Origin of the sequence: Rhizobium sp. LCM 4573 (genome assembly GCF_001854865.1) — a bacterium.
Lineage (GTDB): Bacteria > Pseudomonadota > Alphaproteobacteria > Rhizobiales > Rhizobiaceae > Neorhizobium.
The window spans coordinates 1-54,067 of the sequence record NZ_MDDW01000005.1 but is presented as its reverse complement, the minus strand read 5'-3'; the positions used below and the strand labels follow the sequence as shown (position 1 = coordinate 54,067).

The following is a 54,067-nucleotide window of genomic DNA, read 5'->3' as shown; positions in this document are numbered from 1 at the left end:
GGAAATGGACCAGGAAGAAGCCGCGCAGGTTTTCGAGCAATACGATCTTCTCTCCGCCGCGGTGGTGGACGACAACGGCCGCCTGGTCGGCGTGCTCACTATCGACGACGTGGTGGACGTGATCCAGGAAGAAGCCGAAGAGGACATCATGCGCCTCGGCGGCGTCGGCGACGAAGAGCTTTCGGACACGGTCACCGAAATCTCGCGCTCGCGCGTGCCGTGGCTGCTCATCAACCTGGTGACCGCCTTCATCTCCGCGTCGGTCATTTCGCTTTTCGAAGCGACGATCGAGGAAGTGGTGGCGTTGGCTATCCTGATGCCGATCGTCGCCGGCATGGGCGGCAATGCCGGCTCTCAGACGATGACGGTGACGGTGCGGGCGCTTGCCACCCGCAATCTCGACATCCACAATGCATGGCGCGTGGCGCGCCGCGAGGCGGGCGTGGGGCTGATCAACGGAGTGGTGATCGGCTGCCTGGTCGGCCTGGTGGCCGGGTTCTGGTTCCAGGATGTGCATATCGGCGGGCTGATCGCGACGGCCATGCTCATCAACATGTTCGCCGCCGCCATGGCCGGCATCATGATCCCGTTGCTTCTCGAGCGCGCCGGCGCCGACCCCGCCGTCTCTTCGGCGGTCTTCGTGACGGCGATCACCGATACGACGGGCTTCTTCTCCTTCCTCGGCCTGGCGACCTGGTGGTTCCTGTCGAGTTAGCCCTGTCGGTAAGCCGCAAATTGACTGTTACGTAAAAGTCAATTAATTTGGCGGTTCAAGGCAGGGAACGATCGTGAACAAATACTATAGCATTACGGAGCTGACGCGGGAATTCGGGGTATCGACCCGCACGCTGCGCTTCTACGAGGACGAAGGGCTGATCCATCCGGAGCGCCGCGGCCGGACGCGGCTTTTCCGCGCCGCCGATCGCCGGTTGATTCAGGAGATCCTGCGTGGCCGCCGTATTGGCTTCACGATCGCCGAGATCCGCGAGATCATCCAAGTCTACAAGGAACCTCCGGGCGAGATGGGGCAGCTCAAGCTCCTGATGAAGCGCGTGGACGAAAAGCGCGACGAGCTTCGCCAGAAGCGCAAGGATATCGAGGATACCCTTGCCGAACTCGATCATGTCGAGGAGGCCTGCCTGACACGGCTTGCCGAGATCGGCGTCGGCACCTGACCTTCCGTTTATTCCCTGATCTTACCGGGCCTGGGTAGCGCATTCCTGGGCGATGGTCAGTACCCGCTCATCGGTGTTCGGATCGATCGCGCCCGTTTGGACAGGCTGCAGGAGCGATTGCTCGATCAGCCGGTCCGCCGTGCAGCCGCAGAAACGCTGGCAGAGACCGRCATCGTTCGTCTGATCGAGACATCCCGCCTCGCAGCTTCGCACGTAGCTCTGCCGTGGATCGGGGGGCGCCGCCGGGTGAACCATCGAAAAGAGATAGACGAGTGCGATCAGCACCGGCTGGTGCACCAGATAGATGATGAGGCTGTGGCGCCCGGCCTTCGAGAGCAGGTTCGATTGCGTCTGGAAGGCCGCAAGACGGGGGAGCCAGTTTCCCGAGCGGACAAAACGCGCCACCGCAATGCCGGCGAGCAGAGCCGCAACCCATGGAAAGAGCGGCACGTAATCGTTGGAGCGTGGCGGGGTTTCGGCAAATCCGAGCCAGCTCAGGTATCGCGGATCGAGAGCGGCTGATTTCATCAGGCCCGGCATGTAGTTGTCGGCGATCATGGCCGCGACGATCAGCACAACCGCCACGGCGGTAACGGCCGGAGGAAGCCTCAGGAAGGCGAGGCCGACGAGGCTGGACACCGCTATATTGTGCAGGATGCCGAAATATATCCACTCGTCCGGCACTGCGAAAAGCGTCGCGATGCTGATGGCGAGCGCCGCTCCTGCAACGATCGCGAAGCGCTTCCAGAAGGACTGCCAGCGGATTTTCGGATAATGTGCCAGCACGAGGCTGACGCCGGCCAGGAAGAGGAAGGAGCTGGCAATCGTCCGCGCATAGAGGCGCCAAAGCCCCTGCGTTGCCGTTCCGGGTTCCAGATAGCCGAAAAACTCCAGGTCCCATGTGAAATGGTAGGAGGCCATGGCGACCAGCGCCAGGCCGCGAAGCGTGTCGATCAACCGGATGCGGGGAAGGGTGCCGGACGTATTGTGGCTCTCAGCAAGGGTCAAGGGAAGCTCGTCCTCATCTGGTTCAGGCTTTCTCGTCGCGATCGAGAAGCGCCAGCCGGGCATCCGAAAAGAACTGGCGGCGGGTGAGCACGAAGATCACGAAGGCGGTCGTCGCCATGAATACATAGGGACCGGCGAACCAGCCGAGATAGCCGATCGACAGGAAGATCGTCCTCAGCCCCGAGTTGAAATGCCCGGCGGCGATGATGTTCATGCGGATCACCTGATCGGCGGCGCGTTCGGCGGCAATGCGGTCGGCATGGGTCTCATGCGTCATCGGCAATGCGCCGAACAAGATGGTGCAGTAGTTGAACAGCCGATAGGACCAGCCGAACTTGAAAAAGGCATAGCCGAACATGATCGCCAGGCCGCCCACCTTGAGCTCGAAGGCCGTGCGCCCGCCATAGGGAACGAAGGCAAGCTCGCGGAAGACCGCCTCCACCTGGTCGGTCGCTCCAAGCAAGGCGAAGCAGCCGCCGAGCGCGAAGATGGACGTCGAGGCGAAGAAGGCGGTGCCGTTCTGAAGACCCGCCAGGATCTGGGTGTCGATCATCTTCAGGTCGCGCTTCAGCGAATTGTAGATCCAGGCGCGGCGGCGTTCCGTCATGGCGCGATTGAGGCTCGCACGCGGAAGAAAGCGCGCGCCGCCACCGGCGGTAAACCAGGAATAGGCGCTCCAAAGGAGTGCGAAAAAGGCTAAAGCGGTGTAATCTGCAGTCGTCATGACGTGAGTCGCCCTCGGCTGTAGGACCAAGCTATGCGTCACTTCGCCGGGACCGGCAAGTCCTCAGTGCCGTTAACCACTGGGATGAAATTGCGGCGGTGGAAGACGATGGCCGGAGGAGGGAAATGCCCGGATTTTCGGGATTGTTATGCGTGGGGTGCGCATCTGATCTGTGTAAATGCCGTGTTTCCGCCGCTTTTCGCAGTTGCGAGATGAGGGGCGTTTTAATATACGGTTAGCCATTGCGGCCGTTCGACGGCCGCAGCGCTATTCGCAATACGACTGGAGTGATCATGGAAGACACCGCTCAGAAATCCTGCTGGGGCGTCACTTTGAAAGCGCTCGCGGGATTTGCCGGGGTTCTGGCGCTCGCTTACCTTTTCGGCACGATCTGATTTGTGATCCGATTTCCTGTTTTCATAAGAACGGCGTGGTATTCGTACCGCGCCGTTCTTATTTTATGGACATGAGTATGTCGCTCTGATGAAACCGGATGTCGGGCGATTGCCACGGTATCCGAGCCATGTGGCGTAGCCTTCGTCATCGCTATCCGGGAGCTGTTGCTTCATGTTTTTGTCCGTATTCGACGTCTTCAAGATCGGCATCGGCCCTTCGAGCTCCCATACGATGGGACCGATGTCTGCCGCGAACCGCTTTCTGGCGCTGATCCTCACGAACGACTGGCCGCGGCCGGCCGGCGCGCAGGTCGCTGCGATCAAGGCCAGCCTGCACGGTTCGCTTGCCTATACGGGCATAGGCCATGGAACGGGCAGGGCGGTGATCCTGGGCCTGATGGGGGAGGAGCCCCATAGTGTCGATCCGGACCGGATGGACGAGATCATCGATGAGGTGGAGCGGACCGGACGCGTGACGCCGCCCGGCCATCCCGCCTACGAGTTCCAGCCGAAGACGGACCTGATCTTCGACAAGAAGCAGCCGCTTCCGGGGCATGCCAACGGAATGAGCTTTTCGGCCTATGACCGGAACGGCCGGCTGCTGCTCAAGCGCATCTATTATTCCATCGGCGGCGGTTTCGTGGTGACCGACACCGAGCTCGAGGCGCTGCGAAGCTCGAAGAAGGCTTCGAGCGATGCGCGCGTGCCCTATCCTTTCTCGACCGCCAGACAGATGCTCGACATGGCCGCGCGCTCGGGCCTGACAATCGCCCAGATGAAGCGGGCGAACGAAGAGACCCGCATGAGTTCGGGCGAACTCGACGCCGGGCTCGACGGCATATGGGAAGCGATGAACGGCTGCATCGAGCGCGGACTCAAGGTCGACGGCATCATGCCCGGCGGTCTGAAGGTGAAGCGGCGGGCAAGGGCGATCCACGACAAGCTGAAGGAAGAGTGGCGCAGCAACCGGCTGAACCCGGTTCTCGCCAACGACTGGCTGAGCGTCTACGCCATGGCCGTCAACGAGGAGAATGCCAGCGGTGGACGGGTGGTGACCGCGCCGACCAACGGGGCTGCGGGCGTCATCCCGGCCACCGCCCGCTATTTCCTGCATTTCCATGAGGATGCGACGGCGGAGGATATCCGCAATTTCCTGCTAACGGCGGCGGCCGTCGGCGGGATCATCAAGCACAATGCCTCGATTTCGGGCGCCGAGGTCGGCTGCCAGGGCGAGGTGGGCTCGGCTGCCGCCATGGCCGCGGCGGGGCTTGCGGCCGTCATGGGCGGCTCTCCGGAGCAGATCGAGAACGCGGCGGAAATCGCACTCGAACATCACCTGGGCATGACCTGCGACCCGATCGCCGGGCTCGTGCAGGTGCCGTGCATCGAGCGGAACGCGCTCGGCGCCGTCAAGGCGGTAACGGCCGCGTCGCTCGCCATCAAGGGCGACGGCACGCATTTCGTGCCGCTCGACGCTTGTATCGAGACGATGCGCCAGACCGGCAACGATATGAGCGAGAAGTACAAGGAGACTTCGACCGGCGGGCTCGCCGTCAATGTCGTCGAATGTTGACGCTGGTGGTGTGGAGCATCTCGATGAGAGGCTTGACCTGAAAGCCGGATAGGTTTTGAACCGAGCCATGGCTCTTCATCTGATCAAACTCTGCGTCGGGGCGGACACGCTCCAGGATCTCCGGGACTGGGTGGCGGAAAAATCGATGCGCGCCATGGCGGCGGGGCTCGAGCCGCACAGCATCCATACCACGCGCATGGTGCCGAAACGGATGGAGGAGCTGCTCACCGGCGGTTCGCTCTACTGGGTCATCAAGGGACAGGTGCTGGCGCGCCAGAACCTTCTCGACATTCGCACCTTTACCGGCGGCGACGGCATCCAGCGCTGCGAACTGATCCTTGGGCCGGAAGTGATCGAGACGGCGCCGCAGCCCCGGAGACCGTTCCAGGGCTGGCGTTATCTGAAAGACGAGGAAGCGCCGCGCGATCTCGGAAAATTGGGGGAAGGCGTGGCCGCGCTTCCCGAAGAGCTTCGGCGCGAACTCGCCGAACTCGGACTTCTCTAAGGGAATTCCGCTCTTACCGGAATTAACCGGCTCAGCGGAGCTTTAGGCGAACCGGCGACCGGCCGGACCTGAACGAAACATGCAGATGAATCGTCGCATCCGGCTGTGACTGGCGCCAGGCGCGCGCGCCGTGGCCGAGAAGCAGGGCCACCAGATCGCGGGTCTTTTCGCGCGGCCGATTGAGGCCGAGCCCCGCGAGCCGCATCGCGGCCTCGTGGAGCGGATGAAGGGCAACGCCCCTCGCGCGGCTCTTCAACTGGATCAGATCGCCATCAAAGCTTGCACTGTTCTCATTCGTACCCATCAGGAAACCTCGTTACACCATACTTCTTCGAGATTTCAGCGCGCCGGCGGGCCGGCGCAGCCATTGTCGTGGCTGGGAGCCAATCGCAATCACTGCAGCGATGCCCAGCAGCTGACGCCCTTCTTCTTCAGGACGTTGCAGGTATTGACCGCCGCCTTCTGGTCATCGAATCCGCCGAAGCGGGCGCGATAGAGCTGAGAGCCGTTGCTGTTGACGGCGACCGTGAAGGGCTTGGCGGAGCGCAGTGCCTTTCCACCCTTGTCCTGTGCGGACTGCAGGAGGTTCCGAGCTGCCTTCTCGTTTTCGGAGACGCCGACCTGGATCACCCAGCCGGAGACATCGACCTGCGGAATGCGGCTTCCGGTGGAGGCGGTGATGACTTCATCGACGGAGGATTCGTCACCCTCGGCGGATGCCGCTTCCGGCATGTATTCCGGGGCGGGAGCCGGGGTCGGCACGGCGGCGGCGCCGGCCATCGCGACGTTGATGGCTTCGTTGATGACCCGTTTCTGGGCAGGCTCCGAAGCATAGGCTGTCGCGGCGGGCTGCTCGCTGTAGCGGGTCTGCGGGACCGGGCCACTGTTCGGCAGGTCGAGCGCAGCCATGCGGCGAGCAGGGGAAACGGGCTCAGGTGCTGCCTGGGCGATCAGAGCGCTGCTGCCGCCGCGGGAAGCCTTGGGCAGATAGCTGGCGACGAGCTTGCGCATCTGGGCATCGCGGGCGGCGCTGGAGCTGCCGCCGAGAACGACGGCAACGATCAGGCGGCCATCGAGCTTTACCGAGGTGGCGAGATTGCTACCGGCGGCGCGGGTATAGCCAGTCTTGATGCCATCGACGCCCTCGACATTGCCCAGGAGGCGATTGTGGTTGCCGATCGTCTGCTTGCCGAACTGGAAGCTGCGCGTGGAGAAATAGCCGTAATACTGCGGGAAGTGCTGGCGAAGCGCTATTCCAAGCCGGGCCTGATCGCGTGCCGTCGTCATTTGTGCCGTATTGGGCAGGCCGTGGGCGTTCCGATAGGTGGTGCGCGTCATGCCGAGCGCGCGGGCCTTATTGCTCATAAGCTGCGCGAAACGGGCTTCGGAGCCGCCGAGATATTCGCCGAGCGCGGTGGCGATGTCATTGGCGGAGCGGGTGACGAGCGCCTTGATGGCCTGCTCGACCGTGACCGAGCCTCCGGCACGAACGCCGAGCTTGGACGGTGGTTCGGCGGCGGCCTTGGCAGAGACGGGAACCTTCGAGTCTAGGCTGATGCGACCGGCTTCCAATGCCTCGAAGGTGAGATAGAGGGTCATCATCTTGGTGAGCGACGCCGGATAGCGCAGGCCATCGGGGTCTTCGCCGTAAAGCACCTTTCCGGTGTTGGCGTCCACGACTATGCCAGCATATTTCGGGGCTGCCTCCGCTGTGCCGGCAAATACCGACAATGCCAGAACCAGCGTAAGAAAATAGCCAATGAACCGGTCCGGAACTCTTGCGCCATCCTTTGGAAAGGAGGCGGTGAACATCTTATTCGACACTGCCGCACTCATCGTTTTGTATTGTTTGCATCGTCCGGACGCTCCCCAGTCGCGGCCGTTTGGGCCAATCTAGGAGAACAGCGTTACCAAGAGGTTTATGATGAATGGCAGGTTTCCGGATTATGCTGAGTTTTAGTTAATTTCGCCCATTCGTTCCGTCTGGCCCGTCAACCAGCCGCGCTTCGACAAAAGCGGTAATCGCGGCATCAATGTGGTCCCAGTCGTTCAAAATCGCGCTGGAGAAGCGATAAAGCACGGTAAGGTCGCTTCCGAGATGGATGTCGCGCTGGCAATCGCCGCTGGTAGGAGCCTGTCCTTCGGCGGGGAGCAGGCAGCGAACCACGTAGGCGGGCCTGCCGGATCGCGGCGCGGTGAAGATCACTTCCTTGCCATAGCCGCTATCGATGCGCAGGCGATACATTGTCAGCCCGTGGGCGGTCTTCTGCGGTTCTTCCCCCGTGAAAAGCTGCGAATAGATGGGAGCGAGCCGGCCGGACATGTCCGCGGACATCGTGCTCTGCGACAATTGCAGGAAAATCAGCGAGCCGGATCGCGTAAGGTCATCAAAACGCAAGCGTTTTTCGCCGCTGTAGCCTTCCAGTTCGGGCCAGGTGAGATAGAGATCGACGCGCTCGGCCGCGCCGCCATGCCGCTGCTCACGGAAGCGGATAGTGTTGGCGGAAAGGCGCAGATCGTCCTGGCCGATGCGGATCAGGAAGGTCTCGGTGCTGTCGGTATGCCCGGCGAGCGCCATGCGCTGCCCGTACCAGCGGCCGGCGAGACTGATGCCTGCCGTCAGGACCGCAAGCACGGCGACGAATGCAGTCAACCGATAAAGGAAGCGGTTGGAAATGAGCGGGGATTCGTCGTCGGCGGCCGAGCCGGAGCCTGTCATGGATGCCTCCAGTTCGAAGGGCTTCAACTGTGGCAGCTTTGCTTGGTTATGGTTAATGAGAAGTAAATGAACGGTGTCCGACCATGGGACGCCGGCGTGTCAATTCGGGAGGGATGTTTCAGGGGAAGTTGATGCTGGGCAGGTACAGCTCGACCTGCTCGCGCGTTCTCTGGTCGAGGGGCTCGATATGCTCGACCCAGAACCTCTCCGCCTCGGGCGGGTCTTCCTCCCATTTGCGGATCGTGATGATGTTGTCGTCGGCCTTCAATTTGCGGCGGCCGCCGAGCCGCAGATATTCCTCCGCCAGTTTCCGTGTCTCGGTCATCTCGCTCATGGCTCGCCTCCTGCCGCCGCGTCCCGTCATTCAAAACGCGGGCTGGGCCACAAAGTTTCAGGTCATCACTCCGCTCCTCCGATAAGCCGGGCCGTCAGGTTCCCGCCGCAGCATCTGCGTCTATTCGGCGCCGATGGAAACCGTATCGAGTGATCCTTTCAGCCTCGAGGATTACTGTCCGACGCTGCCAACGGCGGTTGCACGGCCGTCCTGGAGCTTGACCCAACGGGCAGGATCATTCGAGGCCTGGCGCTTCAGGTAGGTGTATTCGGTATCCGACCAAAGCATGACCTTGTTGCGCATGTTGTCGAGCACGTAGTCGCCGCGATCGGTGCGGACGGTGAGCACCGCATGACCTTCGCCGTTCGGCTGAAGCACGACAGTGATCAGCAGGTCGGACGGATCGAAACCCTTCTTGATGAGCATCTTGCGCTTGAGCAGTACGAAATCCTCGCAATCGCCGACGCTGCGGGGATAGGCCCAGCGTTCCTCGACCCCGTAGATTTCCTGGTCGGTCATCGGCTCGATGGAAGTGTTGACGGTATAGTTGATGTCGAGCAGCGCGCGCCATTTCTCTTCGGTCAGCCGCATCGGGCCGGCATCCTCGTAGCTGCCCTCGCACTCGCTCGTGTAGGTCTGGCAGAACTCGTAATGACCGATCGGCGGGCTGGCCTCGCCGATGACGCGCATCGTGCCGGCCGGGGCCGCGAAGGACGAAGACGCGCTTACGAAAGCGATGAGAGCGGCAACAAATCCGAGCTTCAGTGCCTTGCGATCGTTCATTTTCTTGTCTCCCCGTTCATGGGAAGGACAATCGCAGGCAGGGTTTGAGCGAGCGCAAAATATAGTAGTAGAATCAAATCCTTATTTGAATCGAAGTTTCATAAAATTTGAATCGATAGGGTTGCGAATTGGAAAGAATCCCAGAACGGGACCGGGTGACAGATCAGTTGTCGGGGGCACTGGTTCGGCACGGATGTCGTATCTATCTTATTGTATTTAAATGATTTTCTTCCGCTTTCGTGAGACGTGCATGCACGGCTGCAGCTCACGGCGAACGCAGCGGGAAGGCCGCGGGAAACCTCGAAATGTGGGTATTATGCGGCCGCAAACCGGCTTCGCGAGAGGAAAAAGCCTTCGAAAAAGTTTCGAAAAGGCACAAAAAAATTGCGGCGAGCCGTTTCAGGACAGTCAAATAGCAGTTCGACTGCCTCCAATGGAGACAGTCTATCGTCGGGCTATAAAAGAAATAAGGGGCCACCGCGATCGGGTGGCGACCGTTCCTCAGAGGAACTGGGTGAGGGATTCGCGCGGCTGGATCGAATTGAACTCGACCGCCACGCCTTCCAGAAAATGGCGCACCACGCGGCCGCGCATATTGCCGAGCTGAACCGGGGTGCCGATCGCCGGGCGGATGTCGATGTCGATCGCCGCGCCGGAAAGCGAAAGATCCATGATGCGGCAGGAATAGCGGCGGCCGTCATCCAGCAGAAGCTCGGCGCGGCTGTTGCGGGGCGTCAGGCGGTCGTGCCGGCGATCCTCGGGCAGACCGAGCTCATGCTTGTTGGCGATCCAGGTGAGCTGGGCCGCGAGCTTTTCGCGCTTGCGCTCCGTCGCCGTGATAGACATGACGAAGCCGCTGCCCGACAGGTTGAGCACGCTGCCTTCCAGCCGGCCGATGTGATCGAGATAGGCGATTACCCGCTCGTTGACGGCGGGCCGCGCTTCGCAGGCGAAAGCGACGTCTCCCGGCGACATATCGATTACGCTGCAGGGAAATTCCTCATGATTGGAAAGCATCAGCCGGCCGGCAACGTTTACCGCCACCCGCTGGAACGCCCGCTGGTTCGGCATGTGATGCGAAGGAGCGTTCTGGGCCGGCTGAAACGAATACATTCGAGAATACTTTTCCATTCGGAACTATAACAAACCTCATACCGCGGCGCGGTTAACAGAAGGTTTTGTCGAAGCGCTTCAAGTCGCTCCGTTGTCGAGCAGGCGTGTTGAAAGAAAACGCAGGAGCGCTCGGGCAGGACCCGGATCATCGGTTGGGTCCGACGCGGCCTCCCGATCGGTTTCGAGAAAATTCCAGCCGTGAAGGGAAAGCCCGGAAAGCGGGCGCGTGACGGGAGGAGCGGGCGAGGCCTGCGGCAGGAGCGAGCCCAACAGGCGATCGATCTGTTCGCCGGAGCTGAGCGGCAGCAGCAGGACCTCGAACCCGATTGCGGTCTCGCCGTTCCGTGTCCATCCATCGAGGATTGCGGGCTGCTCGCGGCGCATGACATCGCGCGCGATTTCGGCAGGGTTGGGGTTCTCATCCCAGAGGCCGGTAAAGGCGGCACCGCGCAGTTCGCGGCCGAAGATTTCGCAGATGCGGGTTCCGGCAAGGCGGAACTCCAGCACGCCTTCGGCACCCGGCGTCAGGATGAACAGATAGGGCAGAAGGCGGCGCAGCGCCGCTGGGTCGATCTCGCTCCTCAGGGGAGCAGGACGATCGCCCTTGATGTGGAGCCAGTATTCATAAACCTTCCGGGTTGCCTCATTGCGCATGCTTGTGCCTGTCTCGTTTCGGACCAGTTCGCGAGGCGAACCGTGTCCTTTGCCGCTCGCGGAGCGAAATCCATGCCACCTGCGGCAGGTGACGGTTAACCGGCGATTGCCGATCTCTGGGGTTTGATCCGTGTGCGGGGATTTCCGCGGGCGCCGCATAGCGCCGCCAGCGCTTCCCTTTCGCCGGTGGGTCCTATATGGCTGGCGAAGTTGACGAGAAAGGGACGGAATGAGCGACAGGCCGGACATGGCCGAGGAGCCGCATGAGGAGGATGCTCCGGAGCGCGAATCGGTTCCGATATTCAACCTGCCGCGCAGCCTTGTAGTCACGATCGCGGTGCTCGCGGTGCTCTATGTCGTCGAGGCCTTTTTCCTCAATGAGGACGCCCGTGCCTTTCTGCTGTTCCAGTTGGCGTTCACGCCGCTCCGCTACGTTTATCCGCTGGCCGAACAGGGGTTTCAGTGGCTTTGGACGCCAGTGACCTATTCTTTGCTGCACGGCGGCGTCGAGCATCTGGTTTTCAACGTGTTGTGGCTGACGGCCTTCGGGGCGCCCGTGGTGCGCCGCATCGGGACCTTGCGTTATATTCTTTTCTGGATGTTTTCGGCCGCCGCCGCGGCCTTCTTCCACGCCATGCTGCATTGGGGCGACCAGACGCTGCTGATCGGCGCGTCCGGCGTGGTCTCGGCGCTGATGGGGGCGGCCTGCCGCTTCGCCTTTCCCGAACGCGGCGGCTATGACCGCACCCATGGTCATCTCTATCCGCGCCAGTCGATTTTCGGCGCCTTCCGCAATCGCACCGTCGTCTTCTTCACGGGGATCTGGTTTCTCGGCAATCTGCTGGTTGCGGCAGGGCTGCCGCTCGTGGGCGGGGATATGGGCGAGATTGCCTGGGATGCCCATATCGGCGGTTTTCTCTTCGGTTTCCTTCTCTTCGCTCTGTTCGATCCGCTTCCACAGGGCCGCCTTCCGATCACGGAACCTTGATCTCCTCCCTGGAGCGATCTAGATTCCACAAAGGCGAGCGCAGTTCCTGAGGAGTGGAACGGCTCTACCTGCAGATGCGCTAGGAGGGAACCATGTCGATTACCGTCAAGAACATGCTCGATGCCAAGGGCCGAAACGTGGTTACCGTGGAGCCGGACAAGACGCTGCAGGAGGTCGCGGAAATCCTGAACCAGAACCGCATCGGTGCGGTGGTCGTGGTCGGGGCCACGGGAAACATTACCGGCATCTTCACCGAACGCGACCTTGTCAGGGCAATCRCCGGCAAGGGACCTTCCGTGCTGCAGCAGTCCGTCAAATCGGCGATGACCGCAACCGTTTTACGCTGTCGGGAAGATTTCACCGTCAATCAGCTCATGGAGATGATGACCGGGAAGCGCTTCCGGCACGTGCCGGTGGAGGAGGGCGGCAAGCTGGTCGGCATCATCTCGATCGGCGACGTCGTGAAGTCGCGCATTCAGGAGATCGAATTCGAGGCCGAGCAGATCAAGGCTTATATCGCCGGGTGATAGACTAGCGAGCGAACGCTTCCTGCATGCGCTGGAGCGCGCCGATCTGCGCAATGGTTTCGGTATAGCCTCGGTCGATTATCTCGCCGGCACGATGGAATTCCGAAAGCCCTATGTCGGCGAGACGCGGATGCAGGGCCAGATCCGGCGGGTCGCCAGCCAGTCGCGCCCGCGAAATCCGCTCCTGGATGATATTGAAGGCCTGCACCATAACGCCGGTCATTCCAACCCGTGCCTCATCGCTCCTGTTCCTGCGGCCGTCATCGATCGGCTGGACGCTTGCGCTGTGCTTGACGACGGCTGAGCGGCCGAAGATCTCGTAATTGAGATTGACGGCTACCACGAGGGGTTGCTCATAGGCACGGCATACCGAGCTCGGCACCGGGTTGACGAGCGCGCCATCGACCAGGGTACGGTTGTTACAGTGAACAGGTTCAAAAATGCCCGGAAGGGCGTAGGAGGCGCGTAGCGCCGTAATCAGGTTGCCGCTGGTGATCCAAACCTCGTGACCGCTGTGCAGTTCGGTCGCGACCGCGACGAAGGGGCGATCGAGCTCTTCGATCGAAAGACCTTCCAAATGCTCCTGCATACGCTTGGTAAGGCGCATGCCGCCGAACAGACCGCCGCCACCGCCGAAGGTGAGATCGAGCAGCCCGGCGATGCGCCGCATGGTGAGTGAGCGGGCGAAGGTCTCGAGTTCATCCAGCTTGCCGGCGAGATAGCAGCCGCCGACGAGCGCGCCGATCGACGTGCCGGCGATCATGCCGACCTCGATACCGGCCTCATCCAGCGCCCGCAGGACGCCGATATGCGCCCACCCGCGCGCCGCGCCGCCGCCGAGCGCCAATGCGAGCTTGGCCTTTCTGGGTGCTTGCTGAGCAGGGGGAGGGGTGGTTTCCAGAGCCGGGGTTCCGCTCGTATCGGCTGCGGCCGCTCGCGGATCTTGGCGATTCCAACTCCAGTTCAGCATAGACTATACCACCCTTGAGGCTGAACGATCCCAGTCTCCCGATTAATCCATCGAGAGGTTGCGAAATCGTTTAACGTGCACCGGCGTGGCAGAAAACGAGGCAGTTGTTAATCGGTTCCCCCGCCGCCATAGACGCTCTCCGGATCAAAATGGCGCTGATCGTCGGTAATTTCAAGCGTGGCGCGGCCGTCCTTTTGTTGCACGACCCGGTAGAAACAGGAGCGGYGGCCTGTGTGGCAGGTTGCATCGTGCCCTGCGACCGACACCTTCAGCCAGACGGCATCCTGGTCGCAATCGGTCCTGATCTCGTGGACCGTCTGGAGGTTTCCGGAGGATTCCCCCTTCTTCCAGATTTTCCGGCGCGAGCGGCTGTAATAGTGGGCGATGCCTGTCTCGATGGTGAGCGCGAGTGCTTCCGCGTTCATATGCGCGACCATCAGAAGCTCGCCATCGCGAATATCGGTCACGACCGCAGTCACGAGACCGTTGGCGTCGAAGAGGGGCGTGAAGGGACCAGCGGCCTCGCGCTCGGCCTTGTCGACCGAGCGCTGTTCAAAGGTGAGCGGCATCTAAGAAATCCTGGGATCAACGGCCCCGGATGAGGCTGAGGAAACGGGCCTGGTCGGCTGCATTTCCCTTGAACTCACCGGTAAAGGTGGTGGTCAGCGTATCCGAGCCCTGCTTTTCGACGCCGCGCATTTCCATGCACATATGCTTGGCTTCAAGCATCACGGCGACACCGCGCGGCTTCAATACGTCCTGAATGACGTTGGCGATCTGCGCCGTCATGTTTTCCTGGGTCTGCAGGCGGCGGGCGAAAATATCCACCACGCGGGCGATCTTCGAAAGACCGAGGACGCGCCCGTTTGGCAGATAGGCGACATGCGCCTTGCCGATGATCGGCAGCATGTGGTGTTCGCAATGGGAGTGGAAAGGGATATCCCGCACCAGGACGATATCGTCGTAGCCGGAGACCTCCTCGAACGTGCGGCCCAGCACCTCTTCCGGCGACTGCTCGTATCCGCCGAACAGTTCCATATAGGCGGTGGCGACACGCTTCGGCGTATCAAGCAGACCCTCGCGCATCGGGTCGTCACCGGCCCAGCGGAGCAATACGCGCACCGCTTCTTCCGCCTCCTGCTGGGTGGGGCGGGCCTGCGGCTGGCTCGAGGCCGGGAAGTTTTTCACAATTGCATCCATTTACTGTCTCCTGATGCGGTTCAAGGCCGCACCCGAATGGCTCGTGACCTGAAGGCGGAATTTCCCGCCGAAGATCCACTCTTTAACGATCCGGCTGCTATCTGATCTCTGGCGGCCGGTTTTACAAGGCATCCTATCCCGATTTCGTGAGGAAATCGGCCAAAACATCCTTTCTTGATGATCGGGATGCGACATCACATATAATGGAACGAGCCTGCTAATCATAGCCCGCGGGCGGTGACGCTTTGTTCGACACGCGGCGCAGGACCCTAGGCTTTTCCAACGGGTATGGAATATGGACGACATATACAACAGCAAGATCCTCGAATTCGCCGGCAACATCACCCGTTCGGGAACGCTGCCGGACGCGGATGCCGTTTCGGAAAAGCACTCCAAGCTCTGCGGCTCCAAGGTGCGTGTCTACCTGACGATGCGCGACGGCACGGTGACGGATTTCGCTCATGAGGTGCGCGCCTGCGCGCTTGGGCAGGCGTCCTCCTCAATCATGGCCCGCCATGTGATCGGCGCCACGGCCGAAGAGCTTCGCAAGGCGCGGCAAGACATGCTGGCCATGCTGAAGGAAGATGGCGAGGGGCCTGGCGGCCGATTCGAGGATATGCGCTACCTGAGGCCGGTGAAGGACTACAAGGCCCGCCACGCCTCGACGATGCTGACCTTCGATGCGGTGGTCGATGCAATCGACCAGATCGAGGCGAAGCTGGTGGCGGCGGCAGGATGATCCGCTGCCCGGTTATTCCCCTCCCCAACCCCTCCCCACAAGGGGGAGGGGCTTCCTCCGCAGCGCCGCCTCGATACCTTTCATGGCTCGATATTCGTTTTGGCGCTCATTGTTTGTCAGGGACCGTGCCGCGGGTTAAGTCCCTCCCCCTTGTGGGGAGGGGTTGGGGAGGGGCCTGATGTGTAGCGCGCCCGATTGCCATCATCCCCAATCGAAGACGAAAATCTCGAAGGGCCGAAACTGGGCCGGGCCTTTCCGCAAGACGCCGGGCCGTCTGATGGGTGTCGGGCTGATCCGGTTCTACCAGCTCACTTTATCCGGTTTTATCGGCAATTCCTGCCGGCATATCCCGACCTGCTCGGAATACGGCTACGAGGCGATCGCCCGGCACGGGCTATGGACGGGCGGCTGGCTGACGCTTTTCCGCGTTGCGCGATGCGGTCCGGGCGGTACCTCCGGCCTCGATCCGGTTCCGGAAGCTTTCGCCACTCACCAACGCTGGTGGGCGCCGTGGCGCTATTGGGGCGTTTCGAGCAGGAAAGGCTGAAGCATGACGGTTCCTATGGAGTACAGGCAGGCCTCGCGTGATTTCGATGCTTTCCTGATCGAGGTCAGGGACGGCGCCATGCTTCAGACGACCAATCAGACCTATACGATGATCGACGCCGTGTTCACGATTTTTCGTAGCCGGCTTTCGATCCGCGATGCGCTTGCCTTCGCCGATGTGTTGCCGCCTGTGCTCAGGGCACTCTTCGTTTCCAACTGGGATGTCGATCAACCCTTGCGGCCGTTCGAGGATCGGGCGGTTCTGACGAGAGAGGTGAAGGCGTTTCGCGGCAATCACAATGTCTCGCCGGACGATTCCATTTCCGTCGTCGCGTCGGTCCTTCGGCGTCATGTAGGCGAAGCCGCTTTCGAGCGGGTTCTGGCAAAACTGCCGGCGGAAGCCGCCGACTTCTGGCGGGCCTGAGCCGATGATCTATGTGGCGCTGCTCCACAGCATCGTGCTCGGCGGCGGCAGGCGGGTCATCATGGCCGATCTTCGCGCGATGGCGGAGGGGCTTGGTTTCAGGAACTGCCGGACGCTGGTATCCACCGGCAATCTGGTCTTCGAGGCGGAGGAGTCTCCGGCCGGTGATATCGAACGGGTGCTGGAGGAGGCATTCGAGCAGCGCTTCGGCAGGCATGTGGACTTTATCGTGCGATCCAGTGACGACTGGTTGAAGCTCGCGGCGAAAAACCCATTCCCGAACGGGAATGGCGCGGATGTCTGCCTCCGGGTGATGCGGGCGCCGCTCGACGGGAGCGCTGTCGGACTGCTGGAGAAATACCGGGATCGGGAGACAATCGCGATCGTCGATGGCGATCTCTGGGTCGATTTCGGCGGCAAGCCGAGCGAGAGCCGGCTTCTTTCCGTCATGACCACGAAGAAACTCGGCATCGGGACGTTCCGCAACGCCAATACCGTCAACGGCATTGCCGAAATGCTGCGCTAGACGGCCGTTCGCCTTTACTAGGCCGCGAAAAATCTTTATCAGCCTCGCCTGCGCTCCCGCGAAGGCGAAGGCGCGTTCGTGCCAACACCACCCGCATTCGTTGGCGGGACTGGACAGGAGAAATACATGTCCCAATCCGTTTCCCTTACATTTCCCGATGGCTCGGTCCGCGCATTCGACGCGGGCACGACCGGCCGTGACGTCGCCGAATCCATTTCCAAGTCGCTGGTCAAGAAGGCTGTCGCCGTTGCGATCGACGGCACGCTGCGCGATCTTGCCGATCCGATCACCGACGGCCGTATCGAAATCATCACCCGCACCGATCCGCGCGCGCTGGAATTGATCCGCCACGATGCCGCGCATGTGATGGCCGAGGCCGTGCAGGAACTCTGGCCCTCGACCCAGGTCACCATCGGCCCGGTCATCGAGAACGGATTCTATTACGATTTCGCCCGCGATACGCCCTTCACGCCGGAAGATCTGCCGAAGATCGAGGCGAAGATGAAGGAGATCATCGCGCGTAACCAGCCGTTCACCAAGGAAGTCTGGCCGCGCAACAAGGCGCGTCAGGTCTTCAAGGACAAGGGCGAGACCTACAAGGTCGAGCTGGTCGACGCGATCCCCGAGGACCAGGACGTCAAGATCTACTATCAGGGCGACTGGTTCGACCTCTGCCGTGGGCCTCATATGGCCTCCACGGGGCAGGTCGGTACCGCCTTCAAGCTGATGAAGGTGGCCGGCGCCTATTGGCGCGGCGACTCGAACAATCCCATGCTGACCCGCATCTACGGCACGGCCTGGGCCACGCAGGAAGAACTCGACCAGTATCTGCATGTACTGGCGGAGGCGGAAAAGCGCGACCACCGCAAGCTCGGCCGGGAAATGGACCTCTACCATTTCCAGGAAGAGGGGCCGGGCGTCGTCTTCTGGCACGGCAAGGGCTGGCGGATGTTCCAGACGCTGGTTTCCTACATGCGCCGCCGGCTTGGCGGCACGTATGAGGAAGTCAACGCGCCGCAAGTGCTGGATACCTCGCTCTGGGAAACTTCAGGTCACTGGGGCTGGTACCAGGAGAACATGTTCGCGGTGAAGTCGGCCTATGCGCTGACCAATCCGGACGATCCGGAAGCGGACGACCGCGTCTTCGCCCTGAAGCCGATGAACTGCCCCGGACACGTCCAGATCTTCAAGCATGGTCTGAAGTCCTACCGGGAGCTGCCCATTCGTCTTGCGGAATTCGGTCTCGTGCACCGCTATGAGCCCTCGGGCGCCCTGCATGGTTTGATGCGCGTTCGCGGCTTCACACAGGACGACGCGCATGTCTTCTGCACGGACGAGCAGATGGCCGCCGAATGCCTGAGGATCAACGAGCTGATCCTTTCGGTCTACAAGGACTTCGGCTTCGAGGAGATCACCATCAAGCTCTCCACGCGGCCGGAAAAGCGCGTCGGTTCGGACGAACTCTGGGATCGCGCTGAAAGCGTGATGACGGACGTGCTGAACACCATCCAGAGGCAGTCGAACGATATCAAGACCGGCATCCTGCCAGGCGAGGGCGCATTCTATGGCCCGAAGTTCGAGTATACGCTGAAGGACGCGCTTGGCCGTGAATGGCAGTGCGGCACGACGCAGGTGGATTTCAACCTGCCGGAACGCTTCGGCGCATTCTATATCGACCAGAACTCCGAGAAGCAGCAGCCGGTGATGATCCATCGCGCCATTTGCGGCTCCATGGAGCGCTTCCTCGGCATTCTGATCGAGAACTATGCGGGCCACATGCCGCTCTGGATCGCACCGGTGCAGGTTGTCGTCGCAACGATCACCTCGGATGCGGACGATTACGGCCGCGAGGTGGCGGAAGCCCTTCGCGAAGCGGGAATGATCGTCGAGACCGATTTCCGCAACGAGAAGATCAACTACAAGATCCGAGAGCACTCGGTCAGCAAGGTGCCGGTCATCATCGTCTGCGGCAGGCAGGAAGCCGAGCAGCGCTCGGTCAACATTCGCCGCCTCGGTTCCCAGGCGCAGACCTCGATGAAGCTGGACGAGGCGATCGCATCGCTGGCGGAGGAGGCGACCCCTCCGGATCTTCGCCGTCGCGCCGAAGCGCGCAAGGCGGCCGCTGCCTGATCGACAGCCGGCGGCAGCTGTAACGCAGGTGCCGCCGTCCATGATGATGTCGAATGAAAAAAAGCGCCTGGGAACAGGCGCTTTTTTTGCTATTGCGGTTTCCCTAACCGGGACCGTTATTCCTGGGATACCTGTTGGCCGTCCTTGACGCCCGCCAACTGCGGATCGTAGCGCATCAGCACCTCGATATCCTTGTTCTCGCCGGACTTCACCGTGAATTCGCGCTGGTAGATCTTGTCCTTGTTGCGGGCGACGGCGGTATATTCGCCCTCCGCAAGCACCATTGTGGAGAAGGCGCTGACGCTTTCGCTGACGACGTCGCCCGAACCGGTGAGGACGGACCAGGCTGTATCGGCGATAGCCTCGCCGCCGGGCTGGGAGACGAGCTTCAAGGTGATTTCCGCCGCCTTATGCTGCAGCACCGCCTGGGTAAGCTTGCCGGCCTCCACCTGGATATCGGCGCGCACGACGGCGTTGATGTCGCCATATTCGGAAACCACGTGATAGGTGCCGGCGTTGAGCCGGACGATGGTGTTCGGCTTCACGTCGGACATGACGAGGCCGCGCTCGCCATCTTCCCGCACTTCCGACGAATAGACGGAAAAGCTGAGCTTGTTCTGCGGTATGGGCGCGTCGGAGCCGGCAACCGCATTCAGCACGAAGCCGCCCGCATCGAGGACGAGAACCTGCTTTTCCATATCGCCTTCAGCCGGCACGGCGAGCTTCTTCGTGACGCCCGCCCGCCCGAAGGCGACGTTGACGAAATAGTTGCCGGGAAGGAGCTGGAAATCGGCCGAGCCGCCCTCGGAGCTCGCTACCAGCGGAAGCTTGCCGTCTTCGCCCGGAATGGGGCTGAAGACGCGCCAGGAGAGCCCTTCCTGCATGGCCGCGCCGTCCGATGTCAGCCTTGCTTCCATCGCCACGTCGCGCGAAGCCATGGCATTCGGGTTGCCAGGCGTTGCGGAGAACGCGTTGAGCTTCGGCATTTTCGCGGTGCTGTCGAGCTGCTTGAAACTCTTGAAGGCATCCTGAGCCAGACCACCGAATGCCGGACCGAGCACGAGTGCACCCGCGAGAGCCCAGCGTACCGCGATGGAAATGCCCGTCATATTTCTGTACCGATTGACTCTTGAATACCGAATGCGTCACTTGAAGACCAATGACAAGGCAATTTCAAGACCTTCCCGCCATCTCCCGTACCGAATGAAGTCTCTCCACATGCAAAATGACTTGAAACTCATCGATTACCTGCGCCAGCGCCATTCCACGCCCGTTGCACAGATCAAGGAACCCGGCCCCTCGGACGCTGAAATCGAAGCGATTCTTTCCCTGGCGTCACGCGTGCCCGACCATGGAAAGCTGGCTCCCTGGCGCTTCATCGTCTACCGGGGCGCGGTGCGGGGGGAACTCAGCGCGGAGTTCCTGCGCTTGGCGCTTGAAAAGGACCCTGAGCTCAGCGATGCGGCCCAAGAGGCCGAGCGCACCCGTTTCCTGCGGGCGCCGGTCGTCATCGGCGTCGTCAGCAAGGCAGCTCCGCATGTGAAGATCCCCGAATGGGAACAGGTTCTCTCCGCCGGTGCGGTATGCCTCAACATGCTGATGGCCGCCGAGGCCCATGGCTTTGTCGCCAACTGGCGCACGGAATGGATCGCTTACGATGCCCGCGCGCTCGAACTCCTGGGCATTGCTCCGGATGAGAAGGCGGCCGGTTTCATCCATATCGGCTCCAGCGATTTCCCGGTGCCGGATCGCCCGCGTCCGGAACTCTCCCAAATCGTCACCTATGCTGGCGAGGGCAGGGGCTGATGTTCTACACCACCGACACCAACGCTCACGGCTTGAAGCACGATCCGCTGAAAGCGATCGTCGCGCCGCGGCCGATAGGCTGGATCGGTACCAAGGGCAGGGATGGCTCCTTCAATCTCTCGCCTTACTCTTTCTTCAATCTCGTCTCCGAGCGGCCGCGGCTGGTGATGTTCTCTTCCAGTGGCCGCAAGCACAGCTTGAAGAATGCGGAAGAGACCGGAGTTTTCACGGCAAGCCTTGCGAGCCGGCATCTGGCGGAGCAGATGAACGCCTCGTCGGCGGCGGTGGAATATGGCGTCAATGAATTCGATCTGGCCAGGCTGGCGCCGAAAATGGGGGAGGTCGTGGATGCTCCCTATGTCGCGGAGGCCTATGCGGTGCTCGAATGCAAGGTTACGGAGATCCTCCAGCCGAAGACGATCGACGGCGGGCATGCCGATTCCCACATGGTGTTCGGCCAGGTTCTCGGAATCCACATTCGCGACGAGGTGATCCGCGACGGCCGGCTGGACATGGGCCTCATACGGCCGGTCGCGCGCATGGGCTATCTCGATTTTTCCGATGGCGGCGCCGAAGTGTTCGAGATGGTCCGTCCTTCGGCTCCGTAACGGTTAACGGGTATGGTGAACCAATAATAAACCATTTGCCGATAGCGTTAACGGCAGCCGGTCGGGTTCGACGCGGCTCCGGTATCCGAGGCTGATGGTGATCGTACAGGCATTTCTTCGCTGGACCGCAACGGCAAGGGCAAGCGAGAGGGCGAAAGCCGCCGGTGCGCTCGGCCGCGCCTATCTCAGCGCCACGCTCGGCCGCGAAGAGCAACACGCAGCCGCGCTTGCGATGACCTATCTGCTGGACGACCCTTCGCCACGCGTGCGCCTTGCGCTTGCCGAGGCGCTGGCGGGATCGCCCGAAGCGCCGCGCGCCATCATTCTGGCACTTGCCGAAGACCAGCCGGAAATTTCCTGCACCGTCATTTCCTGTTCGCCGGTGATCACCGAAACCGACCTCATCGCTCTCGCAGGCCGAGGCGACAGGTTGATTCGAGGATTTATCGCGGCCCGCCCGCAGCTTTCGCGCGGTGCTGCGGCGGCTATCGTCGAGATCGGCGAAGAAAACGACGTAACGATCCTCCTGGAGAACGAAAGCGCTGTGATCGGCCGGCCGACGCTGAGGCGGATTGCCGAACGCTTCGGCCAAAGCGCCGATATCCGACGCCTGCTGCTGGACAGGGACTTGCCGGCGGATGTCCGCCACCTGCTGGTTCACCACGTAACTGCCGCCTTGAGCGGCTCGAGTCTGGTGCGCGCCACAATGGCTGCCAAGCGGATCGAGCATGTGGGCCGTGAAGCGGGCAATGCGGCGGCAGTAGTGATCGCCGGGGGCGTTCCGCATGAGGAAATTCCGGACCTCGTGGAGCATTTGCGGGGTGCCGGCCGCCTAACTCCAGCCTTTCTGATCCATGCGCTCTGTGCCGGAAAGATCGATTTCTTCGCCGGCGCCATCGCCAATCTATCGGGCCTTGAGGACCGGCGGGTGCGGGCCATTCTCGCGACTGGCCGAATGCACGCGGTGAGGGCGCTTCTCGAATCGGCGGGGTTGGGCAGGGACATCGCCGTCGTCTTCGTGGATGCGGTCTTCCTTCGTCGGCAGGAAGAAGCCGCGGAAACGCCGGGAAGCGTTTCGGCACTGCTGTTGGAGAGATTTCGACGGCCGGGAATGCCGGCCTCTCCCGTTTCGGAGCTTCTCGACATGGTGGAGAAGCTGCAAAGGGCCGAGATGCGATCGACCGCTCGTTCCTATGCGGACGACGCTTACCTGGCTGCTTGAGAACTTAAAGGCAAGCTACTGTTTTAAATAGATTAGCGGTCTCTACTATCGCTCGAACTTGCGGGCTACCCAGGAATAGCTGCCCTCGATCAGCCGTACGGGCTTGTGCATCAGCGTGCGCACGCCCTCCGTCGTGGGCAGGACGTTGCGAACCCGCTGGATGGCACGAGCAGCCAGGCTGCTTTCGCCTTGCGGCGTTACCTTGACCGGCTCTTCCGGCGTTTTCGCCGTCTCGGGAAGCGCCGTGGCGATTTCGGTATCCTCCGGTTTCTGGCAAACCGCGATGATGACCGGATAAGGAGCATTGGCGTAAGTGACGAGATGTTTTTCGGCGACGGAGTCGCACAGCTCGATCGTCGGCCACTTCTGTTCGGCTGTCGCGATGTAGTGGCAATCCACTCCGGTGTCGTCGCAGCCCAGGATGGTCATCACGATGATGGCGGCGTTCATGTTCCGTCCTCGATTCTCTCAGGCCTTTTGTGGAGACGAATCATGACCCGAGAAAGGCGCCTTTCCGGATGGCTGTTCTTCCTGTAACGCTGGGCTCAATTCGTTCAGCCAAGGGCATGCAATGACCGTCACGATCGCCATCGAACCGCCTCGCCAATCCGAAATTTTGCGGCTGCTGGAACTCTCGGACGCCTATGCCGCCTCGCTCTATCCGGCGGAGAGCAATCATCTGGTGGATGTGTCGACGCTGGAGAAGCCTACGGTTTCCTTCCTGGTGGCGCGGAAGGACGGCTCGATCGTCGGGTGTTGCGCGCTGGTCGAGGCAGGGGACGGCACCGCGGAGATCAAGCGGATGTTCGTGGACCCGGAAGCGCGCGGATTGAAGATCGGCAAGCTGCTGATGGATGCCCTCATCGAGCGTGGCAGGGCGCTTTCGCTTTCGGCGATCCGGCTGGAGACGGGTATCCACCAGCCGGAGGCGATCGGCCTCTATCGCCGCTACGGTTTCGTGGAGATCGAGCCTTTCGGCGCTTACAAGCCCGATCCGCTCAGCCTCTTCATGGAGAGGAGACTTTCCTGATAACCGGCATATCGGCCGGGGGAGAGGAAGGCGCTTCGGAACCCGTGGCAAGATCGGCCGATTCTATCTCGCCTGTATCGGCAAGCTTTATCTCGCGTATCCATTCGCGCCAGATGGACACGATGAGCGCCATCAGGACCGGGCCGATGAAAAGGCCGAGGAAACCCATGGTCTTCACGCCGCCGACGAGGCCGAAGAAGGTCGGCAGGAAGGGCAGCTTGATCGGTCCGCCCACGAGCCTCGGCCGCACCGTCTTGTCGACGATGAAAAGCTCCACCGTGCCCCAGACGAAAAGCGCAATGCCGGCGAAATAGGAGCCGCTTGCGACGAGATAGATCGACACCAGCGTGAAGGAGAGCGGCGCTCCGCCGGGGATGAGAGCCATGATGCCGGTCAACACGCCAAGGGTGACGGGCGAGGGGACGCCGGCGATCCAGTAGGCGATGCCGAGCACGATACCTTCGCCGATGGCGATCAGTGTCATGCCGGTAACGGTGGAGCTGATGGTGGCGGGCACGACGCGGGACATGCGCTCCCAGCGGTTCGGGAGGATGCGCTCGCCGAGAAGATCGATCTGGCGCGTGAAGGCCGCGCCGTCGCGATAGACGAAGAAAAGCGCGATCAGCATGAAAAGCAGGCTGAGGAGCAGATGGAATGCGCCACCGCCCGCTGCCACCACGGCACGGTAGATATTGCCGATATTGGCGCCGCTGACGAGCTGTATCAGTTCCCCGAACGCGCCCGGAGTGCCGATATAGTGGCGCCATTGTTCGCCGAGCCATGCGCCGGCCCAGGGGAGCGCAAGCATCCATTCCGGCGGCGGCGCGCCGACGCGGTTGGCCTCCACCGCCCAGCCGATCCATTCGCGGAGTTCGCCGATGGCGTAGGAGACCGCGATCCCGATCGGCACGATCAGAAAGGTCAGGATGAAGAGGATGGCGAGCGACGCCCCAACCGTGGTGTTTCCGCCTATGCGGCGCAGCAGCTCGCGATAGAGCGGCCAGCTTGCAAAACCGATGACGAGGGCCGCCAGAACCGGCACGACGAAGCCGTGGAAGAAATAGATACCGGCGATGACGACCAGTACAAGGAGCCAGCGCGCCGCCGAAATAGGCGGAATGAGGGCAATCCTGCTCGGAGCCACCGGCCCGAGCCAGCGAGGCCCCTTCGGCTGCTTCTTATCGTCAACTACGCTCACGGTTCGTTCCTGCTCCCTGTGACCGCTGGCATGTGGGCTGCCGAGGTCAATCGTACAAGTGTAGCCCCAATGGGTTTAAAATGAAGCTTACTTATAGGGCGTAGCCGGTAGATGCGATAGAAATATGAACAAAAGCGGACCGGACACTTTCGCGCGCCCGGTCCGACACGGCTTGCGCTTTTCTGAGCCGGTCAAATATCGAGATTTTCCGCGAAGGCGGCGCGTTCCTGGATGAAGCGGAAACGGGCCTCGGCCTTCGTGCCCATGAGATTGTCGACAGCCTCGCGGGTGCCTTCGAAATCCACATCGTCGATCTCGACGCGCAGCAGCGTGCGCTTTTCGGGATCCATCGTGGTTTCCTTCAGCTGCGACGCCATCATCTCGCCGAGACCCTTGAAACGGCCGATTTCGACCTTCTTGCCCTTGAAGACGGTCTCCATCAGTTCGGCCCGGTGAGCATCGTCGCGGGCATAGACGGTTTTGCCGCCCTGGCGCAGGACATAGAGCGGCGGCACGGCGAGGTAGAGGTGGTTGCCGCGGATCAGTTCCGGCATCTCCTGGTAGAAGAAGGTGATGAGCAGCGAGGCGATGTGCGCGCCGTCGACGTCGGCATCGGTCATGATGATGACGCGCTCGTAGCGAAGATCCTCCTCGCGGTATTTCGAACGCGTGCCGCAGCCGAGCGCCTGGATGAGATCGGCGATCTGCTGGTTGGCCGAGAGCTTTTCGCGGCTGGCGCTGCCGACGTTAAGGATCTTGCCGCGCAAGGGCAGGATGGCCTGATTGGCGCGGTTGCGGCCCTGCTTGGCCGAACCGCCTGCCGAGTCACCCTCGACGATGAAGAGTTCGGCACCTTCCGCCGTGTTCTGCGAGCAATCGGCAAGCTTGCCGGGAAGGCGGAGCTTGCGCACCGCCGTCTTGCGGTTGACTTCCTTCTCCTTGCGGCGACGCAGGCGCTCTTCGGCGCGTTCGATCACCCAGTCGAGAAGCTTCGCGGCCTCCGCCGGATTGCCGGCGAGATAATGGTCGAAAGGATCGCGAAGCGCGTTCTCGACGATGCGCTGTGCCTCGACGGTCGCGAGCTTGTCCTTGGTCTGGCCGACGAATTCCGGCTCGCGGATGAAGACGGAGAGCATGCCGACGGCCGAGATCATCACGTCGTCAGTGGTGATTTCCTTGGCCCGCTTGTTCTGCGTCAGCTCGGCATAGTTCTTCAGGCCCTTGGTGAGCGCAATGCGCAGTCCGGCCTCATGGGTGCCGCCCTCGGGAGTCGGGATGGTGTTGCAGTAGGAATGGATCTGCGGATCGCCGCCATACCAGGTGATCGCCCATTCAAGCGCGCCATGGCCGCCGGTCTTTTCCGTGCGGCCGGCAAAGATCTCGCGCGTGACGGTGAATTCCTTGCCGAGCGTCGCGGAGAGATAATCTTTCAGTCCGCCAGGGAAATGGAAGACGGCTTTTTCAGGAATTTCGCCGCCCGCGGGCACCTGGCCGGGGTCGCAGCTCCAGCGGATTTCGACGCCGCCGAAGAGATAGGCCTTGGAGCGGGCCATGCGGAAGATGCGGCCGGCATCGAATTTCGCATGATCGCCGAAAATCTGCGGATCGGGGTGGAAGCGCACCTTCGTGCCACGGCGGTTCTGCACGTCGCCGAGATGCTCCAGGCCGCCCTGGGGGGTGCCACGGGAAAAGCGCTGGCGGTAGAGCTTGCGGTTACGGGCGACCTCGACCTCCAGGAAATCGGAAAGCGCGTTGACCACCGAGACGCCGACGCCGTGCAGGCCGCCCGAGGTCTCATAGGCCTTGCCGTCGAACTTGCCGCCGGCATGCAGCTTGGTCATGATGACTTCGAGAGTGGACTTGCCGGGCACCTGCGGATGGTTTTCGACGGGAATGCCGCGGCCGTTGTCGGTCACCGTGAGATAGCCTTCGGCATCGAGATGGACCTCGATGAAATCCGCATGGCCGGCGACCGCCTCGTCCATCGAATTGTCGATGACTTCGGCAAACAGGTGGTGGAGCGCCTTTTCGTCCGTGCCGCCGATATACATGCCGGGCCGCATGCGGACGGGCTCGAGGCCTTCGAGCACGCGGATGGAGGAAGCGCCGTAATCGTCGCCCGTGCCTGCCGGGGCAGGGCGCGGCGAAGCGGGCTCCGACGCGCGCGCCGAAGGCGTCGGCTCAAGGTCAACGGGCTTTGCAGCGGCTACGGGAAGTTCCGCAAAAAGGTCGTTATTGTCATCCATCGGCTGCGTCGATACTACCTGTCGGGGTGCGGAGGAAGAGGCCATACCCATCTCATGCTGTTTCGAATCACCTGCGATTGTGCCAGAAACCCGGCTTTTTCGCGATGCCGCAGGGAAACGGTTTTCCGTGACCAATGCGGCCGTGTATCGGTAATGGCAAGCAGCCAAGCCTCGAACAAGCGGTGAGAAGGCGCCATGTCCACAGTTCATTTCATCCGAGGCGCGATTTTCGTCGGGCTTGCGGCATTGGCGGGAATTCCCGCCAGTGCGCAGCAGGGGCCGATCAGGCCATTCAAGGACGAGCTCTTCTCGCGCCAGACCGTGCTGGAAAGCAGGGATGGCGGCGCATACGAGGTGATCGACTACCAGGAAATGCGCGATATCAACGGGCGCGACCAGGTGCCGGAGCGCCGGGTGAAGAGTGCCTATGTCTCGACCGCGGTGAGGCGCGAGCAGCAGGACGAGACGCTCGATCTCGGCGGCCGGCGCATCGATGTCACCAGAGTGGGACAGGAAAAGGGCGCCGCCTTCACGGTGATCTTCATCCATGGGCGGGGCGGCGACCGGCGCCTCGGCGTCAACGACTATTCCTTCGGCGGCAATTTCAACCGGCTGAAGAACCTGACCGCCGGCAATGGCGGCACCTATTACTCGCCGAGCGTCACCTCCTTCGACGACAAGGGCGTGAAGGATATCGCGGCGCTCGTGCGCTATTCCTTCGAGCAATCAGGGGGGCGGCCGGTGATCCTTGCTTGCGCCTCGATGGGCGGCATGATCTGCTCCGGCATCAGCCGTGATGCTGAGGCGGTGYGGCATCTCAAGGGAATGGTGCTGCTCGGCGGTCCTCCGGATGTCGACTATTCGGCGACGGCGGCCGCAAAACTTCGCCTGCCGGTCTATTTCGCCCATGGCAGCGCCGACAGCGTCTATCCGGCAAAGCAGCAGGAGGCGATCTTCGGGCGGGTTCAGGCGGGCGGTTATCCAGCCCGCTTCACGCTTTTCGAAACCGGCACTCACGGCACGCCCATCCGGATGACGGACTGGCGAAAAGTGCTCAATTTCCTGCTGACGGCGCGCTGAGAGACCGGGAAGCCGTCATTCATGGCGGAATCCTTCGTCGTTTGCAGAGATTCCGTCATTTTTCATGGATTTTCCGAGAGACCTGTCTAAAACCTTCCGGGACGTTTTAGGATCGGCCGCTCGCGGTGGCCGCTGGAAGGGGATATCACGATCGATGACGCCTGATGTGCGCCCGCTGGTGGCGGGAAACTGGAAGATGAACGGCACGCGTGCCTCGCTGGATCAGATCAAGGCAATTGCCGAGGGCGTTTCGAGGAGTGGACTTCCCGACAAGGTGGACGCGCTGATCTGCCCGCCGGTGACGCTGCTCTACGTCTCCACCGCGCTTGCCACCGACAGTCCGCTGAAGATCGGTGCGCAGGATTGCCACCAGGAGGTTTCCGGCGCGCATACGGGCGATATCTCGGCCGAAATGATCGCCGATTGCTTCGGTACGCATGTGATCGTCGGGCATTCCGAGCGCCGCAGCGATCACGCCGAGACGGACCATCTTATCTGCGCCAAGGCCAAGGCCGCCCATGCCGCTGAGCTTACCGCCATCATATGCATCGGGGAGACTGCGGGAGAGCGGGATGCCGGCCAGACACTCGATATACTCAAGCGCCAGCTTGCCGGCTCCGTTCCGGACGAAGCGAGGGCGGAGAACACCGTGATCGCCTACGAGCCGGTATGGGCGATCGGCACCGGCGTCACGCCGACCGTTGCGGATGTGGAGAAGGCGCATGCCTTCATGCGCGCCGAACTCGCGAAGCGGTTTGGCGGCGAGGGGAAGAAGATGCGTATCCTCTATGGCGGCTCGGTGAAGCCGGGCAATGCCGCGGAGCTGATGGGCATCGCCAATGTCGACGGCGCGCTGATCGGCGGCGCGAGCTTGAAAGCCTCGGATTTCCTCGCCATCTACGGCGTCTATGAGGGGCTTACGGCGTAATCCTTCGAAAACGTCCGGAAGGGCTTGGAATGCGCGCCAGCCTCATGTAAAGAGCCGCCAACCTTTTATTGTTGCCTCCTTCGGAGAGGCATGGATTGTATCATGCAGACCGTTCTTATCGTCATCCATCTCATGATCGTGCTTGCGCTCGTCGGCGTCGTGCTGATCCAGCGCTCGGAAGGCGGCGGACTTGGGGTCGGCGGCGGCTCCGGCTTCATGTCGGYCCGCGGCACGGCCAATGCGCTGACCCGCACCACCGCCATCCTCGCGACGCTGTTCTTCATCACGTCGCTGACGCTCGGCATTCTGGCGCGCTACCAGTCCCGGCCGACCGATATTCTCGATCGGATCCCGGCAACCCAGGGCTCCGGCAACGGCATTCTCGATTCGCTCGGCCCGGCGCCGACGCAGCAGACACCCGCGCCGGCCGGCAATGGCGTACCTTCCGATTCCGGCGCGGCCGCCCCGGCTCCTGCCGCACCGAATGCGGCGGCGCCCGCAGCACCCACCAATGGTGCCGCACCTGCAGAGCCCGCTCCCGCGGCTCCGACGGGTGTACCGACCGGCCAATAAGGCGCGGTAACGACTTCAATCTCCGGCAGGCCAAAAGCCTGCCGGTTTTCTTTTGTGAAGATTCCACAGCCGTTTTTCATCAAACGGACGATTTGGGCTGGCGGAATCACTAATGAAAAGGTATCCGATGACTCCCATGGCGCGATATGTATTCATCACTGGCGGCGTGGTTTCCTCCCTCGGAAAAGGAATTGCCGCCGCGGCACTCGGAGCGTTGTTGCAGGCCCGTGGTTATCGGGTGCGGCTTCGCAAGCTCGACCCCTATCTGAACGTGGATCCGGGCACGATGAGCCCGACCCAGCACGGCGAGGTCTTCGTTACCGACGACGGTGCGGAAACCGACCTCGATCTCGGTCACTACGAACGCTTCACCGGCCGTTCGGCCACCAAGACCGACAACATCACTACAGGGCGCATCTACAAGAACATCATCGACAAGGAACGCCGCGGCGACTATCTCGGCGCGACCGTACAGGTGATCCCGCACGTCACCAACGAGATCAAGGATTTCGTCACCGAGGGTAATGAAGACTATGATTTCGTGATCTGCGAAATCGGCGGCACGGTGGGCGACATCGAGGCAATGCCCTTCCTCGAAGCGATCCGCCAGCTCGGAAACGACCTGCCGCGCGGCAGCGCCGTCTATCTTCACCTGACGCTGATGCCCTATATCCCGGCCGCGGGCGAACTCAAGACCAAGCCGACCCAGCACTCGGTCAAGGAATTGCAGGCGCTGGGCATCGCACCGGACATCCTGCTGGTGCGCGCCGACCGGGAAATCCCGGAAGCCGAGCGCCGCAAGCTCTCGCTTTTCTGCAATGTTCGTCCGTCGGCCGTCATCCAGGCGCTCGATGTTGCCAATATCTACGACGTGCCCATGGCCTATCACAAGGAAGGGCTGGATTCGGAAGTGCTGGCGGCCTTCGGCATCGAGCCGGCGCCCAAGCCGCGCCTCGATCCCTGGGAAGAGGTCTGCAACCGTATCCACACGCCGGAAGGCGAAGTGACGATCGCCATCGTCGGCAAATATACCGGCCTCAAGGATGCCTATAAGTCGCTGATCGAGGCGCTGCATCACGGCGGCATCGCCAATCACGTCAAGGTCAAGCTCGAGTGGATCGAGTCGGAAGTCTTCGAGAAGGAGGACCCGGCCCCTTACCTGGAAAAGGTCCACGGCATCCTCGTGCCCGGCGGCTTCGGCGAGCGCGGAGCTCAAGGCAAGATCAATGCGGCGCGCTTTGCCCGCGAACGGAACGTGCCCTATTTCGGCATCTGCTTCGGCATGCAGATGGCGGTGCTGGAAGCGGCCCGCAATCTCGCCGGCATCGAAAAGGCGTCCTCGACGGAGTTCGGCAAGACCTCGGAGCCGGTCGTCGGCCTGATGACGGAATGGGTGAAGGGGAACGAGCTGGAGAAGCGCTCTGCCTCCGGCGATCTCGGCGGCACGATGCGTCTCGGCGCCTATCAGGCGGCGCTGAAGAAGGACACCAAGATCGCCGAGATCTACGGTTCGACCGATATTTCCGAGCGCCATCGCCACCGCTATGAGGTGAACATCGACTATATGGAGCGTCTGGAGAGCTGCGGCCTGGTCTTCTCGGGCATGTCGCCGGATGGCCTCCTGCCGGAGACGATCGAATATCCGGACCATCCCTGGTTCATCGGCGTGCAGTATCATCCGGAGCTGAAGAGCCGCCCGCTCGATCCGCATCCGCTGTTTGCCAGCTTCATCGAAGCGGCGCTGGAACAGAGCCGCCTCGTCTAATGCATTAAAAAGCCCGGCCAAGGCCGGGTTTTTCTTTGAAGGTTCGCTATGCTGCCTGCGGCAGTGGCCCGACATAGACCGATCGCGGGCGGATCAGCCTGCCTTCCAGCGTCTGTTCGCGGGCATGGGCGATCCAGCCGACCGTGCGGCCGATGGCGAATACGCCCGTAAAGGCCTCGCGCGGAAAGCCGAGCGCTTCCAGGAGCAGGGCCGTATAGAACTCCACATTGACCTCGAGCGGCCGATTCGGCTTCCGTTCCTTGAGGATTGCAAGCGCCGCCTGCTCGACGGCTTCCGCGAGCCGAATGCGGGCCCGATCGACCTGTCCGGTGGCGACGAGCGGCTTCAATGCGCCCTTCAGCGCATCGGCGCGCGGATCGCGCACACGATAGATGCGATGGCCGAAACCCATCAATCGTTCGCCGCGATCGAGCGCCTCGCCAAGCCAGGTCTTGGCATGCGCTTCGCTGCCCACGGCGTCCAGCATATCGAGGACCGGGCCGGGCGCGCCGCCGTGCAGCGGCCCCTTGAGCGCGCTCACGGCCGCGAGAACCGAGGAGGTGAGGCCTGCCTTGGTGGAGGCGATCACGCGGGATGCGAAGGTCGAGGCATTGAGCCCATGGTCGGAGATCGTGACCAGATAGGCATCGAGCGCCGCTACCTGTTCCTTGCTCGGCGGCGAGCCGTCCAGCATAGCCAGAATATCTGCCGACTGCGACAGCGACGGGTTCGGGGCGATCGGGGTTTCGCCCTTCCGGAGCCGCAGCACGGCGGGCAGGAATACGGCCGGTGCCGCCAGGAGATGCAAAGCGGTCTCGAAATCCTCGCCATCGGGGAGTCGGGCAATCAGCGCGCGCATCGCATCCACCGGCGGCAGCTTTTCCAGCATGACCTCCATGGCCCGGACATTCGCGAAGATCTCGGCGCGGGCCTGGCCGAGCTGTACCCTCAGCTCAGAAACAGAGATCGGGCGATCGAAAAAGCCGTCCAGCAGCAGGGCGGCCGTGTCTTCATATGTCGCCTGCGTCGCGAGATGGTCGAGCGATACGCCGCGGATGATCAGGCGGCCCGATTCTCCATCCACGTCCGAGAGCCGGGTTTCGGCGGCGATGACGTCCTCAAGTCCATTGTTCATGGTGTTTCTCCTTTACGGAGGGGATGATCGAACCTACAAGCATTGACGTCAATCTTGATATAAACGATCAATATGAACGCACTCTGGATCACCGCCGAAGAGGCACTCGCGCTGCTGGGAACCAAACCGCAGACGCTCTATGCCAATGTCAGCCGCGGACGCATCCGCGCCAAGCCCGATCCGGCGGATCCACGCCGCAGCCTCTACCAGCTCGACGACGTGAAGCGCCTGGCGGAACGCCATGCGGGCCGCCGAAAGTCATCGGCCGTGGCCGCGGACGCGATCCGCTGGGGCGATCCGGTTCTGCCAACGACGATTTCTTCGATTTCCAGCGAGCAGCTTTCCTATCGCGGCAACGATGCGGTCGATCTTTCGGCTCATGCGACCCTTGAGGAGGTTGCGGCTCTTCTCTGGGGGACCTCGGAGGTTCGCGTGGAAGCGGGCATGGCGGAAGGAGAAGCTTCGCGCATGGAGGCCGCCTTCGGCAGGCTCGCGGCTCGGGTGATGACCGATCTGCCGGCGCTCGGGCGCAAACCCTTCGTTCTGCGGGCGGAGGCGGTAGATGTATTGTCGAGCGTTGCCGCCGCGCTTGCGCCCTGGCCGGAGCCTCTACCGCTGCATGAGCGGCTGGCGCGTGGCTGGCGAAGGCCGGAGGCGGCCGATCCGATCCGCAGGGCGCTCGTGCTCCTGGCGGAACATGAACTCAACGTTTCCGCTTTCGCGGCCCGTGTGACGGCCTCTTCGGGGGCGGCGCTTTCGGCAGCAACGCTCTCGGGCCTTGCCACCCTGACGGGGCCCAGGCACGGCGGCGCTTGGCTCGGTGTGACGGCGCTGAAGGAGAAGGCTGCTTCCGTCGGCGTGCGTGAGGCGATCCGTGGCGTGCTTTCTTCTGAAGGCCTCGTCAGCGCCTTCGGCCACCGGCTCTACCCGCACGGCGATCCTCGCGCCAGGGCATTGATGGCGAGCTTCGAGGCGCCTCCGCTTTTCACGGCGCTGGCGGAAGCCGGAGAGGAATTGCTGGGCGAACCGGTCAACATCGATTTCGCGCTGGCGGCGCTCGCCGATACGTTCGAACTACCAGACGATGCGCCACTGGTCATCTTCGCGCTTGCGCGTACCGTCGGATGGCTGGCGCATGCGATCGAGCAGATCGAAAGCGGTCATTTGATCCGTCCGCGAGCGCGCTATGCCGATCCCGGTGAGGGAATATAGTCTCTCGGAGACCGGATCAGGGCCTTATCAACAGGATGGAGCAGGGCGAGCCGGCCGGCAGTTCCGGCGCATGCGGAGGGCGGATGATGAGCGCATCGGAATGCGCGAAAATCTTCATCATCGACGAATCCTGCTTCCGGAAAGGTTCGACCAGAAGATTGCCGTCGCGATCGATCGTCAGTTTCGAGCGCAGATAGTCCTGGCGTTGGTCATTGGCCGAAAGTGCGGTGACGGTAATGGCCTGAGCCTCGCGCCGCCGTTTCGGCAGATTGGCAAGTTTTCGGAGCAGCGGCTCGAGGAAGAGTATTCCGGTAACGAGGCTCGCGACCGGATTGCCGGGGAGGCCGAGCACCTGCATTTCTCCGAGCCTGCCGACCATCAGCGGCTTGCCGGGACGCATGGCGATGCGCCAGAAATCCAGCGCCATGCCGGCATCCTTCAACGTTGCCTGCACAAGATCATGGTCGCCGACGGAAGCCCCGCCGAGCGTTACCAGCGCATCGACCCCTGCGGCGCGGGCCTGCCCAATCGCCTCGGCAATCGCCTCCTGCCGGTCCGGCACGATGCCGAGATCGAGCACCTCGCCGCCGTTGTCGCGCACCAGAGCCGCAATGCCGAAAGTGTTGGAGGCGATGATCTGTGCTTCGCCGGGCTCGCCGCCGGGCGGGACCAATTCGTCGCCGGTGGCGAGAACCGCGACTTTGGGGCGGCGGAAGACGGGAAGCCGTGCATGGTTCATGGCGGCGGCAACCGTCAGATGCGAGAAGTCGAGGAGCGTACCTGCCGGCAGCACCGTTTCGCCTTCGGTAAAATCCTGGCCACGCGGGCGGATATGGCGTCCCTTGAAGACTTCGATCTTTGCGCGGATGCGGTCTCCGTCGAGCTTTTCGGCATCCTCTTGGATGAGGATGGAATCGGCGCCTTCCGGCACCGGCGCGCCGGTGAAGATGCGCACGGCCTCTCCCTTGCTGACGCGGCCCGCAAAAGTGTGACCCGCGGCGGCGGTGCCGATGACCGTGAATTCAGCGCCGGCATTCGGAGCATCCTCCAAGCGCAGCGCATAGCCGTCCATGGCGGAAGCATCGAAAGGCGGCTGGGTAAGACGGGCGAGCACGTCTTCGGCAAGAACGCGGCCGTTTGCCTCGGAGAGCGGCACCATCTCGGTCCCGGTAAGCGGTCCGGCATTATCGAGCAGGCGGTTCCTCGCTTCCGAAACAGGCACCAGTGCCATGGCTCAATCCTCCTCGCGGCGATAGATGCCCGATTTTCCGCCGGTCTTTTCCAGGAGACGGATGCCGCCGATCTCCATGCCTTTGTCGGCGGCCTTGGCCATGTCGTAGATCGTGAGGCAGGCCACCGAAACGGCGGTCAGCACTTCCATCTCGACACCGGTCTTGCCGGTGAGTTTCGCCGTTGCCGTCACCCGCAGGCCGGGCAAGGTTTCGTCCTCCGCGATTTCCACCGAGACTTTGGTCAGCATCAGCGGATGGCAGAGGGGAATAAGATCGGAAGTCTTCTTGGCGGCCATGATGCCGGCAAGGCGTGCCGTGCCGATCACATCGCCCTTCTTGGCATTGCCTTCGCGGATGAGCTTCAGCGTATCCGGCTGCATGAGAACATAGCCCTCGGCGGTCGCCGAGCGACTGGTTTCGGCCTTATCGCCGACATCGACCATATGCGCTTCACCGGAAGCGCCGATATGGGTGAGGCGCGGCTCTTCAGCCATCATTCAGCCGCCTGAATTGCTGTCTCGCCAGTCAAGAGCGCGCGTGTCGCGCCGGCGACATCTTCCTTGCGCATCAGGCTCTCGCCGACGAGGAAGGTGGTGATGCTGCATTTTTCGAGGCGCCGGCAATCGTCGTGGGTGAAGATGCCGCTTTCGCCGACCAGCAGGCGATCAGGCGGAACCATGGCTGCGAGCTTCTCGCTGGTTTCGAGGCTGACTTCGAAAGTGCGCAGATTGCGGTTGTTGATGCCGATCAGCGGCGAGGAGAGCTTCAAAGCCCGTTCCATCTCTTCCGCATCATGAACTTCGACGAGCACATCCATGCCGAGGCCGAAGGCCTCGTCCTGCAACTCCTTCGCCTCGTCATCGGTGAGCGAAGCCATGATGAGCAGGATGCAATCCGCACCCCAGGCGCGGGCTTCATGGACCTGGTAGGTGTCGAACATGAAGTCCTTGCGAAGGGCAGGCAGGGAGCAGGCATCGCGAGCCGCCGTCAGGAATTCCGGTGCACCCTGGAAGCTCGGCGTATCGGTGAGCACCGAAAGGCAGGCAGCGCCGCCAGCTTCATAGGCGAGGGCAAGTGCCGGCGGATCGAAATCCGGGCGGATCAGCCCCTTGGACGGGCTTGCCTTCTTGATCTCGGCGATCAGTCCGAAGGCGCCGGCCTGCTCCTTGGCCTTCAGTGCCTTGTAGAAGCCGCGGGGAGCGGTTTGATCAGCTGCACGCGCCTTCAGCTCGCTGAGCGCCACGCGCGACTTGGCTGCCGCGATTTCCTCACGCTTGTAGGTTTCGATCTTCTTCAGGATGTCCGTCATGACGGTCTCAATCCTCATCATTGGAAACAGCGACCAGACGATCGAGCGCAGCCGCGGCATTGCCGCTGTCGAGCGAATGCGCTGCGAGCCGCATGCCGTCCATGATCGTTTCCGCCCTGCCGGCCACGATCAGCGCGGCGGCGGCGTTGCAGAGCGAAATATCGCGATAGGCATTTTTCGCACCGGAAAGCACCTTGCGCAAGGCGGCGGCATTGGCCACCCCGTCGCCGCCCTTCAGATCGGCAATCGATGCCGTTGGGACCCCAAAGTCGGCAGGCGTCAGGTCGAAGCTGCGGATATCGCCACCTTCAAGCGCGACCACGTGGGTAGTGCCGGTGGTGGTGATCTCGTCCATGCCGTCGCCGTGGACGACCCAGACCGTCTCCGATCCGAGATCACGAAGCACTTCCGCGATGGGCTGCAGCCAACGGGGTGAGAAAACGCCAAGGAGTTGGCGCTTCGCGCCAGCCGGATTGGACAGGGGGCCAAGTAGGTTGAAGATGGTGCGGGTACCGAGCTCCACGCGGCTCGGGCCGACATGACGCATGGCCGAATGGTGCTGAGTGGCGAACATGAAGCCGATACCGGCCTCGCGAATGCAGCGGGCTATACGATCCGGCCCAATCTCGAGATTGACGCCGAGGGCAGACAAAGCATCGGCAGTACCCGATTTGGAACTCAGTGCCCGATTGCCATGCTTTGCGACCGGTACGCCGCAGCCGGCGACGATGAGCGAGGCAAGCGTCGAGATGTTGTAGGTGCCGATGCCGTCGCCGCCGGTGCCAACAATATCGACGATATCGGCCGTTGCCTCGACCGGCAGCATCTTGGAACGCATGGTCGCGACCGCGCCGGCGATCTCGTCGACGGTTTCTCCGCGCACGCGCAACGCCATCAGGAAGCCGCCGATCTGCGAGGGCGTCGCTTCGCCGGACATCAGGATGTCGAAGGCCTCGCGCGCCTCCTGCCGAGTGAGGCTTTCGCCGTTGGCGACCTTGGCGATGAGGGGCTTCAATTCCGGCATCCGTTCCGTCCCTTACCGGACCATCTGGGTCGCCTGGTCGGCGGCGGCCTGGTTGATCGTTACCCCGTAATCGTTCTGAAGGCGGTTGACCATCTGGTCCAGCATGTCGTCTCCGGCGGATTCGGCGATCCGGTCGAGCTGCGGGTCGCTGGAAAGAGCGTCGGCGGGCGCCTGTTCGCTACCGATCACCTTCATGAGAAGGCGGCTTTCGCCATCGGCGGCAAGCGCCGTGCCGGTCGCACCAACCGGGCCTGCAAAGGCGGCGGCGATCGCTTCGTTGCCGAAGATCGCATCCTCGGTATTGCGGCGAACACCCTGCTTCGTCTCGACGGAGAGGCCGAGCTCGCCGGCGATAGCGGCAAGCGTTTCTCCCTTGTCCAGCCGGCCCTTGAGTTCGTTGGCGCGTGCCGTCAGCGCCTGGCGCTGCTGTTCGGCGGTCCAATCCGCGACGACCCGTTCTCGCACCTCGGAGAGTGTGCGGTCACGCTCGGGAATGACCTCGCGAACCTCGAACCACAGATAGCCATCATTGCCGAAGTTGACCGGCAGGGCATCTGCACCCGGTTCGGTGCGGAAGACATCCTGGAGGAAATTGGGAACAGCGGGCAGGCCTTCGACCTTCTCGCCCTGATCGCCATTGCCGGAGGCGTCGGCCGTTACCGTGGCAGCCTTGAGATTGAGTTCCTTCGCGGCTTCCTCGAGCGTCGAACCGCCGGCCCGAAGTTCCTCGAAACGGTCATGGGCATTGGCCACCTCCTGCGACGCGGCGGCGATCGCCAATTGCTGGCGAACCTCTTCCTTCACCTCGTCGAAGCTCCTGGTCGTTTCCGGCCGGATATTCGTGACACGCAGGATGACCGGGCCGAAAGCGCCCTGGACGGCCGGGGTCGTACCGCCTTCGGTGTTCACCGCGAAAGCGGCGTCGGCGATCGACTGGTCCGGCATCTTCTCCTTGCTGAACTCACCGAGCATCACGTCGGCGGCGGTCTTGCCCTGGTCGGCTACGAGCTGATCGAAGGTGGCGGTGCCGTCCTTGAGCTGCGTGGCGGCAGCATCGGCCATTTCCTTGTTCGGGAAGATGAGCTGCTCGATGGTGCGCGCGCCATGCGTGGTGAAGCTGTCCTTTCGGCGCTCGTATTCGGCGCGCACTTCGTCGTCGGAAACGGAGGAGGGAACGGCAATATCTGCCGGCTGCAGCGTCACATAAGTGAAGGTGCGGAATTCCGGCGCACGGTAGCGGATCTTTGCGCCTTCGAACCAGGCGTTCAGCACGTCGTCGGCCGGAGCCTTGACCGGATCGATATTGGCGTTGGAGAGCAGGATATATTCGACGGTGCGGCTTTCATCGCGATACTGCTTCAACGCGTCGACAAGCACCTGCGGCGGCTTGAAGCCGTCCGAAACCGCCTCGACGATCTGGCTGCGGACAGCGACCTTGCTGCGCTCGGTGATGTAATCGTCTTCCCTGAGGCCGGCATTGCGCAGCCGCGTGGTGAAGAGATTGCGGTCGAATTGACCGTTCGTGGCATGGAAGGCAGGGTCTTCGGCGATCAGCGTCGCGAGACGATCATGCGACATGCCGAGGTTCATGTCGTCGGCGAGCTGATCGAGTGCTGCGCCCGCGGCAAGCTGTGCGAATACCTGGCTTTCGAGGCCGAAGGCGCGTGCCTGCTCGGGCGTGAGCTGGGTGCCGAACTGACGGCTGAGGCCGGCAATCTGGCGCTGGTAGGCGAGGGCGAATTCCTGCATGGAAATCTCCTGGTCGCCCACCGACAGAACGGTGTTGGAGCCGTTCGTCAACATCGACGTTGAAACGCCCCATATGCCGAAGGAAACGACCAGCAGCAGAAGCAGCGCCTTCGCAACCCAGGATCGGGCCGCGTTTCTGAGGGAATCAAGCATCGATCAACATACCTTGCACAACAAATCAGCCGCTCCACAGGCGGTTTGAAGGAATGTCTCTAGAACAATCCGGGGCGGAATTGAAGGCGTGGTGGAGGAAAACTAAAAGTGAACTTCAGCCGCGACGGGCGGCGCGCGGCCGAGCCGTTTCCGGGGCGGCATCGAGGCGGTTGGCAAGAGAGGCGGCATCGGCGGGTGCGCGCACCTTGGCGTCGTTGTCGAAATAGACGTAGACATCGCGCCCGCCGGCACGGGGAGGGGAGGCGGGCAGGACGCGCTCGGCTTCCCTCGGATCGCGGCCCTTGACCCAGCCGCGGATCAGATGCGCCCAGTTGTCGAGCGCCTTGTCGTCATAGCCGCTGACATAGAGCTGCTCCGAGCCGTGCAGGCGGCAGTAGACGAAATCGGCAGTCAAATCCATCAGCAGCGGCCATTCGACGGTATCCGCCACGACAAGGCCGGCGCGGAAATGCCGCAGCAGTTCGATGAATTCCTCCGAGCGGAAGCTGTCGTTGCGGATCTCCAGCGCGTGGCGAAGCGGGCGCTTTTCATCGGTTTCGACATGGGCGCGGTCGTCGAGCCGCGAATCGTGCTTCCTGGCGAGCGCGGCCGCCTTCTCGGTATCGGCCGGCAGCAGCTTCAGAAAGGTCTCGAAACGCTCCCGGTTGAATTTCATTCGCGGCGGAAACTGCCAGAGGATCGGCCCAAGCTTCCTGCCGAGCCGCAGCGGACCCGAAGCGAAGAAATTGGCGAGCGGCGTCTCGATATCCTTCAGGCGCCGCATATGGGTGATGTAGCGTGAACCCTTGACCGCGAAGACGAAATCCTCGGGCGTCGCATCATGCCAGGCGGCGAAGCTCTTCGGGCGCTGCAGGCCATAAAAGGTGCCATTGATCTCGATCGAGCGGAAATGCTCTGCCGCGTAAGGAAGCTCCTGCTTCTGCGGCAGGCCTTCCGGATAAAACACGCCGCGCCAGGGCTTGTAGGTCCAGCCGGATATGCCGATGCGGATTTCGCCGGTCTTCTTCATCGCGCCATCTTTCGTTTCGCCCTTATCCGAACGTCACGAGATGGCGAGAGTTCCGCTCAGCGGCTGAAGATGAAGAAGGCACCGAGCGCGATGAAGGCAAAGCCGACGATTTGTTTCCAGTGGATGGGCTCGCCGAGATAGAAGACCGAAAACAGCACGAAGACTGAAAGGGTGATGACTTCCTGGATGGTCTTGAGCTGTGCCGCGTTGAAATACCCATAGCCGATGCGGTTGGCGGGCACCTGGAAGCAGTATTCGAAGAAGGCGATCCCCCAGCTCACGAGGACGACGGCATAGAGCGCCTCGGTCTTGAACTTGAGGTGGCCGTACCAGGCGAATGTCATGAATATATTGGAAAGCAGCAGCAGACCGATGGTCAGGAAGGGAACGCCGGTGGTGGGCATGGAGAAATCCGTGAGGGGCGGGAGGAGTTGCGTATGCCAACCACGTTCCCGCAGCAAATACAAGCGGCGGATTTGGGGGCGGAAGCCAATCAGTGACGGGACCTCGCCCGGTGCGGGCGCGCATGCCGGGATGGGGGCGTTGCCGCCTTGCAGCGGGAGCGGAGAGGGCAGGCGGCGCAATCCGGATTGTGCAGGTGGCAGATATTCTGGCCGAGAACCTTGACCATGACGTGCAGGTTCATGAAGTCCTCGGCGGTCCAGTCCTCCATTGCCGCCACGACCGTTTCGGTTGCCGTCCAGGCGGTGCCTTTGGGGCCGATAATGCCGAAGCGCTGAAACACCCGCAGGACATGCGTATCCGCCACGAAGAGTTCGGCATTCAGATAACTGAAGTTCAGCGTTGCAGCCGCTACTTTCGGCCCGACACCATCGAGGGACTCGAGCCATGCCATCGCGTAGTTCCGTGAAAACTTATGCAGGAATGAGAGATCGAAATCCGGATGTTTAGCGGCAATCGCCCGGAGTGCCTTCTGGAGATTGCGCGCTTTCGCGCCGGCAAACTCCACGTCCCAGATCAGGTCGTGGATGTCCTCGACCGAGGCGGCTACGAGATCCAGCTCCTTCGGATAGACGGTGATCAGCCGGTCGAATGCCTTTTGGGAAACCGGATCACGCGTCCTGCTGCTGATGGAAGATTTCACCAGCTGCCTGAAAGGTGTAAGCGCCGGCAGAAGTCGCACGAAATTGAGTATCGGCAGGAGTTGCCTGCCAATCCACTCGACATCCTGCCGTGCGCCAAAATCCAGAGCGGTCTGCATTCCTCATTTAAGAACAAATGAGGAACAAAATCAAGCGCCGCCGTGCTCAATGCACCGTATTGTAGATTTCGTCTTCCATGATTCGGAACGCTTCATGGAGCGATTCGACCAGAATGTCGGTCAGCTCATCGGCGCCGCGCTCTTCCAAAAGCAGCGCAATCGTGGCGTCCGGGATATCCGTGTTCAGATCAACTTCGTTCGACATGTCATTCGTCCTCGTCCTCGCCGTATCACATCACGGCCGATAAGGCGACATACGAACCGGCGCTTGCGCCGAGCTTGAGAAATGATGGCCGGACGGCATGGAAGGCGTTGGAGTCAGCCAAGCCGTTAAGGGCAGGGCATCCCGCCGCACGCGGGACGCCCTCTTCGGAGGCTTCGCGCGGGATTATTGCGAAGGAGCGGGCGTTGTCGGCGCCGGCTGCGTCGTTGCCGGAGGCGTTGCGGGAGATTCTCCGGTCGGCTGGTTTGTACCCGGTATCAGGAAGAGCACTGCGAGGATGATAACGACGACGACCACGATGCCGATGATCATGTTTCTGTTGTTCATGGGCTTCCTCCATTTCAGCGGTGATCCTGGATTGCAGGACGGTCACCTTTGCGATGTGGAGCCATGCAAGAGTTTTTCAAGCCGGTGCATGTCCGGGAAATGTAAGAGGCTAGGGATCGCATCCGGCCGGTGGCGCTTCAAACCGGAGCTGGGCGATAGCAGGAGAGCGTAGCACCGCCGGGAACCTTCGGCAGCCGGTTTACGTTGTCCGGACCGAAAACAGAAGGAGAATCACATGCTGAAATGGGCTCTCATCTTCCTAGTGATTTCGCTGATCTCGGGCTTTCTGGGCTTCTCCGGAGTTTCGGCTGCAACCGCAACGATCGCCAAGATCCTGTTCTTCATCTTCCTGATAGGTTTCGTCATTTTCCTGGTTCTGGCCCTGATGGCCGGAAGCCTGGCTTTCTGAAGCCGTCCCTCGCGAAGCCGCCGGTCCCTCGGCTATTCGTCGGGCGGCATGCGCCGGAATTGTTCCACCGCTTCGTCTAGCTGCACCCAGCCGTGTTTCGATTGCTCGAATACCGACATGACGGGTGGCGCAAAGGTCGGATCGGCAAGTGAACCGACCGCCACCCCGATTGTGGAAGGCGAGGCGTCGGGCTTCCAATAGACGGTCGAGCCGCAAGCCGGGCAGAAATACATCCGGACCTTACGGCCGCTTTCTGCAACACGAACGAATTCCGTCGATGCACCGGAAATCTCTACACTCTCGATCGAATAGAACGCATTGGCGCTGAACGGCGCACCTGTTCTTCGCTGGCAGGCGAAACAGTGACAGAGAGCAGTCAATCGCGGCGGCTCGTTCAGTGTCAGTCTGAGAGCGCCGCAAGCGCATTGGGCATTGGCCATGGAAACTCCTCCCGCTTGTAGGGTGAGATACGTCAAATTTGCATTGAGGGATGAGGCGCCGGCCGAACCGCGATTCAGTGCGGTGGGCGATGCGGAGGGGCGGAGACCTGAAGCATTTCAGGCCTGCGATAGCATCAATGTAGGCTGGGAAATGCCGAAGGCTAGGGAGTTGTCACACGATGTTTTCTTGGGGCTGGTGCCGGCAGGGGCGCTAGGACTGACACCGCTCCTGCGAAACCCTCGGATGACAAACTAGCCGAGAGACCGGCATTCTTCCAATTTAGCGGATCAGAGGAAAAATGTCCAATCGGCGAACAATGCCAGCCCGGCGTTTGTCGGTGGACTTCTCATCAGCAGCGCCAACCGCTCAAGTTCAACGCGGGCATCAAGGCGATCAAGGTTATGCGGCGGTCTCTCCCCTGTTTCCCATCCCATTCAACGCCTCTCAAGACTTCAGTCCAGGTGGGCAAGGATATCGTCGACGACACTCGGCACCGTATCCGTCGCGTCGATCGCTATTCCAGCGGGAAAGTGCTCGCTGCTTCTATGGTACCGAAGAACTACCGCACGCTCGTCGGGTACATGGCCAGGCTCATTTGGCCGCTCATCCAATCTTCTGTTCAATGTCTCGACATCAATGTCGAGAACAAAAACTTTGTCGAACAAGTTCACGAACTTATGAAAATTGCGGGAGCCGCCACAGAAGAAGGTGACCGGATGGGTGGTGTCAGCCGCAATGGCCCGCACCTTTTCAACGGGCCAGATCCAGTGCGCGTAATCCCACACGGCTCGATCCGCACCTTGCGGTGGCCCTGCCAGCGCCTGGCCTGTTTCTGGGTCCCCAACATAGGCCAAGACCCGGTCACCATGAACGACATGATAGCCGCGCCGCTCCAGCTCAGTGGCGATAGACGTTTTTCCAGTGCCCGAGCTGCCTTCTATCAAATAGTTCTTGATGCCCATAAGTGTCGTTTACCACGGTTTTCAATTCGCTGAGAAGGGCCTGTGAGGTGTCCACTTCACACGGAAAAGCTTAACTTAACGGCCGTTTTTCGGGATCTCGGGATTAGCGGCGGAGGTCCGAGATGGGGACGGAAGCTGCCGTCGCTCTCTCAAGGATATATCGGGCTGTAGCGTAGAATCGGCGGCTAATGGCGGGCCGGGAACGATGAAACGGAGAATTACATCTACGCTATAGCCCTCCAAAAGTAAGGCACGGACGGTCAGCTACAGCAAGGCAAGACTGCCAAACCGGACGAGCGTGACCACGTTCTGCTTCTCCGAAGGCAAGATGCGACGACGGGCAGTGGCGATCTTGCGGCACACCTGAACTCGGTGGAAGCAAGCGGCTCCATCGGGGGCCGCATACTCCCGATCAATCAGGCTGCCGCAGCGCGATCGAGTTTCGAAACGACGGCGTCGATGAACGTGTCCATCGTTGCATCACCCATATCCACGGCCTTGGCACCTTCGCCATGGATAATCCTCACGTCGGTGATGCCGAGGACGTTGAGAATGGCCTTGAGGTAGCGTGGAGCAAAATTGAGGTGGTCAATGGGCGAGGCCTCGCCATAGATGCCGCCGGACGCCAGCACCACGGTGGCTTTCTTTCCGATCAGCAGTCCCTTGCCGTCGAAGCCAAGCGTTACGCCCTTGCGCACGATGTGATCGATCCAGGCTTTGAGACTGGCCGGGATATTGTAGTTGTAGACCGGCGTGGCGATGACAAGCTTGTCGGCTGCCAGCAATTCGGCAACCAGCGCGTCCGAGAGACGCAGTTGCTCGGCCATGTCCGCGGTGTGGGCATGCGGTGGCGTGAAATAGGCCGATAACCACGGCATGGTCACGTGCGGCAGCGCATCCACGGCCAGGTCGCGCCGCACGACCGCGCCATCCGGGTGCACATCGAGCCAATTGGCGACAAGGCGTTTGGTCAGCTGACGGGAAATCGAAGCCTCGCCGCGCGTGCTGGTTTCGACAACGAGTAGGTTGGGCATGGCGTCCTCAAGGTTTTGGGCTAAACAGCCGTGACAGATGCAGACGATATAAGGCTTTCCATCCAGCGGCGGGAGCGATAATAAATTTATTATCTCTATCGGCTATTGTGATGGATCATGATCGGCAGCCTCAGCCTCGACCAATTGCGCGTCCTGGTGACCATTGCTGATGCCGGCAGCTTTTCGGCGGCCGGGCGGCAATTGCGCCGTGCGCAATCGGCAATCAGCCAGTCGGTGGCGACATTGGAAGCCGCTCAGGGCGTCCAGCTCTTCGACCGCAGCGCCCATCGCCCCCGCCTGACTGAAACGGGCCGGGTTCTGGTCGATCAGGCCCGGCTGGTGCTTTCGAGCGCGGCCCGCTTCGAGGCCGTAGCGACCGGCGCGCGAGGCGGGGTCGAGCCCGAGCTTGCCTTGGCCATAGACCCGCTGGTGCCCACCGCCCCGCTCATCGAAAGCCTGCGCGCGTTGCACCAGACCTATCCGCATCTTCCCGTCAGCTTCTCGACCGAGGGACTGGGCGGGGCGCTGCGTCGTTTGCGTAGCGGAGACGTCGCATTGGCCTTCTGCCTGCTGCTGCCGGTGGTGCCCGAGGACGTCGTGGCTTCGCCGCTGCTGCGTGTGGCGCTGACGCCCGTGGTCAGCGCCGAACACCCATTGGCAGCGCTGGGCCGTCCGGCAACCCGCGACGACCTGGAGCGCCATATCCAACTCGTCCTGTCCGATCCGGTCGATCGGGAAGCGAACAATTACGGCTTAGCCAGCGCCACGCGGTGGCGCTTTGTCGACCTCGGACGCAGACTGGATTTCCTGCTGGCCGGCTTCGGCTGGTGCCGGATGCCGGAGCATCTGATTGCCGATCATCTCGCGGCCAGCCATCTGGTTCGGCTCGAACTGGCCGAAGATGCCCGTGACCCGGCAGACGCCCTGACCATCTACGCCGCCCGCATGGCGGGCCATGAACCTGGCCCGGCCGGCCGGTGGCTCCTTGACGACCTGCAGGTCCGGCTATCGCTCTGATCCGGCCAAACACTTCTCGTCAATATCGCCTAATCCCTCAGAGATACCGGAAGAGCCGCGATGAACGCGGTCGAAGTCGGCTCTTCGGTGTTAGTCGCACTGTCGCCAACGTCCGCAAATGGGTAGGTTGCAGTCATTGCCAAAGAGCAGCCAGGGGCTAATGGCGGAAGAGGTGGGATTCGAACCCACGGTACGGTTTCCCGCACGCCGGTTTTCAAGACCGGTTCCTTAAACCACTCGGACACTCTTCCTTGCCGTCGGCTTTATATCCCGCGCCGGCTTGACGTCAACCGGTGCCAAGCCCGATATCGGTCGAAGCGAAGCGGTCGGCGGTTGAAATCGGGCAGGGCGTCTCGTCAGTAATTCATTAACCATAATCCATTGAATTCTAATTATATCTGTGGATTTTATTCGCATTTTTGCCACGTTCCGAGCAAAAGTCAGCCTCGCTGTCCCGCGCGCGATGAACACTGTCGCCTGTTGGGACAATGTTGCGGGAAAGCGGTTCCTGCAACGGAAACTGATCGCCAGGTCTGTCGCTTTCACGAGGCGGGTGCGGCAGGCTGGCCGAGAAATGGACGGGGTTTCGGGTTTGAGTGGCGGCAAGCTTTCGCTCGCAGCGAAATGGCTGGGAATATCGATGGTCTGCGTCGGGGTGGCTTCCTGTGCCACGACCGAGGCGCCGAAGAAGAAATCCCGCAGCAAGGAATATTTTTCCGAGAAGGAATACGGCGTCAAGGCGAGCCCGCGGGTGGTCGGCGATGGAAAGCCTGTACCGAAAGGCGGCGGGCGCTTCATGGTCGGCAAGCCCTATCAGGTGAAGGGGCAGACCTATGTGCCGAAGGAAGATCCTGATTATAACAAGAGCGGGCTTGCTTCCTGGTATGGTTCGGCATTCCACGGCCGCCTGACCGCGAACGGTGAAGTCTACGACAGTTCGCATCTGTCGGCCGCGCATCCGACCTTTCCCCTGCCGAGCTATGCGCGGGTGACCAATCTGGAAAACGGCACGTCCGTTGTCGTCCGCGTCAACGATCGCGGCCCCTATCATCCCGGCCGGATTATCGACGTTTCCGACAAGACCGCAGAACTGCTGGACATGAAGCGCACCGGCACGGCCAAGGTGAACGTGCAATATGTGGGGCGTGCCCGGATGGACGGCCGCGACATGCCTTTTCTCATGGCTTCCTATATCCGTAAGGGCGACCGCTTCCCGTCGGTCAATCCGGAAGGCCAGATCGCGTCCGGCGTCATGGTCGCTTCCAATGCGCCGCTCGGCGACCAGTTGCAGAGCTACGGATCGGCCGTTCCCACGCCGATCGCGCTGAACGGCTCGACGCCGAGCGTGCCGGCGCACCCGCCTGTACCGGCTTCCGCTCAGGCGTTCCAGGCTTTCGAGCAGTTCGCGTCCCTGCCGGAAATCGGCCCGACGCCGGCCCAACGGCCAATCGAGAACATCCTGAGGCTTCCTTCCAGCAGCGCGGCTTCCGCCTATGTCGCCGAACCGGTGCGGACGGTGGACATCGCGTTCGATGCGGTGACGGTTCGCAATGACGGCCTGACGGAACAGTCCATCCTCTCGCATGCCGTCCGGCAGAAGGCGCATAATCCCCGACGTTGAATGAAGGGCGACGGTTGCCGGTTCGGGTGACCGCTGTTACCGATAGAACGAACGTTGACGGATGACCATGCGATACCGGCTGCTTTGCCTTTGCCTGACGACGATCCTGCAGGCGCTTTGCCTGGCGGTCGTCGTGCGCGCCCAGGAAGCGCCGGCGCTTGCCTTTCCGACGAAGGCCAAGCAGGTCTACATGGTGGAGGCCAAGACCGGCACCGTGCTTCTCGCCTCCAACGAAAACCAGTCCTTTCCGGCGGCGTCGCTTGCCAAGCTGATGACCATGGAGATCGTTTTCGACGCCCTCAAGCAAGGCGATGTCACGCCTGATACGATGTTTCCGGTCAGCGAACATGCCTGGCGCAGCGGCGGCGCGCCCTCCGGCACCACGACGATGTTCGCGGCGCTGAAATCGCAGATACGCGTCGACGATCTCGTCAAGGGCGTCATCGTGCAGAACGCCAATGACGGCTGCATCATCCTGGCGGAAGGGCTTTCCGGCTCGGAAGGCGAATTTGCCGCCCGCATGACGGCCCGGGCGAAGGAACTCGGTCTTTCGCGGTCGGTTTTCGGCAATGCGACGGGTCTGCCGGGGGCGGAGAGCAGGACGACCGCCCGCGATCTCGTGGAACTCGCCCGCCATACCTATCGCAGCTATCCGGAATTCTACCCGATCTATTCGCAGCCGGATTTCGAGTGGAACAAGATCTTCCAGCGCAACAAGAACCCGCTCCTTTCGCTGAACATGGGCATAGACGGGCTGGGAGCCGGGTTCGCGGAAGGATCGGGCTTTGCTTTCGTCGCCTCGGCGGAACGTGACGGTACACGGCTTTTCCTGGCGATGGGTGGGCTTGCAAGCGACAAGGAACGCCTCGATGAGGCAAGGCGTGTGCTGGAATGGGGGCTCTCGTCGTTCGAAACCAAGGTGCTCTTCAAGCGAGGCGAAGTCGTTGGCCAGGCAAGCGTTTACGGCGGCTCCCAGCGCCATGTCGATCTCGTCTCGACCGAGCCGGTTGACATCTATCTGGCAACCAAGAACCCGGAACGCCTGACGGGCCGGATCGTCTATCGCTGGCCGCTGCGTGCGCCCGTGGTGGAGGGGCAGGAGGTGGGTACCCTTCGGATATTTTCCGGCGACAAGCTGGTGCGGGAGGTGCCGCTCGTGACCGCCTCGACGGTGGGGACGGGAAGCCTCGCCTCACGGGCGACGGACGCGCTTCTGGAGCTGATGTTCTTCTGGCTTTGAACCGTTTCCATTTCGCATGTGCGGCAACATGCGTTAAACAGGACCGATATTCGAATGAGGAAGCGTGGAAGAGCGTGTCGAGGCAATCCGGTTTATTCGTGACTTTCGAAGGCGGGGAGGGGGCCGGCAAATCCACCCAGATTCGCCGGTTGGCCGATTCGCTGCGTCGGCGCGGGCATGACGTGCTGGTGACCCGCGAGCCGGGTGGTTCGCCGGGTGCCGAAGCGGTGCGCCATGTCCTGCTTTCGGGGGCTGCGGAAGAATTCGGCGTGCGCATGGAAGCGATCCTCTTTGCCGCCGCGCGCAATGATCATGTGGAGGAAGTGATCCGTCCGGCGCTCGAAACCGGCGCCGTCGTGCTCTGCGACCGCTTCATGGATTCCTCGCGGGTCTACCAGGGCGTCACCGGCAATCTGGAGGCGGAGTTCATCGAAACGCTGCAAAGGATCGCCGTCAACGGAGTCGTGCCGGACTGCACGCTGATCCTCGACCTGCCGGCGGATAAGGGGCTCGGCCGGGCGCGCAAGCGTGGCGCCGACAACGCGCCCGACCGTTTCGAGCGCGAGGAGATCGAAACCCACGAGAAGCGTCGGGAAGCCTATCTGGAGATCGCGGCGGCCGAGCCCGAGCGTTGCCATGTGGTGGATGCGGACCGCGCCGAGGACGAGATCGCCGCCGAGATATTCGCGATCGTCGAGCCGCTCGCTCGCGAACTGAGCTTCGGTCACCCGAACACGGAAACGGTCGGATGAGCGAAGAGAGCCCCCATGTGCTCGACGGCGCGATGCCGCCGGCACGCAATCCGCACCTGTTCGGGCACAAGGCGGCCGAGGATTTTCTGGCCCGCAGCTATCGCTCCGGCAAGGGTCATCACGCGATCCTGATCGAGGGGCCGGAAGGCATCGGCAAGGCGACGCTTGCCTTCCGATTCGCCAATCACGTGCTTTCCCATCCGGATCCCGCGACGGCTCCGGAGCATCTCGCAGCGCCGGATCTCGATTCCGCCGTCAGCCGGCAGATCGCCTCCGGGGCCTCGCACAATCTCCTGCACCTGGCGCGGCCGGTGGACGAGAAGACCGGCAAGGCGAAGACCGCGATCACCGTGGACGAGGTACGGCGCGCGGGGCATTTCTTTTCCCAAACTTCCGGCACGGGCAACTGGCGGATCGTCATCATCGACCCCGCCGACGATCTCAACCGAAATGCCGCGAACGCCATCCTGAAGATACTCGAGGAACCGCCGCGTCGGGCGCTCTTTCTGGTGCTCTCGCATGCGCCCGGCAAGCTTTTGCCCACCATTCGTTCCCGTTGCCAGCCGCTGAAATTGTCACCGCTCGGAGACGACGACCTTATGCAGGCGCTAGGCGCATTGGGCCTTCGGCCCGATGGAGGAAAGACGGAAGAGACGATCCGCGCCATGTCGAAGGGCAGCGTCGCCCGCGCGTTGAAGCTCATGAACTATGGCGGAGCCGATATCGTCGCCGCCTTCGACGAGGTGATGGCGGCCGATGAGCCGGCCGCGCGCAAGAACATGCATCGGCTGGCGGATGTGCTTTCGGCGAAGGACAGCGACGTGATCTTCGGTTTCTTCCTGGAGCATCTCGGCGACCATCTGATGGAACGGGCACGGCAGGCGGCGTTGACAGGCAATCTGCAAGGGGCGGAACGGCAGGCCAAGCTCGTCAGCGACATCACCGAACAGATCACGGTGGCGCAGGCCTATAATCTCGACCGCAAGCAGACCGTACTTTCCATCCTGGAGGCGGCCAGGGCATAGTCGCCGAGGGCAGGGGACGGAACAAGGCACGGAACTTTGGGTTTCGCTCCTGCCAAACATGCGCTAAGAGCGGCATGAATTTCCTTCCATGTGCCCGAGTGCCATTCATGCCGAACAAGACGCCCTTCTACATCACCACCGCGATTTCCTATCCCAACGGCAGGCCGCATATCGGCCACGCCTACGAGTTGATCGCAACGGATGCCATGGCGCGCTTTCAGCGCCTCGATGGCCGGGACGTCTTCTTTCTCACCGGTACGGACGAGCACGGCCAGAAGATGCAGCAGACGGCCCGCGCCGAGGGTATTACGCCGGAAGCGCTGGCCGAGCGCAATTCCAACGAGTTTCAGGCCATGGGCAAGCTCCTGAACTCGTCGAACGACGACTTCATCCGCACCACGGAGCCGCGTCATCACGAGGCTTCGAAGGATATCTGGAACCGGATGGCCGACACCGGCGACATCTACAAGGACACCTATGCCGGCTGGTATTCGGTGCGTGACGAAGCCTATTACGCAGAGGACGAAACCGAGGTTCGCGCGGATGGCGTTCGCTACGGGCCCCAGGGCACGCCGGTCGAATGGGTGGAGGAATCCAGCTATTTCTTCAAGCTTTCGGCCTATGGCGAGAAGCTTCTCGAGTTCTATGAGAAAAACCCGGATTTCATCGGTCCGGCAGAGCGCCGCAACGAGGTGATTTCCTTCGTGAAATCCGGGCTGAGGGACCTCTCGGTGTCGCGCACGACCTTCGACTGGGGCATCAAGGTTCCAAACGATCCGGCTCATGTGATGTATGTCTGGGTCGATGCGCTCACGAACTACATTACTGCGACCGGCTATCTGGATGACCCGAACGGTCCGCGCGCGAAATACTGGCCGGCGGACGTCCACATCATCGGCAAGGATATCATCCGCTTCCATGCGATCTATTGGCCGGCCTTCCTGATGTCGGCGAAGCTGCCGTTGCCGAAGCGCGTCTACGCCCATGGCTTCGTGCTGAACAAGGGCGAGAAGATGTCGAAGTCGCTCGGCAACGTGGTCGATCCGTTCGAGCTTCTCGAGAAGTTCGGGCTCGATTACGTACGCTATTTCCTCTGCCGGGAGATTTCCTTCGGCCAGGACGGCAACTGCAACGATGAACTGATCGCGACCCGCGTCAATGCCGACCTTGCCAACGGCATCGGCAACCTGGCGAGCCGTTCGCTTTCGATGATCGTCAAGAATTGCGATAGCGTTATTCCGAAGCCCGGTGAACTTACCGATGCCGACCGCGCCATGCTGGCTTCTGTGGATGCGCTTCTCGACATCTGCCGCGAGGAAATGGGCAAGCAGGCTATCCACAAGGCGCTCGCCGCAACCATTGCCGTCGTTTCGGAAACGGACCGCTACTTCGCCGGACAGGAACCCTGGGCGCTGAAGAAGACCGATCCCGAGCGCATGGGCACCGTGCTCTACGTGACGGCCGAGGTAGTCCGCCAGATCGGCATTCTGCTTCAGCCGTTCATGCCGGATTCGTCGGCAAAGCTGTTGGATCTCGTGGCCGCGCCGGCCGACCGCCGCGATTTTGCCGCACTCGGCGAAGCCGGTCGCCTCGTGCCCGGCACGCCTCTGGAAGCACCAAAGCCGGTTTTCCCGCGCTATGTCGCTCCGGAAGCCAGCGGCGCGTGAAGCTGAAGGTTAGCCAATGCTGATCGATACCCATTGCCACCTGGATTTCGCCGATTTCGAAGAAGAGCGCGATGCGATCGTATCGCGCGCCCATGAAGCCGGCGTCCGGCAGATGGTGACCATCTGCACGCGGGTTCGTAAACTCGATACCATCCTGGCGATCGCGGACGAGTATCCGTCCGTCTTCGCCTCCGTGGGCACACATCCGAACAATGCGGGCGAAGAACTCGATATTCAGGCGGACGATCTCGTAAGGCTTGCGGAAAGCCATGAGAAGATCGTGGCGATCGGCGAAGCCGGCCTCGATTATTTCTACGATACGCAGACGCCGGCAGACCAGAAGACGGGTTTCCTGCGCCATATCGAGGCCGCGCGGCAAACACAGCTTCCGCTTGTCATCCACAGCCGCAGCRCTGACGAGGACATGGCGGCGATCCTGACGGAAGAAAGCGGGAAGGGGGCTTTCCCCTTTATTTTGCACTGCTTTTCCTCCGGGGCCGACCTTGCCCGGATCGGCGTGGAACTCGGCGGCTATGTCTCGTTTTCGGGCATCCTGACCTTCCCGAAATCCGAGGAACTCCGGGAGATCGCAAAAACCGTGCCGCTGGACCGGCTGCTGGTGGAGACGGACGCGCCGTATCTGGCCCCGAAACGCTGGCGCGGCAAGCGCAACGAGCCTTCCTATGTGGTCAATACGGCCGAAGTGCTCGCCGAATGCAAGGACCTGAGCTACGAGGAGATCGCGCGGATTACCACGGACAACGCATTCCGCATCTTCTCCAGGATGCCGAGRCTCTGACACGTGGCCTATCGCCGGCGCTTCACCATACTCGGTTGTTCGTCGTCTCCCGGCGTTCCGCGCATCAATGGCGATTGGGGCGCCTGCGATCCCGAAAACCCGCGCAACCGGCGGACGCGCGCTGCCTTCCTGGTCGAGCAGATAGCGCCTGATGGCGGCCGCACGACGGTGGTGATCGATACAGGACCGGATTTTCGCGAACAGATGATCGCGGCGCGTGTCGAACGGATCGATGCGGTGCTCTATACCCATGCCCATGCGGACCATCTGCACGGCATCGATGATCTGCGCGGCTATTTCATCATGCAGCGCCAGCGCATTCCCATCTATGCCGACGCGTTAACCATGGACCGTATTCGCCAGGGTTTCGGCTATTGTCTGGAAACGCCGCCCGGCGGCAATTATCCGCCGATCGTCGAGCCGAGGCTGATTGAGAACATGGACGAGCCTATCGTCATCGACGGTCCAGGCGGGCCGATCCGGCTCATGCCGTATATGCAGGTGCATGGCGATATCCATTCTTTGGGCTTCCGGTTCGGTGGCGTGGCTTATTCAAGCGACGTCAGCGATTTTCCGCCCGAGACGATTCCACGGCTCGGCGGACTGGACATGCTCGTCATCGACGCTCTGCAGTATCATTACCATCCAAGCCATCTGTCGCTGGAACAGGCGCTCGACTGGATCGCGCGGCTTGCGCCGAAACAGGCGGTCCTGACGCATATGCATACGCCGCTGGATTACGAGACCGTCCGCACCCATACGCCGCCGCATGTCGAGCCGGCTTATGACGGTATGGTGTTCGAGTTCGAGGTGGTCGAAGGCGCACTCTGAGTTTATGCAGAGGGTTAGGAACTTTTCATAAGTCTTTCGTCGTTCCTGCATATCCTATAGTTCCATAATCTATCTTATGTGATCTTTGGGTGTAGAGGCTATTTAGTATTGCGACAGTTGGGCCAGTTAGAGATGCGACACTCTTGCCTCTCGACGTTCTGGTC

59 protein-coding genes and 1 tRNA gene (1 of these 60 cut by a window edge) are annotated in these 54,067 nt (G+C 61.8%); 29 read left to right on the top strand and 31 right to left on the bottom strand.

All coding sequences use genetic code 11. The features are described 5' to 3' along the window. Together mgtE and LCM4573_RS11075 are read left to right on the top strand one after the other, a co-directional pair. Positions 1–715, top strand: partial view of a magnesium transporter gene (gene mgtE / locus LCM4573_RS11080; RefSeq protein WP_071006350.1) — the 3' portion only. 704 nt of this gene lie to the left of the window's left edge; the window shows 715 of its 1,419 coding nt (coding positions 705–1,419); the start codon falls outside the window, past its left edge; it ends in the stop codon at positions 713–715. Positions 716–788: 73 nt separating this feature from the next. Then, positions 789–1,175: a MerR family DNA-binding transcriptional regulator gene (locus tag LCM4573_RS11075; RefSeq protein ID WP_071006349.1), complete on the top strand. Its 387-nt coding sequence runs from the start codon at positions 789–791 to the stop codon at positions 1,173–1,175. Between the two features lie 21 nt (positions 1,176–1,196). Here the strand turns inward: LCM4573_RS11075 and LCM4573_RS11070 are convergent, their stop codons facing one another. After that, on the bottom strand, positions 1,197–2,183 hold the full coding sequence (locus LCM4573_RS11070; RefSeq protein ID WP_071006348.1) for a heparan-alpha-glucosaminide N-acetyltransferase: 987 nt from the start codon (positions 2,181–2,183) through the stop codon (positions 1,197–1,199). A 22-nt stretch (positions 2,184–2,205) separates the two neighbouring features. Further along, entirely contained in the window at positions 2,206–2,907 is a 702-nt protein-coding gene (locus tag LCM4573_RS11065; protein ID WP_071006347.1) for a DUF599 domain-containing protein, read from the bottom strand. A gap of 567 nt (positions 2,908–3,474) precedes the next feature. Here LCM4573_RS11065 and LCM4573_RS11060 point away from each other — a divergent pair. Together LCM4573_RS11060 and LCM4573_RS11055 are read left to right on the top strand one after the other, a co-directional pair. After that, positions 3,475–4,875 carry an L-serine ammonia-lyase gene (locus LCM4573_RS11060; protein WP_071006346.1) on the top strand — a complete coding sequence of 467 codons (1,401 nt, stop codon included), beginning with the start codon at positions 3,475–3,477 and terminating at the stop codon, positions 4,873–4,875. Between the two features lie 67 nt (positions 4,876–4,942). Further along, positions 4,943–5,380, top strand: a complete 438-nt coding sequence (locus LCM4573_RS11055) for a DUF1489 family protein (protein ID WP_071006345.1) — start codon at positions 4,943–4,945, stop codon at positions 5,378–5,380. A gap of 31 nt (positions 5,381–5,411) precedes the next feature. Here LCM4573_RS11055 and LCM4573_RS11050 read toward each other — a convergent pair whose 3' ends face one another. From LCM4573_RS11050 to LCM4573_RS11020, 7 genes are all read right to left on the bottom strand, one after another. After that, positions 5,412–5,684, bottom strand: a complete 273-nt coding sequence (locus tag LCM4573_RS11050; protein WP_071006344.1) for a hypothetical protein — start codon at positions 5,682–5,684, stop codon at positions 5,412–5,414. Between the two features lie 89 nt (positions 5,685–5,773). Next, entirely contained in the window at positions 5,774–7,192 is a 1,419-nt protein-coding gene (locus LCM4573_RS11045) for a D-alanyl-D-alanine carboxypeptidase (RefSeq protein ID WP_083347398.1), read from the bottom strand. A 148-nt stretch (positions 7,193–7,340) separates the two neighbouring features. Further along, positions 7,341–8,099 carry a hypothetical protein gene (locus LCM4573_RS11040; protein WP_071006343.1) on the bottom strand — a complete coding sequence of 253 codons (759 nt, stop codon included), beginning with the start codon at positions 8,097–8,099 and terminating at the stop codon, positions 7,341–7,343. A gap of 118 nt (positions 8,100–8,217) precedes the next feature. Continuing rightward, positions 8,218–8,433 (bottom strand): hypothetical protein, encoded by a 216-nt coding sequence (locus LCM4573_RS11035; protein ID WP_071006342.1) that lies wholly within the window; start codon positions 8,431–8,433, stop codon positions 8,218–8,220. A gap of 171 nt (positions 8,434–8,604) precedes the next feature. Beyond that, positions 8,605–9,216 carry a transglutaminase-like cysteine peptidase gene (locus tag LCM4573_RS11030; RefSeq protein WP_071006341.1) on the bottom strand — a complete coding sequence of 204 codons (612 nt, stop codon included), beginning with the start codon at positions 9,214–9,216 and terminating at the stop codon, positions 8,605–8,607. Positions 9,217–9,717: 501 nt separating this feature from the next. Then, positions 9,718–10,329 carry a PilZ domain-containing protein gene (locus LCM4573_RS11025; RefSeq protein WP_071006340.1) on the bottom strand — a complete coding sequence of 204 codons (612 nt, stop codon included), beginning with the start codon at positions 10,327–10,329 and terminating at the stop codon, positions 9,718–9,720. A 78-nt stretch (positions 10,330–10,407) separates the two neighbouring features. After that, the gene (locus tag LCM4573_RS11020; RefSeq protein ID WP_071006339.1) at positions 10,408–10,983 is read right to left on the bottom strand and encodes a PAS domain-containing protein; all 576 of its coding nucleotides are present in this window, start codon (positions 10,981–10,983) and stop codon (positions 10,408–10,410) included. Between the two features lie 229 nt (positions 10,984–11,212). Between LCM4573_RS11020 and LCM4573_RS11015 the strand changes: the two genes are divergently transcribed. Then, on the top strand, positions 11,213–11,971 hold the full coding sequence (locus tag LCM4573_RS11015; protein ID WP_071006338.1) for a rhomboid family intramembrane serine protease: 759 nt from the start codon (positions 11,213–11,215) through the stop codon (positions 11,969–11,971). 92 nt (positions 11,972–12,063) lie between these two features. Beyond that, entirely contained in the window at positions 12,064–12,498 is a 435-nt protein-coding gene (locus tag LCM4573_RS11010; RefSeq protein WP_071006337.1) for a CBS domain-containing protein, read from the top strand. A 4-nt stretch (positions 12,499–12,502) separates the two neighbouring features. On the opposite strand, the gene LCM4573_RS11005 is transcribed toward LCM4573_RS11010, so the two are convergent. The 3 genes from LCM4573_RS11005 to folE form a co-directional block, all read right to left on the bottom strand. Further along, a complete protein-coding gene (locus LCM4573_RS11005) occupies positions 12,503–13,468 on the bottom strand; it encodes a patatin-like phospholipase family protein (protein WP_071006336.1) in 966 nt (321 codons plus the stop codon). A 107-nt stretch (positions 13,469–13,575) separates the two neighbouring features. Further along, the gene (gene hisI / locus LCM4573_RS11000; protein WP_071006335.1) at positions 13,576–14,037 is read right to left on the bottom strand and encodes a phosphoribosyl-AMP cyclohydrolase; all 462 of its coding nucleotides are present in this window, start codon (positions 14,035–14,037) and stop codon (positions 13,576–13,578) included. Positions 14,038–14,053: 16 nt separating this feature from the next. Further along, positions 14,054–14,668, bottom strand: a complete 615-nt coding sequence (gene folE / locus LCM4573_RS10995; protein WP_071006334.1) for a GTP cyclohydrolase I FolE — start codon at positions 14,666–14,668, stop codon at positions 14,054–14,056. A 295-nt stretch (positions 14,669–14,963) separates the two neighbouring features. On the opposite strand from folE, the gene LCM4573_RS10990 reads away from it, so the two are divergent. The 5 genes from LCM4573_RS10990 to thrS all read left to right on the top strand — a co-directional run bounded on the left by LCM4573_RS10990 (position 14,964) and on the right by thrS (position 19,033). Further along, on the top strand, positions 14,964–15,407 hold the full coding sequence (locus LCM4573_RS10990) for an iron-sulfur cluster assembly scaffold protein (protein WP_071006333.1): 444 nt from the start codon (positions 14,964–14,966) through the stop codon (positions 15,405–15,407). A gap of 178 nt (positions 15,408–15,585) precedes the next feature. Next, the gene (yidD, locus tag LCM4573_RS10985) at positions 15,586–15,954 is read left to right on the top strand and encodes a membrane protein insertion efficiency factor YidD (RefSeq protein WP_071006332.1); all 369 of its coding nucleotides are present in this window, start codon (positions 15,586–15,588) and stop codon (positions 15,952–15,954) included. A 3-nt stretch (positions 15,955–15,957) separates the two neighbouring features. Continuing rightward, entirely contained in the window at positions 15,958–16,377 is a 420-nt protein-coding gene (locus LCM4573_RS10980) for a DUF2267 domain-containing protein (protein ID WP_071006331.1), read from the top strand. 4 nt (positions 16,378–16,381) lie between these two features. Beyond that, entirely contained in the window at positions 16,382–16,903 is a 522-nt protein-coding gene (locus tag LCM4573_RS10975; protein WP_071006330.1) for a DUF1697 domain-containing protein, read from the top strand. Between the two features lie 126 nt (positions 16,904–17,029). Further along, complete coding sequence (gene thrS, locus LCM4573_RS10970; RefSeq protein ID WP_071006329.1) at positions 17,030–19,033, top strand: threonine--tRNA ligase; 2,004 nt, start codon at positions 17,030–17,032, stop codon at positions 19,031–19,033. A 116-nt stretch (positions 19,034–19,149) separates the two neighbouring features. Here thrS and LCM4573_RS10965 read toward each other — a convergent pair whose 3' ends face one another. Then, complete coding sequence (locus LCM4573_RS10965; protein WP_071006328.1) at positions 19,150–20,142, bottom strand: hypothetical protein; 993 nt, start codon at positions 20,140–20,142, stop codon at positions 19,150–19,152. 109 nt (positions 20,143–20,251) lie between these two features. On the opposite strand from LCM4573_RS10965, the gene LCM4573_RS10960 reads away from it, so the two are divergent. The 3 genes from LCM4573_RS10960 to LCM4573_RS10950 all read left to right on the top strand — a co-directional run bounded on the left by LCM4573_RS10960 (position 20,252) and on the right by LCM4573_RS10950 (position 22,669). Beyond that, entirely contained in the window at positions 20,252–20,839 is a 588-nt protein-coding gene (locus tag LCM4573_RS10960; RefSeq protein ID WP_071006327.1) for a nitroreductase, read from the top strand. Continuing rightward, positions 20,839–21,447, top strand: a complete 609-nt coding sequence (locus LCM4573_RS10955) for a flavin reductase family protein (protein ID WP_071006326.1) — start codon at positions 20,839–20,841, stop codon at positions 21,445–21,447. Before LCM4573_RS10960 ends, LCM4573_RS10955 begins: the two co-directional genes overlap by 1 nt. A gap of 94 nt (positions 21,448–21,541) precedes the next feature. Continuing rightward, entirely contained in the window at positions 21,542–22,669 is a 1,128-nt protein-coding gene (locus tag LCM4573_RS10950) for a DUF2336 domain-containing protein (protein WP_071006325.1), read from the top strand. Positions 22,670–22,714: 45 nt separating this feature from the next. On the opposite strand, the gene LCM4573_RS10945 is transcribed toward LCM4573_RS10950, so the two are convergent. Continuing rightward, positions 22,715–23,119 carry a hypothetical protein gene (locus LCM4573_RS10945; protein ID WP_071006324.1) on the bottom strand — a complete coding sequence of 135 codons (405 nt, stop codon included), beginning with the start codon at positions 23,117–23,119 and terminating at the stop codon, positions 22,715–22,717. A 121-nt stretch (positions 23,120–23,240) separates the two neighbouring features. Between LCM4573_RS10945 and LCM4573_RS10940 the strand changes: the two genes are divergently transcribed. Continuing rightward, positions 23,241–23,699 carry a GNAT family N-acetyltransferase gene (locus LCM4573_RS10940; protein WP_071006323.1) on the top strand — a complete coding sequence of 153 codons (459 nt, stop codon included), beginning with the start codon at positions 23,241–23,243 and terminating at the stop codon, positions 23,697–23,699. Here LCM4573_RS10940 and LCM4573_RS10935 read toward each other — a convergent pair. Next, positions 23,677–24,897 (bottom strand): AI-2E family transporter, encoded by a 1,221-nt coding sequence (locus LCM4573_RS10935; RefSeq protein ID WP_071006322.1) that lies wholly within the window; start codon positions 24,895–24,897, stop codon positions 23,677–23,679. The two genes, LCM4573_RS10940 and LCM4573_RS10935, sit on opposite strands and share 23 nt — an antisense overlap. 191 nt (positions 24,898–25,088) lie before the next feature. Further along, positions 25,089–27,143, bottom strand: a complete 2,055-nt coding sequence (gene parE, locus LCM4573_RS10930) for a DNA topoisomerase IV subunit B (RefSeq protein ID WP_071006591.1) — start codon at positions 27,141–27,143, stop codon at positions 25,089–25,091. Positions 27,144–27,338: 195 nt separating this feature from the next. Here parE and LCM4573_RS10925 point away from each other — a divergent pair, with 195 nt between their 5' ends. From LCM4573_RS10925 to LCM4573_RS10910, 4 genes are all read left to right on the top strand, one after another. Then, positions 27,339–28,223 carry an alpha/beta hydrolase gene (locus LCM4573_RS10925; protein ID WP_071006321.1) on the top strand — a complete coding sequence of 295 codons (885 nt, stop codon included), beginning with the start codon at positions 27,339–27,341 and terminating at the stop codon, positions 28,221–28,223. A 154-nt stretch (positions 28,224–28,377) separates the two neighbouring features. Beyond that, positions 28,378–29,151 carry a triose-phosphate isomerase gene (gene tpiA / locus LCM4573_RS10920; protein WP_071006320.1) on the top strand — a complete coding sequence of 258 codons (774 nt, stop codon included), beginning with the start codon at positions 28,378–28,380 and terminating at the stop codon, positions 29,149–29,151. A gap of 102 nt (positions 29,152–29,253) precedes the next feature. Continuing rightward, entirely contained in the window at positions 29,254–29,724 is a 471-nt protein-coding gene (secG, locus tag LCM4573_RS10915; RefSeq protein WP_083347418.1) for a preprotein translocase subunit SecG, read from the top strand. Between the two features lie 127 nt (positions 29,725–29,851). Then, positions 29,852–31,489 carry a CTP synthase gene (locus LCM4573_RS10910; protein WP_083347397.1) on the top strand — a complete coding sequence of 546 codons (1,638 nt, stop codon included), beginning with the start codon at positions 29,852–29,854 and terminating at the stop codon, positions 31,487–31,489. Positions 31,490–31,535: 46 nt separating this feature from the next. Here LCM4573_RS10910 and LCM4573_RS10905 read toward each other — a convergent pair whose 3' ends face one another. Then, positions 31,536–32,624 (bottom strand): citrate synthase/methylcitrate synthase, encoded by a 1,089-nt coding sequence (locus tag LCM4573_RS10905; protein WP_071006317.1) that lies wholly within the window; start codon positions 32,622–32,624, stop codon positions 31,536–31,538. Between the two features lie 72 nt (positions 32,625–32,696). On the opposite strand from LCM4573_RS10905, the gene LCM4573_RS10900 reads away from it, so the two are divergent. After that, on the top strand, positions 32,697–33,836 hold the full coding sequence (locus LCM4573_RS10900; protein WP_071006316.1) for a citrate synthase: 1,140 nt from the start codon (positions 32,697–32,699) through the stop codon (positions 33,834–33,836). A gap of 16 nt (positions 33,837–33,852) precedes the next feature. On the opposite strand, the gene glp is transcribed toward LCM4573_RS10900, so the two are convergent. From glp to LCM4573_RS28265, 10 genes are all read right to left on the bottom strand, one after another. After that, positions 33,853–35,067: a gephyrin-like molybdotransferase Glp gene (gene glp, locus LCM4573_RS10895; protein WP_071006315.1), complete on the bottom strand. Its 1,215-nt coding sequence runs from the start codon at positions 35,065–35,067 to the stop codon at positions 33,853–33,855. A 3-nt stretch (positions 35,068–35,070) separates the two neighbouring features. Then, positions 35,071–35,565, bottom strand: a complete 495-nt coding sequence (gene moaC / locus LCM4573_RS10890) for a cyclic pyranopterin monophosphate synthase MoaC (RefSeq protein ID WP_071006314.1) — start codon at positions 35,563–35,565, stop codon at positions 35,071–35,073. Continuing rightward, positions 35,562–36,377, bottom strand: a complete 816-nt coding sequence (gene trpC, locus LCM4573_RS10885; protein ID WP_071006313.1) for an indole-3-glycerol phosphate synthase TrpC — start codon at positions 36,375–36,377, stop codon at positions 35,562–35,564. Before trpC ends, moaC begins: the two co-directional genes overlap by 4 nt. 7 nt (positions 36,378–36,384) lie before the next feature. Beyond that, positions 36,385–37,401, bottom strand: coding sequence for an anthranilate phosphoribosyltransferase (trpD, locus tag LCM4573_RS10880; RefSeq protein ID WP_071006312.1), 1,017 nt, complete (start codon positions 37,399–37,401; stop codon positions 36,385–36,387). A 12-nt stretch (positions 37,402–37,413) separates the two neighbouring features. Beyond that, on the bottom strand, positions 37,414–39,303 hold the full coding sequence (locus LCM4573_RS10875; RefSeq protein WP_071006311.1) for a peptidylprolyl isomerase: 1,890 nt from the start codon (positions 39,301–39,303) through the stop codon (positions 37,414–37,416). A 115-nt stretch (positions 39,304–39,418) separates the two neighbouring features. Next, a complete protein-coding gene (locus LCM4573_RS10870; RefSeq protein ID WP_071006310.1) occupies positions 39,419–40,333 on the bottom strand; it encodes a DUF72 domain-containing protein in 915 nt (304 codons plus the stop codon). A gap of 56 nt (positions 40,334–40,389) precedes the next feature. Further along, positions 40,390–40,737 (bottom strand): DMT family protein, encoded by a 348-nt coding sequence (locus LCM4573_RS10865; RefSeq protein ID WP_071006309.1) that lies wholly within the window; start codon positions 40,735–40,737, stop codon positions 40,390–40,392. Positions 40,738–40,826: 89 nt separating this feature from the next. Then, positions 40,827–41,555 (bottom strand): endonuclease III, encoded by a 729-nt coding sequence (nth, locus tag LCM4573_RS10860; protein ID WP_071006308.1) that lies wholly within the window; start codon positions 41,553–41,555, stop codon positions 40,827–40,829. Between the two features lie 46 nt (positions 41,556–41,601). Beyond that, the gene (locus tag LCM4573_RS28270) at positions 41,602–41,760 is read right to left on the bottom strand and encodes a hypothetical protein (protein ID WP_170986349.1); all 159 of its coding nucleotides are present in this window, start codon (positions 41,758–41,760) and stop codon (positions 41,602–41,604) included. 183 nt (positions 41,761–41,943) lie between these two features. Continuing rightward, on the bottom strand, positions 41,944–42,105 hold the full coding sequence (locus tag LCM4573_RS28265) for a hypothetical protein (RefSeq protein WP_170986348.1): 162 nt from the start codon (positions 42,103–42,105) through the stop codon (positions 41,944–41,946). A gap of 235 nt (positions 42,106–42,340) precedes the next feature. Here LCM4573_RS28265 and LCM4573_RS10855 point away from each other — a divergent pair, with 235 nt between their 5' ends. After that, positions 42,341–42,514 carry a DUF1328 domain-containing protein gene (locus LCM4573_RS10855; RefSeq protein ID WP_046792269.1) on the top strand — a complete coding sequence of 58 codons (174 nt, stop codon included), beginning with the start codon at positions 42,341–42,343 and terminating at the stop codon, positions 42,512–42,514. 32 nt (positions 42,515–42,546) lie between these two features. Here LCM4573_RS10855 and LCM4573_RS10850 read toward each other — a convergent pair whose 3' ends face one another. The 3 genes from LCM4573_RS10850 to LCM4573_RS10840 all read right to left on the bottom strand — a co-directional run bounded on the left by LCM4573_RS10850 (position 42,547) and on the right by LCM4573_RS10840 (position 44,951). Continuing rightward, positions 42,547–42,954: a GFA family protein gene (locus LCM4573_RS10850; RefSeq protein ID WP_071006307.1), complete on the bottom strand. Its 408-nt coding sequence runs from the start codon at positions 42,952–42,954 to the stop codon at positions 42,547–42,549. 453 nt (positions 42,955–43,407) lie between these two features. Further along, complete coding sequence (locus tag LCM4573_RS10845) at positions 43,408–43,917, bottom strand: nucleoside kinase (protein WP_071006306.1); 510 nt, start codon at positions 43,915–43,917, stop codon at positions 43,408–43,410. A gap of 416 nt (positions 43,918–44,333) precedes the next feature. Further along, the gene (locus tag LCM4573_RS10840; protein ID WP_071006305.1) at positions 44,334–44,951 is read right to left on the bottom strand and encodes an FMN-dependent NADH-azoreductase; all 618 of its coding nucleotides are present in this window, start codon (positions 44,949–44,951) and stop codon (positions 44,334–44,336) included. A 117-nt stretch (positions 44,952–45,068) separates the two neighbouring features. On the opposite strand from LCM4573_RS10840, the gene LCM4573_RS10835 reads away from it, so the two are divergent. Further along, on the top strand, positions 45,069–45,968 hold the full coding sequence (locus tag LCM4573_RS10835) for a LysR family transcriptional regulator (RefSeq protein WP_071006304.1): 900 nt from the start codon (positions 45,069–45,071) through the stop codon (positions 45,966–45,968). A 161-nt stretch (positions 45,969–46,129) separates the two neighbouring features. Here the strand turns inward: LCM4573_RS10835 and LCM4573_RS10830 are convergent. After that, positions 46,130–46,219 (bottom strand) — tRNA-Ser (locus LCM4573_RS10830). Positions 46,220–46,542: 323 nt separating this feature from the next. Between LCM4573_RS10830 and LCM4573_RS10825 the strand changes: the two genes are divergently transcribed. The 7 genes from LCM4573_RS10825 (at position 46,543) to LCM4573_RS10795 (ending at position 53,903) form a co-directional block, all read left to right on the top strand. Next, complete coding sequence (locus LCM4573_RS10825) at positions 46,543–47,589, top strand: septal ring lytic transglycosylase RlpA family protein (RefSeq protein ID WP_071006303.1); 1,047 nt, start codon at positions 46,543–46,545, stop codon at positions 47,587–47,589. Positions 47,590–47,656: 67 nt separating this feature from the next. After that, positions 47,657–48,829, top strand: coding sequence for a D-alanyl-D-alanine carboxypeptidase family protein (locus tag LCM4573_RS10820; RefSeq protein ID WP_071006590.1), 1,173 nt, complete (start codon positions 47,657–47,659; stop codon positions 48,827–48,829). A 74-nt stretch (positions 48,830–48,903) separates the two neighbouring features. Then, a complete protein-coding gene (gene tmk / locus LCM4573_RS10815; RefSeq protein ID WP_071006302.1) occupies positions 48,904–49,581 on the top strand; it encodes a dTMP kinase in 678 nt (225 codons plus the stop codon). Then, a complete protein-coding gene (locus LCM4573_RS10810) occupies positions 49,578–50,606 on the top strand; it encodes a DNA polymerase III subunit delta' (RefSeq protein ID WP_071006301.1) in 1,029 nt (342 codons plus the stop codon). Before tmk ends, LCM4573_RS10810 begins: the two co-directional genes overlap by 4 nt. 107 nt (positions 50,607–50,713) lie before the next feature. Beyond that, on the top strand, positions 50,714–52,273 hold the full coding sequence (gene metG / locus LCM4573_RS10805) for a methionine--tRNA ligase (protein ID WP_071006300.1): 1,560 nt from the start codon (positions 50,714–50,716) through the stop codon (positions 52,271–52,273). A gap of 16 nt (positions 52,274–52,289) precedes the next feature. After that, the gene (locus LCM4573_RS10800; protein WP_071006299.1) at positions 52,290–53,072 is read left to right on the top strand and encodes a TatD family hydrolase; all 783 of its coding nucleotides are present in this window, start codon (positions 52,290–52,292) and stop codon (positions 53,070–53,072) included. Between the two features lie 3 nt (positions 53,073–53,075). After that, positions 53,076–53,903, top strand: coding sequence for an MBL fold metallo-hydrolase (locus LCM4573_RS10795; protein ID WP_071006298.1), 828 nt, complete (start codon positions 53,076–53,078; stop codon positions 53,901–53,903). Positions 53,904–54,067 lie beyond the last annotated feature (164 nt).

What these genes read in the sequence shown, in the direction of transcription:
- nth (WP_071006308.1), bottom strand. Translation starts at nt 41,555, where the DNA reads ATGCAGACCGCTCTGGATTTTGGCGCACGGCAGGATGTCGAGTGGATT.
- trpD (WP_071006312.1), bottom strand. Translation starts at nt 37,401, where the DNA reads ATGCCGGAATTGAAGCCCCTCATCGCCAAGGTCGCCAACGGCGAAAGC.
- LCM4573_RS10865 (WP_071006309.1), bottom strand. Translation starts at nt 40,737, where the DNA reads ATGCCCACCACCGGCGTTCCCTTCCTGACCATCGGTCTGCTGCTGCTT.
- LCM4573_RS10960 (WP_071006327.1), top strand. Translation starts at nt 20,252, where the DNA reads ATGCAAAATGACTTGAAACTCATCGATTACCTGCGCCAGCGCCATTCC.
- LCM4573_RS28270 (WP_170986349.1), bottom strand. Translation starts at nt 41,760, where the DNA reads ATGTCGAACGAAGTTGATCTGAACACGGATATCCCGGACGCCACGATT.
- LCM4573_RS11040 (WP_071006343.1), bottom strand. Translation starts at nt 8,099, where the DNA reads ATGACAGGCTCCGGCTCGGCCGCCGACGACGAATCCCCGCTCATTTCC.
- trpC (WP_071006313.1), bottom strand. Translation starts at nt 36,377, where the DNA reads ATGACGGACATCCTGAAGAAGATCGAAACCTACAAGCGTGAGGAAATC.
- LCM4573_RS10870 (WP_071006310.1), bottom strand. Translation starts at nt 40,333, where the DNA reads ATGAAGAAGACCGGCGAAATCCGCATCGGCATATCCGGCTGGACCTAC.
- LCM4573_RS28265 (WP_170986348.1), bottom strand. Translation starts at nt 42,105, where the DNA reads ATGAACAACAGAAACATGATCATCGGCATCGTGGTCGTCGTCGTTATC.
- thrS (WP_071006329.1), top strand. Translation starts at nt 17,030, where the DNA reads ATGTCCCAATCCGTTTCCCTTACATTTCCCGATGGCTCGGTCCGCGCA.
- folE (WP_071006334.1), bottom strand. Translation starts at nt 14,668, where the DNA reads ATGGATGCAATTGTGAAAAACTTCCCGGCCTCGAGCCAGCCGCAGGCC.
- tpiA (WP_071006320.1), top strand. Translation starts at nt 28,378, where the DNA reads ATGACGCCTGATGTGCGCCCGCTGGTGGCGGGAAACTGGAAGATGAAC.
- LCM4573_RS10850 (WP_071006307.1), bottom strand. Translation starts at nt 42,954, where the DNA reads ATGGCCAATGCCCAATGCGCTTGCGGCGCTCTCAGACTGACACTGAAC.
- LCM4573_RS10900 (WP_071006316.1), top strand. Translation starts at nt 32,697, where the DNA reads ATGAACGCACTCTGGATCACCGCCGAAGAGGCACTCGCGCTGCTGGGA.
- LCM4573_RS10910 (WP_083347397.1), top strand. Translation starts at nt 29,852, where the DNA reads ATGACTCCCATGGCGCGATATGTATTCATCACTGGCGGCGTGGTTTCC.
- LCM4573_RS11050 (WP_071006344.1), bottom strand. Translation starts at nt 5,684, where the DNA reads ATGGGTACGAATGAGAACAGTGCAAGCTTTGATGGCGATCTGATCCAG.
- LCM4573_RS10905 (WP_071006317.1), bottom strand. Translation starts at nt 32,624, where the DNA reads ATGAACAATGGACTTGAGGACGTCATCGCCGCCGAAACCCGGCTCTCG.
- LCM4573_RS10845 (WP_071006306.1), bottom strand. Translation starts at nt 43,917, where the DNA reads ATGGGCATCAAGAACTATTTGATAGAAGGCAGCTCGGGCACTGGAAAA.
- LCM4573_RS10875 (WP_071006311.1), bottom strand. Translation starts at nt 39,303, where the DNA reads ATGCTTGATTCCCTCAGAAACGCGGCCCGATCCTGGGTTGCGAAGGCG.
- LCM4573_RS10835 (WP_071006304.1), top strand. Translation starts at nt 45,069, where the DNA reads ATGATCGGCAGCCTCAGCCTCGACCAATTGCGCGTCCTGGTGACCATT.
- LCM4573_RS11030 (WP_071006341.1), bottom strand. Translation starts at nt 9,216, where the DNA reads ATGAACGATCGCAAGGCACTGAAGCTCGGATTTGTTGCCGCTCTCATC.
- LCM4573_RS10990 (WP_071006333.1), top strand. Translation starts at nt 14,964, where the DNA reads ATGGACGACATATACAACAGCAAGATCCTCGAATTCGCCGGCAACATC.
- LCM4573_RS11065 (WP_071006347.1), bottom strand. Translation starts at nt 2,907, where the DNA reads ATGACGACTGCAGATTACACCGCTTTAGCCTTTTTCGCACTCCTTTGG.
- LCM4573_RS10955 (WP_071006326.1), top strand. Translation starts at nt 20,839, where the DNA reads ATGTTCTACACCACCGACACCAACGCTCACGGCTTGAAGCACGATCCG.
- LCM4573_RS10965 (WP_071006328.1), bottom strand. Translation starts at nt 20,142, where the DNA reads ATGACGGGCATTTCCATCGCGGTACGCTGGGCTCTCGCGGGTGCACTC.
- moaC (WP_071006314.1), bottom strand. Translation starts at nt 35,565, where the DNA reads ATGATGGCTGAAGAGCCGCGCCTCACCCATATCGGCGCTTCCGGTGAA.
- LCM4573_RS11005 (WP_071006336.1), bottom strand. Translation starts at nt 13,468, where the DNA reads ATGCTGAACTGGAGTTGGAATCGCCAAGATCCGCGAGCGGCCGCAGCC.
- LCM4573_RS10825 (WP_071006303.1), top strand. Translation starts at nt 46,543, where the DNA reads ATGGACGGGGTTTCGGGTTTGAGTGGCGGCAAGCTTTCGCTCGCAGCG.
- LCM4573_RS11035 (WP_071006342.1), bottom strand. Translation starts at nt 8,433, where the DNA reads ATGAGCGAGATGACCGAGACACGGAAACTGGCGGAGGAATATCTGCGG.
- LCM4573_RS11055 (WP_071006345.1), top strand. Translation starts at nt 4,943, where the DNA reads ATGGCTCTTCATCTGATCAAACTCTGCGTCGGGGCGGACACGCTCCAG.
- parE (WP_071006591.1), bottom strand. Translation starts at nt 27,143, where the DNA reads ATGGATGACAATAACGACCTTTTTGCGGAACTTCCCGTAGCCGCTGCA.
- LCM4573_RS10945 (WP_071006324.1), bottom strand. Translation starts at nt 23,119, where the DNA reads ATGAACGCCGCCATCATCGTGATGACCATCCTGGGCTGCGACGACACC.
- LCM4573_RS11020 (WP_071006339.1), bottom strand. Translation starts at nt 10,983, where the DNA reads ATGCGCAATGAGGCAACCCGGAAGGTTTATGAATACTGGCTCCACATC.
- LCM4573_RS10950 (WP_071006325.1), top strand. Translation starts at nt 21,542, where the DNA reads ATGGTGATCGTACAGGCATTTCTTCGCTGGACCGCAACGGCAAGGGCA.
- LCM4573_RS10810 (WP_071006301.1), top strand. Translation starts at nt 49,578, where the DNA reads ATGAGCGAAGAGAGCCCCCATGTGCTCGACGGCGCGATGCCGCCGGCA.
- LCM4573_RS11045 (WP_083347398.1), bottom strand. Translation starts at nt 7,192, where the DNA reads ATGTTCACCGCCTCCTTTCCAAAGGATGGCGCAAGAGTTCCGGACCGG.
- glp (WP_071006315.1), bottom strand. Translation starts at nt 35,067, where the DNA reads ATGGCACTGGTGCCTGTTTCGGAAGCGAGGAACCGCCTGCTCGATAAT.
- LCM4573_RS10820 (WP_071006590.1), top strand. Translation starts at nt 47,657, where the DNA reads ATGCGATACCGGCTGCTTTGCCTTTGCCTGACGACGATCCTGCAGGCG.
- yidD (WP_071006332.1), top strand. Translation starts at nt 15,586, where the DNA reads ATGTGTAGCGCGCCCGATTGCCATCATCCCCAATCGAAGACGAAAATC.
- LCM4573_RS11025 (WP_071006340.1), bottom strand. Translation starts at nt 10,329, where the DNA reads ATGTATTCGTTTCAGCCGGCCCAGAACGCTCCTTCGCATCACATGCCG.
- LCM4573_RS10855 (WP_046792269.1), top strand. Translation starts at nt 42,341, where the DNA reads ATGCTGAAATGGGCTCTCATCTTCCTAGTGATTTCGCTGATCTCGGGC.
- metG (WP_071006300.1), top strand. Translation starts at nt 50,714, where the DNA reads ATGCCGAACAAGACGCCCTTCTACATCACCACCGCGATTTCCTATCCC.
- LCM4573_RS10940 (WP_071006323.1), top strand. Translation starts at nt 23,241, where the DNA reads ATGACCGTCACGATCGCCATCGAACCGCCTCGCCAATCCGAAATTTTG.
- LCM4573_RS11060 (WP_071006346.1), top strand. Translation starts at nt 3,475, where the DNA reads ATGTTTTTGTCCGTATTCGACGTCTTCAAGATCGGCATCGGCCCTTCG.
- LCM4573_RS10840 (WP_071006305.1), bottom strand. Translation starts at nt 44,951, where the DNA reads ATGCCCAACCTACTCGTTGTCGAAACCAGCACGCGCGGCGAGGCTTCG.
- LCM4573_RS10975 (WP_071006330.1), top strand. Translation starts at nt 16,382, where the DNA reads ATGATCTATGTGGCGCTGCTCCACAGCATCGTGCTCGGCGGCGGCAGG.
- LCM4573_RS11015 (WP_071006338.1), top strand. Translation starts at nt 11,213, where the DNA reads ATGAGCGACAGGCCGGACATGGCCGAGGAGCCGCATGAGGAGGATGCT.
- LCM4573_RS10980 (WP_071006331.1), top strand. Translation starts at nt 15,958, where the DNA reads ATGACGGTTCCTATGGAGTACAGGCAGGCCTCGCGTGATTTCGATGCT.